This window comes from Hydrogenovibrio sp. JE_KL2 (genome assembly GCF_009296185.1).
Classification (GTDB): Bacteria; Pseudomonadota; Gammaproteobacteria; order Thiomicrospirales; family Thiomicrospiraceae; genus Hydrogenovibrio.
The window spans coordinates 173,015-229,821 of record NZ_WBJR01000002.1 but is presented as its reverse complement, the minus strand read 5'-3'; the positions used below and the strand labels follow the sequence as shown (position 1 = coordinate 229,821).

Genomic DNA, 56,807 nt, shown 5'->3' with positions numbered 1-56,807 from the left:
TGTCGAGCAGAATTAAATCAAAGTCATTTTCTTCCACCAAGGCGAGTGCTTTTTCACCATTTAGTGCGAAAGAAAATTGATAATTGCCTTCTTTTAAAATATTCATTGCGACTTGAATATTTTCAGAGACATCATCGACTATAAGGATGTGGTATCGATCATTCATAAGGCTCATCTTTGCTCTTCCTAAGCAGAATGGTTCCTAAAGTCATTGGCCTGGATACGAAATGGCGTACAGCGAGAATGCGGAATCTTTCGTATTGCTATAATTAATAATCAATGAAATTTATAAAAAAATCAAGCATTTCGATTCTTTTTCATAAAGTATTCATATATTTAGTTGCAGATGAAATAATTCTTATTGATGTATAATAGATACATCTTTAAGGTGTGGCTTTCATGGCAAAGTTGTCTTGTTGGCTTTTATGCAGGGTGTGCAGATGTTTTTTTTCGATAGAGCTTTTCGTTCATTTTTTATTGGCGGCAGTCTTTTTTCGGTGATGGCGATGCTTGTCTGGTTTGGACAATATCCAGTGGCATCAAAGCAATTTTCCACGCTTTTGCCTATGATGTGGCATGCTCATGAAATGGTATTTGGCTATGCTTTGGCAACGGTGACGGGCTTTCTATTGACTGCGGTGATGAACTGGACAAGATTAGAGTCGGCTTCCGGTTATCGCTTGGCGCTGATTTTTGGTTTTTGGTTGGTAGCAAGGCTTGGGTATTTATTGGATGCGCCGATTGTGTGGGTGGCATTTTTTGATATGGCATTCAACCTGGGACTGTTGCTGCATTTTGCGATACCTGTGGTGCAAAAAGAGTTGTGGGCACAAAGCGGGTTGAGTGCAAAGTTTTTACTGTTGATGGTAGCGAACGGTTTGTTTTACGCCAATGCATTAGGTTGGACAGCATTTAGTCAGTTAAATGCGATATTGTTCGGCTTGTTTTTGGTTTTGGCAATTAATCTGACTATGATGCGGCGCCTAGTGCCTTTCTTTACCGAGAAAGCATTGGGTTTGCGCGAACAGCAACAGTACAAGTGGCTGGACTTATTCGCATTGGTTGGTTTTTTGGTATTGATGGTGGTTGTCATTTTTTGGCCGATGCATTGGATTGTCACTCTTGTTGGGCTCTTATTATTTATTGTCCATTTTATTCGTCTGTGGCGTTGGTATCGCCCTGGCATATGGAAGGTGACTTTGTTATGGCCGCTATTTGTTTCTTATGGTTTCATGACGTTGGGGATGTTGATGTTTGCCGCCGTGCCTGTTGGATGGATTAGCTTATCAATCGCTATTCATGCTTTAGCGGCTGGCGGTATAGGACTGCTTTGCTCGGCGATTATGGCAAGGATTTCTTTGGGGCATACTAATCGTAATGTATTTAATCCGCCGAAAGGACTGATTTGGGTTTTTGTGAGCTTGGCTGTGAGCGCGATTTTCAGGGTGATATTCCCGGTTGTTTTCCCTCACCAAACGGTGCTTTGGGTTCATATCAGCCAGTTAGGTTGGGCGCTAGGGTTTTTGTGGTTGAGTGTGCTTTATTTGCCAATTTTGACAAGGCCAAGCCCGCCAAAAGAGACGGGCATTTTGCTTTAATTGTGAAGCAACTGATTGCCGGTTGGCAATCAGTTCAGGTGGCCAATCGGATCTAGGATGGCGTTGATTTGCGCTTTTTCTGGACGATAGCTTCTTGGTGCATCCTGTAAGTTGCCGCTGCTCAGCGAACCGGCACAAGTCAGACGAAGAATGCCAGGGTTTTTGTCGGTCGGCTTCAAGTAAATCATCACCGTATCCATGGTTTCCGTTCTATTATTATCGTCACTGGCAACCGTCAGTTGCATCGGGCTGAGTTGTGCATCAGAGGCAATGCCGTTGTCCGCTTCAGCAAAGAGCACTTTGCCAACAGGTTTTTGGTTTTGTGCAACCATTTCACTGCTGATTCTTACCTTGGTGACGGTAAAGTGGTCGGGTAAGATTTTTTGCTCGTGGTCTTTTACCTGATTCACTTCCAGTTCACAGTGTTGATCCAAGCGGCTAAAACCACTTCTTGTTGTGACTTTTCCAAACTGAATGAAGACACGTGTTGCATTGGCGGGCACGGTCAGGGCTTGGTTGAGTTGAAAGCTGTCTTCAGCCTGAACATCCATAACCGATTTGGGCGGCGTCAGAGAGCAAGCCGTTAGGCCTAAGCTTAAGATGGCTGCGATTGACCCCAGTTTAAATGATGCGGTTTTTAATACTCTCATGGCAAAACTCCTCGACACGAGCAATCTAAGTGTTTATTATCTCCGACTTTTTTGGCGCGGATTGGTTTTTTTCTGAAAAAAGGTCAATAACGAATGTGCTATAATTAACTGTTTTTATTAATGATTTATGATTTTAGCGCCGATGCCTAGAGCAAGAGCGTTAAGATAGTTTGGAAGTTTGCTATGAGTGGCCAAAAAGGAAACGCATCAAATCGTTCTATCGATAAGGATATGACTCACTATGACGTGATTGTTGTAGGGGGTGGTCACGCCGGTACGGAAGCAGCTTTGGCTTCTGCAAGAATGGGGGTAAAAACCCTGTTGTTGACCCATAATATCGATACTTTGGGGCAGATGTCTTGTAATCCGGCGATTGGTGGAATCGGCAAAGGACATTTGGTCAAAGAGGTTGATGCTTTGGGTGGCGCGATGGCTCTTGCGATCGATCAAGCTGGTATTCAATTCAGAACCCTGAATGCTTCCAAGGGACCTGCGGTGCGTGCCACGCGCGCTCAAGCGGATCGTGTGCTTTATCGCCAAGCTATCCGTACCCTATTGGAAAACCAACCTAATTTATATATTTTTCAGCAACCTGTCGAAGATATGTTGATTGAGGGCGACAAAGTCGTCGGCGTTGGCACCAAAATGGGGTTGTGGTTTTATGCGCCACAAGTGGTGTTGACGGTTGGGACTTTCTTGGCAGGGAAAATTCATATCGGACTTCAAAACTATGAAGGCGGGCGTGCTGGTGACGAACCGGCGAATCGCCTTGCGGCAAAACTGCGTGAACTGGATTTGCCGGTTGGACGCCTAAAAACGGGGACGCCGCCGAGAATTGATGCGCGTACTGTTGATTTTGATGCAATGCAGGTTCAGCCTGGTGATGATCCGATGCCTGTGTTTTCCTTTATGGGAACGCGCGAGATGCACCCGCAGCAAATGCCTTGCTACATTACTTATACCAATGAAAAAACACATGACGTGATTCGAAATTCATTGGATCAGTCTCCTATGTACTCTGATGTTGGAGAAATTGACAGCATCGGTCCGCGTTATTGTCCTTCTATTGAAGACAAGGTAATGCGTTTTGCCGATAAAGACCGTCATCAAGTGTTTATTGAACCGGAAGGTTTGACTTCTATTGAGCTTTATCCAAATGGTATTTCCACTAGCCTGCCCTTTGACACCCAAATGCAAATCGTGCGTTCAATGAAAGGGATGGAGCAGGCGAGAATTTTGCGCCCCGGTTACGCGATTGAATATGATTATTTTGATCCAAGAGGCTTGAAGCCAACCTTGGAAACCCGTGCGATTAATGGTTTGTTCTTTGCGGGGCAAATCAACGGAACGACGGGTTATGAAGAAGCCGCAGCGCAAGGCTTGTTGGCGGGGATGAATGCTGCCAGAGCCGCACAAGAAAAAGATCAGTGGACACCGCGCCGCGATGAAGCTTACATGGGTGTGTTGGTTGATGATTTGATTACCTTGGGAACCAATGAGCCGTATCGTATGTTCACTTCTCGTGCTGAGTATCGTTTGATGTTGCGTGAAGACAATGCGGATCAGCGTTTGACGGAAATCGGTCGTGAGTTTGGCTTGGTGGATGATGCGCGCTGGGTGGCGTTTGAGCAGAAGATGGAATCCATGGATAAGGAAATCGAGCGTTTGAAACAAACGTGGATTTATCCTCATCACGCAGAGGCGAAAAAAGCGGAAGCTTTGATGGACTTACCTTTGAGTAAAGAGCAAACATTGTTTGAATTGCTGAAACGCCCGAATGTGCGTTATGACGCTTTGGCGACGCTAGACATGTTTGGTGAGACAGTTGACGACCCACAAGTGATTGAGCAGATAGAAATTGAAGCGAAGTACTCGGGTTATATTGAGCGCCAAAAGCTGGATATCGAAAAACTCCGTCGTTCAGAAGAAGTGAAAATTCCAGAAGACTTGGATTTGGATAAAATCTCCGGGTTATCGAATGAAGTGAAGCAAAAAATTCGCGATCATAAGCCAGATACGATTGGCATGGCGTCACGCATTTCAGGGATTACGCCGGCGGCTATCTCGATCTTGCTGATTTATATTAAAAAGCACCGCCAAGCGGTAAAAACGGTTGCATAGGTAGAAAAGAAATTCATGTCTCAATTCTATTTTGATCAACTGGCGGAAGCTTATGAAGCATGGGGCTTGGAGCCATCCCCCCCAACCTGGCAGAAATTGGTCGACTATTTGGCGTTATTACGCAAGTGGAACAAGGTTTATAACTTGACGGCGATTCGTAATGAACAGGAAATGTTCGTTAAACATTTATTGGATAGCTTGGCAGTCGCACCATTTATTGATAGTGAAAGATTGATTGATGTTGGTACTGGGGGTGGTTTACCTGGTATTCCTCTGGCGATATTGTTTCCGGAAAGACAAATTGATTTGCTGGACAGCAACAGTAAAAAAACCCGTTTTCTGATTCAGGCGAAAGCAGAATTAGGTCTTCAAAATACGCAGGTGTTTCATATGCGAGTAGAGGATTATCAGCCGGAAACTTTATATGACGGCGTTGTCTCCAGAGCGTTTGCTTCTTTAGACGATATGTTGCATTGGACCGGACATCTCCTGAAGGAGGAGGGTTACTGGTGGGCAATGAAATCACAGAAAACTCAAGATGAGCTAGCGCAATTACCTAATTTTGCTAGAATAACGCAAGTTTTCGAGTTGCAAGTACCTCATTTGCAAGCGGAAAGAACCTTAATTCAAGTGCAGAAAATTTAGAGTGTCTAGGTGATATGAGTCGGATCATTGCAATCGCTAATCAGAAAGGCGGCGTCGGAAAAACGACTACCAGTGTTAATTTGGCAGCTGCATTGGCGAGAATGAAAAAGAAGGTTCTGCTGATTGATATGGATCCGCAAGGTAACGCCACAGTCGCTATTGGCGTTGATAAGGATGAGATTGAGGTCTCAGCTTATGATCTTCTGCTTGGTGATCTGAAAACCAAAGATGTTATTCTGCCAACCGAAATCGAAGGACTGGATCTCATCGGTTCGAACAGCGAACTGACCGCTGCCGAAGTTGAACTGATTGAAGAAAGCAAAGGTCCAAAGCGTCTACGCAAAGCCCTCAAAAAAACCGTTGATCATTACGACGCCATCATTATTGACTGCCCTCCAACCTTAAATATGCTGACATTGAATGCCTTGACTGCGGCAGACGGTATTGTTGTGCCTGTGCAGTGTGAATTCTTTGCGCTGGAAGGACTGTCTGCATTGATGGATACCATTGAGGCGGTGCAGCAGGATTTGAATTCTGATTTACATATCGATGGTTTGTTGCGCACCATGCATGATCGTCGCAATAATCTGGCGAATGATGTCTCCAATGAGTTGGTAGCGCACTTTGGTATGAAAGTGCTACAAACGATTATCCCGAGAAATGTTCGGTTGGCTGAAGCACCAAGTCATGGTGAATCAATACTGGACTACGATATTGGATCAAATGGTGCGATTGCTTATTTGGCACTGGCGAATGAGTTGATTCGAAAAACCAAGATTTAAAAGTTTCATTAACGGAAAAGCGGACGAAAAAGATGGCAAAGAAAAGAGGAATGGGACTAGGTGGTGTTCGTGCATTGTACGGCGCTAAGCAAAAAGCGGAATCGAATGTTTCGGACCTACGCATCGAAAAAGTTTCCATTGATCATTTAAAGCCGGGGGTTTATCAGCCACGTTACAAGTTTGATCAAGAGGCTTTATCCGAGTTGGCGGATTCGATTCGTTTGCAAGGTATCGTTCAGCCAATTGTCGTCAAAGTGTCCGATGAAGATAATACTTATGAAATTATTGCGGGTGAGCGCCGCTGGCGCGCAGCCAAAATTGCAGGGTTAACATCTGTCCCTGTTGTTATTCGTCAAGCTGACAATCAAGCAACGCTGGCAATGGCATTGATTGAAAATATCCAGCGCGAAGACCTAAATCCGATTGAAACGGCACTTGGTTTGAAACGTTTGATGAAAGAGTTTGAGTTAACTCAGCAAGCTGTTGCAGATGCAGTCGGGCGTTCAAGAACTGCTGTAACCAATTTGCTGAGACTACTGAAGCTTCCAGAAAAAGTACAAGAGTGGTTGCACAACGGTGATTTAACCATGGGGCATGCCAGAGCCATTATTACGCTACCGGAAAACTTGCAGTTGGAGTTGGCGCAAAAATCTATCGCCAAGAACTGGACAGTGCGAGATATGGAACAGGCAGTTCAAGCGATTTTGGTACCTAAAAACTTGAAGAAAGCGAAGAAGCCCCAGCTTGCTGCACACTACCTTGAAAAGCAGGAACAGATTTCTGAGAAGATGGCGACCAAAGTTAAGATTAACCATGGCGCGAATGGCAAAGGTAAAATTGAGTTAGCCTTCTCTTCCGAAGAAGAGTTACAGCGTTTGCTTGAGCACTTGAGCTAAGCAAAGGTGCGAAAAGATAAATGATATTAATGACGACAAGGTGTTTTTGAGCATATTTAGTGTCATGAATTATTGTTATAACTATATCTAGTGGCTTCATAAAAATAGTTTGAATACTACTAGATTTTAGCTATAGAAAAAGCTATCATTTCAAGCCGTTTTGATTTGGATATTGGCACTGAAATAATGTGTCAAACAGAGCTAGAAATTTAACGTGAAAACAGAAGAAAAAAGAGTTGAAGAAACCTCTTCCTCGAAGCAAAAACCTGCGTTAAATTTTTTGCTGATGGGTGCCGGGTCAGTGTTTACCAGCATGATTGTTGCTGGTTTTTTGGTTGGATATGTATTTGACCAGTTGTTCAATACCACGCCGTTGTTTTTGCTGGCTTGTGGTGTATTGGGCTTTATCGGCGGCATTATGAGAATTCATAAGTTGCTTGGAAAAATGGATTTAATGGAATTGCCTGAAAAGCTAAAAGAAACAGGTGATTCTAAAGTAGAAGAACAGGGCAAAGATGCAAAATAAGAGTATGTCTCAATCTTTGATGATTCAAGGGTTGATCGGACTGGTTGTTTTGATCGCTTTTGCTTTTAAAGGGCTTTGGGCTTCTGCGCTTTATGGGTTGTTTATCGGGCTAGTGAATGTGGTTCTTCTGGGATGGACGTTCCAGAAAGCGAATCAGCGCGCGGCAGAAAACCCAAAAAGTGGCATACTGATTTTATATCTAAGTGCAGTCATTAGATTCGTTCTTTTGGCTGTGTTATTTGTATTAGGGCTGTCGCTCCTGAAACTTGATCCAATGGCGGTCGTTTTAACCTTTGTGTTAATGCAGGCTGGCCAAATGTTCAATTTGAAAGGCAAGCGGCGTTTGACTGACTAAGGAGAAAGACCTTGAGTACTGAAAAAATGGGTACCGTTGAGTATATCCAGCACCATTTGCAGAACAACTCTATTTGTAGTGCTGATCACATTAATTCAACTACAGGATTATGTGAAGGTTTTTGGGTTTTGAATGTAGATACACTGGTAATCGCGGCTTTGATTGGTGCGCTAATTGTTTTTGTTGCTGCTCGTATGGGCAGAAAATTAGCATCAGGGACTCCTGGTGGTTTTCAAAATTTTGTAGAGAGTATTTTAGATTTTGTATCAACAAACGTCAGAGATGCTTTCCCTGGTCACAATCCTCTGATTGCACCACTTGCATTGACCATTTTCCTTTGGGTATGGTTAATGAACTTCATGGACTTGATCCCTGTTGATTTACTTCCTTATTTGTATCAAATCGTGACGGGTGACCCTCATGCTCACCTGAAAGTTGTACCAACAACTGATTTGAACACGACTTTAGCAATGTCTTTCACTGTATTTGCTTTGATTTTGTTCTACAACATCAAGGTTAAAGGTGTGGTTGGTTTCATCAAAATGTTCCTATTCCACCCATTCGGTAAATTTTTCGTTCCTGTAAACATCGTTATGACGATTATCGAAGAAGTGTCTAAGCCACTATCGTTGGCACTGCGTTTGTTCGGTAATATGTTTGCGGGTGAACTCGTATTCCTATTGATCGCTTTGATCGGTGGAACTTTGGCAGTAGGTGCTGCTGCTTTATTCTGGGCACCATTACAAGCTTTGCTAGATTTAGGTTGGTTGATTTTCCACTTGTTGGTAATCACGCTTCAAGCCTTTATCTTCATGGTGCTAACAATTGTTTACCTTGGAATGGCGCACGAAGACGACCATTAACAAGTTAGGCAAGAAAGGAATATAGAGGCTGCACATTAAAGTCTCTAAAGGTTTTAAGCAACCTACCTGTCAAACCAATAGGTAAACCGCTTTTTATTTAACTATTAACTTTAACTTTAAGGAGTAAACTAAATGGAAGCTCAATTTATTGCGGACATTTATGCTGCTACGGCAATTGGTGTTGGTGTTATCTTGGCTGCTGCTGGTCTAGGTTCAGCAATTGGCTGGGGTCTAATCTGTTCTAAGACGCTAGAAGGTATCGCGCGTCAACCAGAAATGCGTCCTGCTTTGATGACTAACATGTTTATCTTTGCTGGTTTGATGGAATCTTTCCCATTCATCATCCTAGCATTCGCTATGTGGTTCTTGTTCGCTAACCCATTCGTTGGTGCTATGAAAGCTGCTTTGGGTGCATAATCCAAAGACTTTTTATACCCATAATTTTTAATAACGAATGGCGAGGTAACCACCGTGAGTATTAACGCAACGCTTCTCATCCAAATTATCGCTTTTGCGCTGTTGATTTGGTTTGTGAACAGAGTGCTGTGGGGGCCGCTTTCAAAGTTAATGGAAGATCGTCAAAAGCGTATCGCTGATGGTCTTTCTGCTGCAGAGAAAGGTAAGCATGAGCTTGAATTAGCTGAACAGAAAGCAAAAGAAATTTTGAAGGATGCTAAATCTCAAGCTCAGAACGTACTAAGTCAAGCTGAAAAGCGTGGTTCTGAAATCGTAGAAGATGCGAAAGTAAAGGCTGCTGAAGAAGCTGACCGTATCAAAGCTGCCGCCCAAGCAGAATTAGAGCAAGAAGTAAGTCGTGCTAGAGAAGAGCTTCGTAAAGAAGTTTCTGGCCTAGTGGTTGAAGGTGCAGAGAAAATTCTTAAGAAAGAAGTTAATGCTGCAGCACACAACGACATGCTTGAAGCCTTAGTAAAATCAATCTAAGGAAACTCTATGGCAGAATTAATAACAATTGCTAGACCTTATGCTGAAGCCGTTTTTGCGGTAGCGAAGGAAGAAGGTAAGTTAGAAGCTTGGTCTGAAAGCCTAGCAAATCTAGCCGCAATTGTTTCTGACGAGACAATGCAAGCTTTTATGGCGAATCCTGAAACTCAGGATTCCCAAGTATCTGAAGTATTCACCGCAGTTTTGGGTGGAAAAACAGATAAAGAGCTAGATAACTTACTGTCTGTAATGACTGAAAACAAGCGTTTGCAATCATTGCCTTTCGTAGCTGAATTGTTTGAGGACATGAAAGCTATCGAAGAAAAAAAGGTGAGAGCAACGGTTATTTCAGCACGTGCAGCAACGGTAGAGCAGAAAAAGAAATTAAGTGCTGCTTTAAATGCTAAGTTTGATGCCGAAGTTGAGATTACTTATGAAGAAGATTCTTCATTGATCGCCGGCATTAAAATCATCGTAGGTGACTGGGCTATTGATGGCTCAGCACTATCGCAGTTAAACAAACTTGGCGCAGCAATCGCCCAATAATGGAGAGGAACACACATGCAATTGAATGCCTCTGAAATTAGCAGCCTGATCAAAGACCGAATCAAAGGTTTTGATGGCGCAGCAGAGTCTGGCAGTGAAGGTACGGTCGTTAGCATTGCTGACGGTATCGCACTTATTCACGGCGTATCAGATGTAATGTATGGTGAGATGGTTCAGTTCGATGAGAACACTTTCGGTATGGCGCTTAACCTTGAGCGTGACTCTGTTGGTGTTGTTGTATTAGGTGAATTCGAACACATCTCAGAAGGTCAAAAAGTGACTTGTACTGGTCGTATTCTGGAAGTTCCAGTTGGACCAGAAATGATGGGTCGTGTTGTTGATGCACTAGGTCGTCCAATCGACGGTAAAGGCGCTATCGACACTAAAGTAACATCACCTATCGAGCGTATCGCTCCAGGTGTAATCGACCGTAAATCTGTTGATCAACCAATGATGACAGGTATCAAGTCTATCGATTCAATGATTCCAGTTGGTCGTGGTCAGCGTGAGTTGATCATCGGTGACCGTCAAACTGGTAAAACAGCGATCGCGATTGATGCAATCATTTCCCAAAAGAACACAGGTGTTAAGTGTGTTTACGTTGCAATGGGGCAAAAAGCTTCTACTGTCAACAACGTAAGACGTAAGTTGGAAGAAATGGGTGCGATGGATAACACTGTTATCGTTGCAGCTAACGCTTCTGATCCTGCGGCACTTCAATACATGGCTGCTTATGCAGGTTGCGCGATGGGTGAATACTATCGTGACCGTGGTGAAGATGCTTTGATCATCTATGATGATTTGACTAAACAAGCACAAGCTTACCGTCAAGTATCTCTACTATTACGTCGTCCTCCTGGACGTGAAGCTTTCCCTGGTGATGTATTCTATCTACATTCACGTTTGCTAGAGCGTGCTGCTCGTGTAAGCGCTGAGTATGTAGAGAAGTTCACTAACGGTGAAGTAAAAGGTAAGACAGGTTCTTTGACTGCTCTTCCTATTATTGAAACACAAGCAGGTGACGTTTCTGCTTTCGTACCTACCAACGTAATTTCTATTACAGACGGTCAGATCTTCCTTGAAACTGGTTTGTTCTCTCAAGGTATCCGTCCTGCTGTTAACGCTGGTTTGTCAGTATCCCGTGTTGGTGGTGCCGCTCAAACTAAAGCAATCAAGAAATTGGGTGGTGGTATCCGTCTAGACTTGGCTCAATATCGTGAACTTGCGGCTTTCGCACAGTTTGCATCTGATTTGGATGCAGCGACTAAAGCTCAGCTAGAACGTGGTAAGCGCGTTACCGAGTTGATGAAGCAAAAACAATATGCTCCGTTGACTATTGCTGAAATGGCTACTTCTCTTTATGCAGCTAACGAAGGCTACCTTGATGATGTAGAAGTCGAGAAGGTTTTGGATTTCGAAGCAGCGCTCCACGCGTTCTTGAACTCTGAACACGCTGACCTAGCCGCTAGCATTAATGCTAAAGGTGATTGGAACGACGACATCGTTGCAGGTGTAAAAGCTTGTATCGAAGCTTTCAAAGCTAACGGCGTTTACTAAAAGGGGTAGTCCATGGCAAGCGGTAGTAAAGAAATACGGGCAAAAATTGCTTCCGTAACAAATACCAAGAAAATCACAAAAGCCATGGAAATGGTGGCTGCTTCTAAAATGCGTAAAGCGCAAGCTCGCATGGAAGCAACTAAGCCATACGTTGAAAAAGTGAAAAGAGTGATTGATCACGTTGCAAGTGCGCATCCTGAGTACAAACATCCTTATACTCAAGCACGTGAAAACGTGAAGCGCGTTGCGTTGGTCATGATCTCTTCTGATCGTGGTTTATGTGGTGGTTTAAATTCAAACCTATTCCGCAAGGCCTTACCAGCACTAAAACGCTGGCAAGAAGCTGGGGTTGAAGTAGAGCTAGCACTAGTCGGAAACAAAGCACAAACATTTTTCCGTTCATACGGCGGGAATGTAGTAGCAACCGTTTCGGATTTAGGGGACGCCCCACACATTGAAGATTTAGTCGGAACCATCAAAGTGGTTTTGGATCGCTATGAAGATGGCGAAGTCGATGAAGTTTATTTAGCTTCTAACGAGTTCGTTAACACTATGGCTCAAAATCCTACCATTGAAAAGCTGATTCCGATTCAATCAGAAGCACCTAGCGAAACGCATTGGGATTATTTGTATGAGCCTGATGCCAAATCTGCATTGAACTTGTTGATGCGTCGCTATGTGGAAGGCACTGTTTATGGTGCGGTGGTTGAGAATGCAGCATGTGAGCAAGGTGCTCGTATGATCGCGATGAGAAATGCTACAGATAATGCTGGTGAAATGATTCGCGAGCTTAAGTTGGCATACAACAAGGCGCGTCAGGCTGCAATCACGCAAGAATTGTCTGAAATTGTTGCTGGTTCATCCGCTGTATAGGTTTGAAGGATTTCAATAAAAGGTTAAAGATTATGAGTGGAAAAATAGTACAAGTAATCGGCGCGGTAATCGACGTCGAGTTTAAAGGTGCTGATTTACCAAAGATCTATGACGCTTTGAAAGTTGATGAACTAGGCTTGACGCTTGAAGTTCAACAACTAATCGGAGACAACCAAGTTCGTGCGATCGCGATGGGTTCATCTGATGGTCTTAAGCGTGGTATGGCTGTTACCAACACTGGTGAGCCAATCTCAGTACCAGTTGGTAAAGCAACACTAGGTCGTATCTTCGACGTTTTGGGTAACCCAATTGATAATGCGGGTCCAGTTAACGCAGAAGAGAAAAACACAATTCACCGTCGCGGTCCTAAGTTCGATGAACTTGCGGCTTCTCAAGAATTGCTTGAGACAGGTGTTAAGGTTATCGACTTGATCTGCCCATTCGCTAAGGGTGGTAAAGTTGGTCTATTCGGTGGTGCCGGTGTTGGTAAAACCGTTAACATGATGGAATTGATCCGTAACATCGCGATCGAGCACTCAGGTTACTCAGTATTTGCTGGTGTAGGTGAGCGTACTCGTGAAGGTAACGACTTCTATTATGAAATGGAAGAGTCTGGAGTATTGGATAAAGTTGCGCTAGTTTATGGTCAGATGAATGAGCCACCAGGTAACCGTCTACGTGTTGCTTTGACTGGTTTGACAATGGCTGAGTACTTCCGTGACGAAGGTCGTGATATCCTGTTCTTCGTAGATAACATCTACCGTTATACGCTTGCTGGTACAGAAGTATCTGCATTGCTAGGTCGTATGCCATCTGCGGTAGGTTATCAACCAACTCTTGCAGAAGAGATGGGGATGATTCAAGAGCGTATCACGTCAACTAAAACAGGTTCTATCACGTCTATTCAGGCGGTATACGTTCCTGCGGATGACTTGACTGACCCTGCTCCTGCTACAACCTTTGCTCACTTGGATGCGACAGTTGTATTGAACCGTGCAATCGCTGAAACTGGTATTTATCCAGCGATCGATCCACTAGATTCAACTTCTCGTCAGCTTGACCCACAAGTTGTTGGTCAAGAGCATTATGACGTTGCTCGTGGTGTTCAACAAACACTTCAACGTTATAAAGAGCTTAAAGACATCATCGCTATCCTAGGTATGGATGAGCTTTCAGAAGAAGACCGCGCAACAGTTGCGCGTGCACGTAAAATGCAACGTTTCTTCTCTCAACCATATTTCGTAGCGAAAGTGTTCACTGGTGAAGATGGACGTTATGTATCTCTAAAAGAAACAATCCGTGGATTCAAAATGATTTTAAGCGGTGAGTTGGATCACATTCCTGAGCAAGCATTCATGTATGCTGGGGACATTGATGAAGTTTTAGAGAAATCTAAAAAATACGAAGGTTAATTGATTATGGCAGTCTCAATGCAAGTCGATATTGTTAGTGCAGAAGGATCCCTTTTCTCCGGTAAGGCAGAAATGGTATTCGCACAGGCTGCCAATGGTGAGGTTGGTATCATGCCTCACCATACCCAGTTTTTGAGCCAGTTAAAGCCTGGACAAGTTCGTGTTATCAGTGGTGATGAAGAAGATTTCTTCTTTATCAACAGTGGCATCATCGAAGTACAGCCTTCGGTTGTAACCATTTTGGCAGATACAGCCATTCGTGCTGAAGATCTTGACCAAGTTGCTGCTGAAGAAGCAAAACGCAGAGCTGAAGAAGCGATGGACAAAGCAAAATCCGATACGGATATTGCTAGAGCCCAAGTTGAATTGGCAGAAGCAGTTGCTCAAATTCAGACTATCAGCAAATTGCGTGATCGTCTGCATAAAACTGGGTTGGCATAATTGTTAATCTAAGTGAAAAAAGCGCCTTTTGGCGCTTTTTTTATACCTGTTAAAACCTCTTTCATAGCATTCTGTATAATAGGCTCATTTAGTTAAGAAATTCTCCTATACAGGAAAGTCTATGCCGTTAAAAGTTATTATTCTTGCTGCTGGCAAAGGTACAAGAATGCGCTCAAAACTCCCGAAAGTTCTTCAACCACTTGCAAGCAAGCCATTACTGGCCCATGTCGTTGCCACATCCGAAAGACTAGGTGCTGACAATATTTTGGCTGTGATTGGTCATGGCGCAGATCAAGTCAAAGAAGCCATTCAATCAGAACATTTACACTTTGTTTTACAGCAACAACAGCTAGGTACCGGTCATGCCGTTCAGCAGGCAGTAGATCATTTTCAGGAGGAAGACGATGTACTGATTTTGTATGGTGATGTTCCACTAACAAAAAAAGAAACATTGGAAGGTTTGTTGGGACAGTTGAACGACCAAGCCCCTCTGGCATTACTAACGACCAACCTTGATGATGCCACTGGATATGGACGAATTGTGCGAAATGAACGCCAACAAGTCACCGAAATTGTTGAGGAAAAAGATGCTTCCAACGAACAGAAGCATATCAAAGAAATCAACACAGGCATCATGGCAGCAAAAGGAAAGTGGCTTAAACAATGGCTTTCCAACCTTTCAAATGATAATGCGCAAGGTGAATATTATTTAACGGATATTATTGCCATGTGTGTGTCTGATGGCTTCCATGTTGAAACAGCTCAGCCAGTCAGCTTGATGGAAGTGTTAGGGGTTAACAACAAACAACAATTACAGGATTTGGAGCGTCAATATCAACGAGCTTTGGCTGCTGATTTGATGGAACAAGGCGTGACACTGATTGATGCTGAAAGAATTGATGTTCGCGGAGAATTGGTTGTTGGGCAAGATGTTGAAATTGATGTCAATGTCGTTTTTGAAGGTAGAGTCAGCCTGGGCGATGGCGTAAGAATTGGCGCCAACTCTATTGTTAAGAACTGTGAGATAGCAGATGGTGTGAGTATTGAAGCATTTTCTCATTTAGACAGCGCCGAGATCGGTGCAGACTGTGTGATTGGGCCTTATGCACGTATTCGCCCAGGAACCGTCTTGGCGGAAAAAGTGAAAATTGGCAATTTTGTTGAAACCAAAAAAGCCGTTATTGGCTACGGTTCAAAGGTCAATCATTTGAGTTATGTTGGCGATACCCTGATGGGGCAAAACTGTAATATCGGTGCCGGAACCATCACCTGTAACTACGATGGCGTTAACAAGCACCAAACCAAGATTGGAGATAATGTATTTGTTGGCTCTGATACTCAGCTGGTGGCTCCTGTTGAAATCGAGAACGATGCGACCATCGGTGCAGGCTCAACCATCACCAAAACCGCGCCATCGGGAGAGTTGACGTTGTCACGTTCCAAGCAACTGACGATCAAGGGTTGGCAGAAGCCAATCAAGAAAGCGAAGTCATAAAATCTGCCAGGTTGGGGTAGCTGAACGACAAAGGGAACAGACATGATTTACCGAGAAATCCTGCCGTCACAAGCGGATAGTTTTCAAAAGCTGATGAAAGACAATCAATGGGAAATGGTTTCTCAGGATGGTGGCCAAAGTGAGTTTATCGGTTGGGCATACATCATGCATTGGCGATGCGTTATTGAAGGTGAAGAAAAGGCCGCAGAAGTTTGGCTTCATTTCTCTGAAAACCAAGGTGTTCAGGCATCGCACTTAGAAATGAATCCACAGGCAAAACCTTTAATTGATGCATTATTGTCCGAGTGGTAACAATGCACTTATTGTCTAAGAAAACCTGGCTGATTTTTATACAGTTGACAAGACTGGATCGACCTATTGGTACTTATCTTGTTCTTTGGCCTGCATTGTGGGCACTTGTGCTTGCGGCAGACCACTTACCTTCCATGAGTCTGGTCATTATTTTTACTCTGGGTGCATTTGCCATGCGTTCAGCTGGCTGCATTATTAATGACTACGCAGATCGTCATTTTGATGGTCACGTGGAGCGAACCTGCAACCGCCCATTGGCAGCGGGATTAATTACCGAAAAACAGGCACTAGGTTTTTTTATTGCCCTGTGTCTACTCAGCTTAGGGCTAGTGCTGCTACTGAATAAATTGACGATTATCCTGTCGATTGGCGCACTGATACTGGCGACACTCTATCCTTTTATGAAACGCCATACTTACTGGCCGCAAGCTTTTTTAGGTGCTGCATTTGCCTGGGCGATTCCTATGGCCTTTGCGGCGGTACAAAACGATGTGCCTTGGCAAAGTTGGATTGTTTTCCTCACCATTATGATTTGGGCGCTGATCTATGACACCGCCTATGCCATAGGAGATAAAGAAGACGATTTGAAAATAGGTATTCGCTCTACTGCAATATTGTTTGGAGAACATGTGCGATTCTGGATAGGTTTCTTCCAGTTGATTATGTTCGGATTGCTGATTTGGATTGGCGCGTTATTTGATCTAGCAGTGGGTTATCATGCCGCGCTACTGATTGTTTTTGGGTTGTTCATGTATCACCAGCGTTTATTGGCTAAAAATGATCCTAAAGCTGCGTTTGATGCTTTTTTAAACAATCATTGGGTTGGATTGGTGCTACTGTTGGGTACACTGTTTGATAAGTGGTAAGCCAAGAACAGTGATTATTGTAGCGTACCAATTTCAGGTGCTTGATGGATGAAGCTATCAAATTGCCAGTCGGCCTTAGCGACAGATTGCTGAATAATCGTGAGTAGCGCTTTGACAAAAGATGGCTGATAACTGAGTGCGATGCCAGCCCCTTCTTCTGGTTCAAGGGCTAATTGCGGCGCATCAGTATCAAACCCTTTGAAAGTAATCTTGCTTAGAAGGATTGGCGCTTCCCCTAAAGGAAAATCAGCGGCTTCTGGCGGTTCGTAAGGCTGATTAAACTGGCTTTCATCAAGGGCAGCTGGCTGAACTATCTCAGTTTGTGCGTTTTCGCTAAAAAGGGCTTCGCCTGTTTGTGGATGCTGGCCTTGTAATGCAGGCAGCAATAATTTTAAATAACGGCGGGTCAACCATGCATGGAATACCTGTTTGTCATCGGTATGAATCTTAAGCAGGATTCTGTCTTCTATTGGGAGATAATGCGCTTGTATTTGTTTAATTTGATTGGACATAATTAAGGTGTTGGTTTTCGTTAGAAGCATTATAACCTGTTTCGGCATTTGTCTGATATGGCCGATCTCATGTTTGGCAGGTGCCGATACGCCCAAAAGCAATGAGAAATCGAAATCGCCTTCAATTTCATCAAATCTTGAAAACAATACAACGCTTCTTCCTTCAGATACCGATACCCAAAAGGCTTCTCCTCAATCCGATAACAAACAATACTTTTTTGAAGGCACTTCTAACCCATTGATGAATTCGACATTCAATTATCTAGACAAAGTTCAGAATTGGGTGGGCGGTTACGTAGAGGATTTGGGAGAGTCTGCTGATGCCTTCTTTGGTTCTGATGAAGATTTTGACCGAACGCAAGGCAGCCGCCTGGATATCATGACACCTCTTACTCTCCATGCCAATGGTAAGGTTGATACCAGAGTGAAGTTTCGAGCAAAAGTCGCATTGCCAAGAACCAACAAACGATGGAATATGATTGTGCAGTCGGCAGAAAACTCCATACAGGATTATGCAAACGCCAGCTCGGATGCCAATGTTTCCGGCAATACCGCAGCGACGGCAACAGCCAATAATGACACGGCAACAGCGGTTGGATTGCGTTATATGTTGGACGTAAAGGACTATACGTCGTCATTTGTCGGTTTTGGTTGGAATTTTAGAGGTATTTCTCCCGATCCTTATGCGCGTATCAAAGGGACCTATAAATGGCAGTTGAGCGATAAAATTTACAGCCGTATGGTGCAAGACTTATTTTGGGAAAGTTATGACGGGGTTGGACTGACATCCAAGCAAACTTTTGACTATCAATTTAACCATGAAAATTTATTTCGATCTGAGACGCTAGGAACTTGGTGGGATAAAGAGCAATTCTATGAATTGCATCAGACCTTCTATTTTTATCAGACGATGAACGTGCATCGTGCAGTGGCCTATCATGTTGGTTGGGATTGGGATACTAAGGATGTTGGACCGCACTTAACGTCGTACCATATAGGATTCAACTGGCGAGAACGTATTTATAAGAAATGGTTATTCTTTGAGATTCAACCGCGGGTGGACTTCAGTCAGGATACGGCTTTTCGTCAAGCAGATCCCAATATTACCTTTATGTTTGAAGCGCAGTTTTATGATAGGAAGTTTGAAAAGTAAAAAAGCCTGCTACCAATGGAGATAGAAGTAGCAGGAAAGGGTTAAGAGACAAGCATTAAAAAATCAAGACTAGTAAATGACTCTCAATTGAAGGGCAATACGATTGTCCAGAGAGTCTAGAATTTTATGCACTGGTGCAGAAGATGGTGCGCCAGGTGCTTTAATGTCACGAATCTCATAGTTCGCAATCAAAGTGGTTTTTTTGTTGAAGAAATATTGAGCGCCAAGAGTAGTGGTCGTAAACTGCCTTTCTTCATCATTGTTTGTGCCAGATTTAGCGTTATTTTTGGTACCGCTATCTAGATAGTCATAACGAACGTTCAACTCAACCTTTGGCACGACACGGTACCCTAGGTCAACGTGATAACCATTGGCTGCCTGATCTGGCTGAACGTTGAATGTTGCACTATCAGCAGGCGTTCCGCCCCCTTTGGTTCCACCGTAGATCATGCCGTCTGCATTTACATATTCTGCAGCTAAACGATATTTACCATTAAAATAAGTTGTTCCTAATCCAGAACGATCACGCTTTTTCTCGGTGTTGTCGATAGTGCGTTTACCGTTTTGTGACCAAACGTAGAACTTCAGACCATGGCGGCGTGGTCCTTTAGAGTCACCGAATACTTTTTCGGTAGAAAGATATAAATAGGTATCTTTGTTTTTATTGTTGTCGACTCTTGCCAAGCCATTACCGTTACCAAGCATCACGGCATAACTGGTATCCCAGCCTTTTAGGTTGAAGCTGTCAAAAACTTCTACCCCGGTATCACGGAAAGCACCAACAGGCCCGTTGCGCTGAGTATCGGAAGATGATGTATCAAAATAGCGTTCCAACAATAGGCGGTCAGTCACATTGCTGAAGTTAACATAATTGGCAACACCAATCGCTTGCATCGCTTCTTCTGAGCCAGGTGTTTTGAACAAACCGACACGAATGCGTGCACCAGGAATGTGGTTGATGGTGACACTGGCATCTGTCAACTGACCTTGAGAAGCGTTTTTGCCCGTGGTAATGCCGTTGTTACCGAATTCCGCCAATAGGAAGTAGTTAATTTTGGAGTCCAATGGGAAATTGTTTCCTCTTACCCCAATACGTGCACGTTTTACATTAAAGCTGCTTGAAGAAGACAGCTGAGGTGCAACTTGGTTAAATGCTGCGGACTTTCCTGCATAAGGCCCTGCTTTAAGCTTGGTATCATCAGTTTGCTGGTAGTCCAATTGTAGGATTCCCCAAACTTTTGCACGAGGTGCCTGATTGGTGGGTTCGGTTCCTTGTAGCATCAACCAGTTAGCTGCATGTGCTGTTGTCGAAGCGGTTGCTGCAAGTAGAGCGAGTGGAAGTACTTTTTTCATAAATTGTGTTTTCATAAGTATCATCTCTTCTTAATTTAATCTTTTGAGATAAAGTTCTCCTGATGTTGCTACAAATAAAGCAACATACTAGCGACGATATCTTGCAATGAGTTAGGGTCTTAGGTAGGCATAGCCTTGTTGTTGTAGGCGAACAAGTTCAGCAACGCCGCTTGGCACAACATCTTTGGTATCTACATCATAAAGATCTTTTTTATAGTCCACGGCTTTACCTTTAAGCGTGTTGGCGCAAACATCGAATTGCACGCCTTGCATTTTTAAAGCGTCAATTTTTTGTTGCATTTCAGATGTCGCATTTGCAGTACGAAATTTTGGATGAGTCTTTAATGCTTTAGGAAGTAACAGTAAAGATAATCCATTTCCGTGCAGAACCACTTTGACTGTAATGTGGTCCGCGCCGACGGCATTGATGTTGTTTTGAATGTTATGCAAAACGGTTGCCTGGTGTTTAGGATCATCATAGTTAATGTGATAAACCACCTTTTGATCACCGTAACGCTCGTTTGCTGAAGCTGGGCCTGACATTGCCAAACCGGCAATCAGTAAGCCAAACATCAATTTAAAAAATTTCATTTTGTTGAACATTGCTTGCTCCTAAGATTATTTTTTTATGGTTTAAGGATTTGGTAACCAGCAGCATTCAATTGCAGAATTCTTCCTGCACCAGCTGGAACCATTTGTACGCCTTCAATGATTTTTGGGGTATACCCAAGCTTTTTCGCAAAGTTGTTCAGTGTGTTTTGACAGGCACTGAAGCGAATACCAGTACTCATCATTGATTTGATGCGAGGCGTGTTTACATTACCTTTCATCAGCAAACGTAAGCCAGGGCCAAAAGCTACGACTTCGATATCAACATTCTCAGGGCCGTAATATTTCATTAGGTTGCCAGCAACATTGAGAACCAAAGTTTGCTTAAAAGGGTCAGGGTCACTGATTTGCAATACCACTTTATGGGCGGCAAAGGTATCAGGTAGTGGAGCTTCTTGTTGCGCTGCCATCGCCATCGGCGAAAGTAGCAGGCTGAACAACCAGCCCAAAATAAACGAACGTGTTAAAAATTTCATCACCACAGTTTCCTTCTAGTTGAAATGTAAAACTTTGAGTACTCATGGCAATAACGGGGGGGAGGAGAGGTTTATTCCACTTTGTTCCACTGCAATTTTCTATGGATAAATCAGCGCCATTTATTTAAGAAAATCATTATTTTCTGATATTGAAAATATCGCTTGTGCTCTAATTTTTTTTTGCCTAAGATGGAAAAAGTGAATTTTTAAAGATATCAAAATGATAAGAACTTGGATAAAACAAAAAAACAATCAAACTAAGCTGCATGCGGTTTTGGAGTCGCATTATGCGAACCTCTATCGTATTGCTTATGCTTGGTGTCAGGATGGTTCTCTTGCACAGGATCTGGTGCAGGACACTATGCTGAAGTCGTTGCAAAAAGCAGAGACCATTACCAGCTTTGAAAACATTGATCGATGGTTGTGCAAAGTGATGCATAACCTGTTTTATGACAACTGTCGTCACAATTCACGTTGGCAACAGGTCGATGTTGATGACTTTTCGGAGGAGTTGCAGTCCGAATCGATTGAGACGTTGTATATCAAAAAACAGACCATCCAAAATATCCACGATGCGATAGGGTGTTTGCCTGTCGATCAAAAGGAAATTATTATTTTGGTTGACCTGCAAGGTTATAGCTATCAGGAAGTGGCAGAGGTCATGGAAATACCAGTGGGAACCGTTATGAGTAGGCTTTCCCGAGCACGTGATAAGCTGAAAAAATTGGTTACAAGTGAGAAATATATTCCACATTATCATCATAATGTGGTGAGTCTTAAGAAGAGTAAATAGCCATGAACGCACTTGATAAATTTACTGTTCAAAACCTGCATGCCTACATTGATGGAGACCTTTCTTCAAAAGAAAAAAATGCATTTGAAAAGGCAATGCGTCAGGATGATGAATTAAAAGAAGAAGTCTGCGAACTCAGAAAGATCAAACAACAGATTTTGGAGCACTACCAGAAAATTGATATTCCACCCATGCCGGAATTGAATGTTCAAACTTCCAAAGGTTGGGGGTCTCGTTGGGCAGTAGCGGCTTCTTTGACGTTGGCATTTGGGCTTGGGTTTGTGGCGTCTCACCAAACTGGCGAACTGCAAGCCGGAAATGTAACGTCAAGCTTGGTCGCAGATAATTTTGCACCTAAAAAAGTGATTTTACATATTGATTCAGACAAGCCTGCACGTGTGCAAGCTTTGTTGCAAACCGCAAATCAGCTATTGGAAAAGACCTCTGGAACAGCTTCAAAGCCTCAGGTTGAAATCGTCGCAAATGACCATGGAATTGATTTATTCGATCAGACCAGTAAAAACCGAGCGGAAATTATTGAGATGCTGAAAAAGTATGACAATCTGAAGCTGCTTGCTTGTAAGCGTGCCTTGGAGCGTCGTGCCGATTCGGGACATCCGATTAAGTTGATTTCAAATGTTGAGTCAGACCGTACTGCAGTTGACGAAATTGTCGATAAAATGCAGCACGGATGGAGCTACCATAAGTTTTAATCAAATAGCGGTAAGCTGTTGGGTAAAAACACCTCAGTCAATAAAAGCGAATTCCCTTTTTTGGAGAATTCGCAGCGTCTAGAAGCTAATCTATTCCCTTTTTCTGATAAAAAAATAGTCTTAGTGCTAAGATAAGGCCAGATTTTTCGTTGATCTTGGCATTCAAATTCCGAGCGGAAATAATGGTTTTTGATATCCTTTGCGAACAAAACATGTCCTAATGGTGTATGCCCCAATGTCTTTAGTGAAAACCAGGGATTTCCCGGTTGAAAGTTGGGAATGATGGTTCTGGCATAAACCAAGGGCAACTCGCCGCAGGTGAGTGTCACAATCCTGATCCATGCCTTTTCTCCGGGAGCCATTTTCAAGCGTTGTTGCTCATCAGGCAATGGGTATTCCAATTTTTCAGACAAGATTTTGACCGATAGTTCGGGGCACTTTTGTCTTAACTTAGCCGTTAGAGAAGAAGGATCAAACAACCAGTCTTCCAGGCTTCTGGTAAGCATCATCCTGTGCTTTAAGGGTTTGGCATACCATTTGGGGCTGAGGGTTTTAGCAGGCTGTATCATAAACGCTTAGGCTCTTTGATAGGCAAGCCGCTCGCCATGCCAGCGGGTTTGTAAGACGGTGATTTGTTCATTGCTTGCACTATGTAAAAAAGTTTCCGCCAAATGTTTTGCCGTGGCAATCCACTCTTGGTCCCGCTTTAAGTCGGCAATGCGGAATTGTATGCCGCCTGTCTGTCTTGTTCCCAGTATTTCTCCTGGTCCGCGAAGTTTTAAATCTTCTTCGGCGATTCTAAAGCCATCATTGGTTTCTCTCATAATATTCAAGCGAGCCTTGCCTGTTTCACTCAATGGTGGCTGGTAGAGTAAGACACAATGGCTTTGTTTGGAACCCCGCCCGACACGTCCTCTAAGCTGGTGCAATTGTGCAAGGCCAAGGCGTTCGGCGTTTTCGATAATCATCAGGCTGGCATTTGGGACATTAACCCCCACTTCAATCACCGTGGTGGCGACCAATAGATCAATATCGTGTTGCTGAAAAGCATTCATGACCGTCGCTTTTTCGTCTCCTTTCAAACGGCCATGAATCAGCCCGACCTTTAAATCCGGCCAATTGTCTTTGAATTGCTGCGCCGTTACTTCGGCGGCTTGGGCATGCAGTAACTCTGACTCCTCGATTAAAGGGCAAACCCAATAGGCTTGAACACCTTGTTGGCATTGCGCGACTAAATGCTCCATGACCTCAAAGCGTTTTGCATTGCTTAATACCGCAGTCTCAATCGGTTTTCTTCCAGGTGGTAATTCGTCAATAACGGACAAGTCCAGATCACCATAAGCGGTCATCGCGAGTGTTCTGGGAATAGGGGTGGCGGTCATAATCAGTTGATGAGGGTGGTTTTCATTTTCTGAAGACTCATTGCTCGCTTTGCCTTTTTCATGAAGTGCGAGCCGCTGGTGAACGCCGAAACGGTGCTGTTCATCAATAATCACTAAGCCTAATCGATGGAATTCAACGCTTTCCTGAAATAGCGCATGTGTCCCGATAATGACTTGTGCTTCTCCTGAAGATACTTTGCCAAGCATGAGTCTTTTTTCTGCGGCCTTCATTCTGCCGTTTAGCCAAGCGACGTCAATGCCAAGTGGAATCAGCCATTCCATGAAGTGATTGCGGTGTTGTTCAGCCAGAATCTCGGTCGGCGCCATAATAGCCACTTGATAGCCTGCCTCGGCGGCTTGAATAGCGGCAAGCGCCGCAATAACGGTTTTTCCAGAGCCGACATCCCCCTGAACAAGACGCTGCATGGGGTGCGGTAATGCCAGATCCTGTTGAATTTCATTTAGCACACGTTGTTGCGCTTGGGTGAGTTCAAATGGGAGGTTAGCCAGTAAAGCTTGGCTCTTTTCGCCAACAGTGAAAACGGGCGCATCGTATTTCTTTTCCGATTGGCGCATCAACAACAGGCTCATTTGTGAGGTCATGAGTTCTTCTAAAATCAGACGCTTTTGAGCAGGGTGTTCAAATTGCTTGATTTGGAAAAGGTCGTCTTCCGGCTGAGGTTGGTGCAAAGTCAGTAGTGCTTGATTGATACCCGGGAGCTGTAGAGAGTCCAGTAATTCATTGGGAATACCTTCGTCCAATGGATATTGCTTCAACAGGGCGACGGCTTGCGTCATCAACTTTAGCAGCGAGGGTTGTCCTAAGCCTTCGGTCGTTGGGTAAATGGGGGACAGCGTATCTTCTAAGGCAGGCGGCTTGTCCGCGGCGAAGAGTTGATAGGTGGGGTGAACCATCTCTAAGCCGGTTGGCCCGGAACGGACTTCGCCATAAGCTCTGAGGATCAGCCCTCGTTTAAATTGTTGTGCCTGACGGTAGTGGAAGTGAAAGAATCGGCAGGTAAGCAAATTGCCTTCGGCATCGACAATTTTGACCAATAAGCTGGTGTTGCGGCTCTGTGTTAGGTGTTGGCTGATGATTTCGCCTTCTACCAGCGCTTCTTGACCGACGAAGAGGTTGGATAACGGCGTGAGTTTGGTTTTATCTTGATAACGTAGCGGCAGATGAAACAGTAAGTCCTGAACTGTGTGAAGCCCGAGTCGATGGAGTTTTTCGAGTTGTTTTTCGCCAACGCCTTTTAAGGACGTTAGGGTTTGTTCAGCAAGCATAGTATTTTCTTTAGTTAGGACATTGGCATTCTATCAAACTTAGGCGTAGAGAACCTAGCGGACAGCGGTGTGAATTACCCCAACCTGGTAGATTTTACGATTGCTTAGGTGGTTTGAAGTCGAGCTGCTGAACTTGGTAGCCTTTGCGTTTGAGCTGTTCCAGCAAACCATGTTTGCCAACAAGGTGAAGTGTGCCGACTAAGATGAACTCAGTAGGCGGGGTGTGAATCATGTATTCAATTTTGGGCAGCCAGTTTTGATTACGTTCAACAATGATGGCGTGGTAGATAGATGGAAAGTCGGTTTCAAAAGGTTTGAGTACGGTGCGGTCAAACCCTGCCACATCACCGGCGCGCCAAAACTGTTTCATTGAGCGCATGATTTGACCAAGGTGGGTGTTTTCTTCGAGGGTATGAAGAATCATGGCGTTTTCATGGCCTTCCCCCATTGAGCTCATGAAGAGCAAATGTTGTTTTGGCGTTTCTAGCGCCAAAATCGGTTTTTGGTGTTGGATGGCTTTTTCAAGAAAGTACTTATCAACGCCTGTTCCCGCTAACCCCAATCGTTTCATTTCAAGCAGGGTGAGGTTCATCGACATCAAGCTTGCTCGATAATTGCGGATTTTATTGATATCAACACCGTAGCTTTTAAGTTGCGATGTCAGTTTTTTGTAGACCGAAGGGGAAAGGTGTTGTTGTAGTGTTTCCCCATAGGGATAGCGCATTTGCATCAACAGGTGTTGTTGGAAGCTCGGTGTTTGCGTTTGGCGCAGATCGACTTCGAAAACCAATGCTTTTGAACTCTGGTAGGCGAATTCGTATTCCTTGGGAAGCGGGTAGTCGGACTGAGCGAGTAAGTGAATTGCTCCACCCAAGTAAACAACACGGTTGTCTTTCGAGACTTTCCATACGAAAGCTTTTGCCCAAACACTATTGGCGGTGCCCAGTAGGCAGGCCAGTAGTAGCCACTTGATAAAGAGGTGGTTTATTCTGGGCAGGAAGCTCACGAAGCGACTCTCTAGGCGTTAGTAGGCGCTCAAATACATGACGCCGTCCATTTCGACGTCAGTGCCTTTTGGAAGCTCTTTCACGCCAACGGCAGCGCGTGCTGGATAAGGCTGTTCAAAGTACTGTGCCATGATTTCATTGACCGTTGCGAAGTGGCTTAAATCCGTTAAGAAGATATTGAGTTTGACGATGTCTTGCAAGCTTCCGCCAGCAGCTTCACAGACGGCACTCAGATTTTTGAAAACCTGATGAATGCGTTCTGAAATCTCCCCTTCTTTCAGTTCCATGGTTTCTGGAATCAACGCAATTTGTCCGGATAGGTAAACGGTAGAACCGGTACGAACTGCTTGGGAATAGGTGCCGATGGCTTGAGGTGCTTTATCGGTTGCAATAACTTCTTTCATGAACTGTCCTTTATCAATCGTCACGCCACTTGTTTGAGCGGCATCTATAAGGTCTTCATTCTAGCGAAAATCTGCCAGGTTGGGTAGTGCGACCTTTTTCTTTGGTTTGATCACCAAGTCGTATTATGCGGCGTCATGTAACCACTGGAGGGCATCCTTTCGGTTTTCAAAAAACTTGGCTTCTCCGCCAATGAACCAGGAACCGATTTTAGCCGCCCATTCCTGCCATTTCTTATTGCCATAGATAGCGATCTTTTCAAAAGATTTACCATGCGTCATGCCCAGTTTGAAATCATCCCAGGCAGCGTGTAGCTCCCATCCCTGCAATTCGGTCGCGTCGACAAAAAGATTAATCTTGGGCTGGTCGATACCTTCAATGGCATGATTAAGCATTGGGGTGATAAGTTGATAGTCTTCGTGTGTCAGTTTTCCCTTGGCAGTCAAGGTCATGAAAAACTGATTGTCGATTCTGGCAATGCCGATAGAAAGGCCGTGAATTTCTGTTGTCATCATGATCTCCTTTGAACAAAGTTCCGGTAGTGATAAAACAGGAAACTTCATTATAGAAGACAGAGGTTTTTAGCTTCAAGTTAATAAAAATGAATGAAAAGTGACGTTTAAAATACAGAAGGGAGAGGGGTTAAATGCGATGAATTTTTTCAACGATTGGCAGGCGTTTTAATTTACGCATGATGTCGGCCAGATGCTTACGGGTGCGAACACGGATGACGATATTCATCAAGCTGTAAGTCTCGTCTTTATCTTCGGAGCGCACACGGTCGATATCGGTTTTCATCTCAGCGATTTTGCTGGCAACAGTCGCCAGGGCGCCGCGCCCGTTCAGTACTTCAATTTGTAGTTCGACATTGAATGTTTGGGTGATGTTTTCTTCCCAGTGAACGTCGAGCCATTTTTCAGGATGGTTTTTGAAGTTCTTGACGTTAGGACACTCTTGACGATGAATCACCAGTCCTTTTTCAGCACTGATAAACCCAAGAATATCGTCTCCAGGAATCGGATGACAACAGTTTGCGTAATTGACGACCATGCCTTCTGTGCCGGAAATAACCAATGGCATTGTAGGGTCGATTTTCCCTTGATAATGGAATATTGAGTCTTCCGTACCAAGTAGCAGGTCATGGATTTGCTTGGCGACCAGGTTGGCCAATCGTTGGCCTAAACCGATTTCTTCCAGCAAATGATCCCAGCTGTTCAGCTTAAGCTCTTCGACCACTTTTTGTTGGACTTCTTCCGTTAGTCCTTGGTAAGACATATTGAAGCTGCGAATGGCTTTTGTCAGTAAGCGTTTACCAAGACTCGCCGCAGACTCTGTTTGCTGTGTTTTGAGGAAGTGACGAATCTGAGAGCGCGCTTTGGCCGTGGTGACAAAATGTAGCCATGCAGGGTTAGGCTGTTGTTCTTGGCTTCTCAAGATTTCAACGGTTTGTCCGCTTTCCAAATGGGTTCTCAAGGGTACCAGTTTTTTATCGACACGACAGCCAACTGTTGAATGTCCAACGCTGGTATGCACCGCATAGGCAAAGTCAACGGCAGTGGAACCAGCAGGTAGCGTGACAATCTCTCCTTTTGGTGTGAAGACATAGATGACGCTTGGGAATAGGTCGATTTTCACGTTTTCTAGGAAGTCGAGAGAGTTCCCCGCGCTTTGCTGGATTTCCAATAGGTTTTTCACCCATTCCTGCGCTCTGATTTCGACGGCGTTCAGGCGGTGTTGAGTGGCCTGTCCTTCTTCGGTTTGATCATTTTTGTAAATCCAATGGGCTGCAATACCGTGTTCGGAGACTTCATGCATTTCTTTGGTACGTATTTGCACTTCGATATAGGCGCCAAAAGGTCCGAACAGTACCGTGTGTAGTGATTGGTATCCGTTGGATTTTGGGATGGCGATATAGTCTTTGAAACGACCCGGGAAAGGTTTGTAAAGCGAGTGAACACTGCCCAGTACGCGATAACATTCATCGACACTATTGACCACGACACGGAAGGCAAAAATATCCAAAATCTCATCAAAGCTAAGATTTTTATATTTCATCTTTTTGTACAAGCTGTACAAATGTTTTTCCCGTCCGACAACCTGTGCAGGAATCTTATCGTCGACCAAGCGGTTGGTGATGGCTTCACTGATTTGGTTTACGACTTCATTTCGGTTGCCTCGCGCTTTTTTTACGGCGCGTTCCAGCACGGAGTAACGATTTGGGTACATGGCTTTAAAGCCGAGGTCTTCCAACTCGATACGGAAGGCGTTAATCCCCAACCTGGCAGCAATTGGTGCAAAAATTTCTAAGGTTTCTCGGGCAATGCGGCGTTGTTTTTCCGGGCGCATGACGCCAAGGGTTCGCATATTGTGCAGGCGGTCGGCAAGTTTGATGAGGATGACGCGTATATCTCGCGACATTGCCAGAATCATTTTTCTGAAGTTTTCAGCCTGAGCTTCTTGCGGGTTGTCGAATTCGAGTTTTCCGAGCTTGGTGACACCATCGACAATTTCAGCAACATTATGTCCGAATTTTTGTTCAATATCTTCTTTGGTGAAGGGGGTGTCTTCTACAACATCGTGAAGAATCGCTGCGATGAGGCTTTCGCAATCAAGTTGGATTTCGGCGAGAATTTCAGCAACCGCTATTGGGTGCCATATGTAATCCCCACCGGATTTTCGAGTTTGCCCTTGATGGGCTTCAGCTCCAAATTCAAATGCTGCCTGAATTTGCTTAACCTGCTTTTTGCTTAGGTAAAGCGACGCCTTTTCTAATAAACCATCGATACTGGTTGGTGTTGGCATTGGCGAGAGCTGAAGGAGTCCGATTAACCGAAATAAGGAGGGGTATCTGGGTCAGACATAACCACTTCTTTGTCAATGGTGTTGTCCGCTAGTTCGCGAAGCGCCATGACGGTAGGCTTGTCTCTGTCCCACTCTAGAGTCGGTTCCGCACCGTAAGAAAGTTGACGAGCGCGTTTTGCACCCAAGATAACCAATTCAAAACGATTTTCAACTTGGTCTAAGCAGTCTTCTACTGTTACACGAGCCATTTTATTGCCTTTGATTGTGTTGCCTTACTAGGAATCTTTATCCGCAAATTTTTGCGTAAACTACTATTTTAACGAATTTGAAAACAATTGTATATGTGATAACGACACAAGTCGTAACTTTTCTGGTTTATTTTATGCTTTAGCAGGCGACAAAGAAAGTTTTGGCGCAAGAATTTGCAAATAATCTTCCAGTATATGCGTTTGATCTTGTAGTGCCTGTTTAGCGGCAGCGCCCATTTGTTGACGCTCATCATCCGCATCAATGATTCGACTAAGTTCAGAGAATAAGCTGTCGTAGTCAGAGCATTGCAACAAGGCATTATGTTTTTTCAGCAGTTCTGTTTCTGCCTCAAAGTCCGACATGTCCGGTCCAGTCAAGATAGCTACACCGCATGCAGCCGGCTCTAATACGTTGTGCCCTCCCTTGGGTGCAAAAGCGCCGCCCATGACTACCAATTTAGCATGGCAATAGAAAGGGGTAAGGGCACCAATGCGGTCGTCAATATAAACCAAGGTTCTGGCATGAATGCTTTCGCCTAAGCTGTGGACACTGATTTGGTTTCGATTCAAAGGCAGCGAATTGACTATTTGCTCCGCTCTTTTCGGGTGTCTAGGCACAATGACCAACAACTCAGGTCTGTGCAAGGCTAACCAACGCTGGGCGATCTCCGCTTCCTCATTGTCATGGCTGGAAGCCAGTAATACATAAGGTCGGCCAACAGGGCACTCTGCTTTTGCCGTTTTGTCGATGGCGGCGAACTTAAGGTTACCTACCACTTGAATGGCGTTTTTTGGTGCTTGCAATTGTTGAAAATGCTCTGCTTCCTGACTGTTTCTAACCAACAAGTGTGTTACTAAGGACAGCGTTTTTTTGTAGGACTGTTTTAGCCATGCAGGGCTGTTGAGTGTCTTTTTAGAAAGGCGGGCATTCAATAGGCTGATTTCAATGCTGTTTTTATGCGCGAGATGATAAAGGTTTGGCCAGATTTCTGTCTCAATAACCCAGAGTTTTTCGGGTGTATAAGTTCTGAGAAGGCGTCTAATCGCATAGGGGTAGTCCAGCGGACAATAGGCACAGGAAATGTTCTGCTTGAATAGAGCTTGAATGAGTGTATAACCCGTTGGCGTGTTGGTGGTTACCAGAATCCTTGCTTCCGGCAGTAAGCGACGAATTAAAGGTTCTGCCGCTTTGACTTCTCCTACCGAGGCGCAATGAATCCAGATAGGTGACGAAGTGTGTTGCGGTTTTTTGTAGCCAAAGCCAAAGCGCTGCAGAAAGAAAATCCATCCACCATGTTTTTTAATGGCGTCTGAAATGATGAGGAATAGTACCAATGGGCTTAGTAAGCGAATCAATAATTGATAAATCAGCATAATTAGCCTATTGGGTTTGGAGATTAATGTCCTGCGTTCAGCAAGGCTTCCATGATTTCGATATCACCAGGAACATCCACTTCTGGCGAATCCCAAAGGCTTTCAACGACTTTGATTTTGTGACCAAACTCTAATGCACGCAGTTGTTCCAACTTCTCAATGTTTTCCAGGCGACCCATCGGTAGCTGGTTAAAAGCATCTACAAAGCGTTTGGTATAGGCATAAACGCCCAAGTGTTTAAAGGAATCATGATCCCAATAATCTCTACCATGAGGAATGGTCGCGCGTGAAAAATACAGCGCAAAACCATTCACATCTGTGACGAGCTTAACATCCTTAGGGCTGGTGATTTCGGCTTCATTGACGATTTTGAAAGACAGGGTCGACATTTCAAAGCTGCCATCATAATTGCTGTCCATGAATGGTGAGATAACCGCTTCAATCGACTCCGAGTGCACCAGAGGTTGGTCGCCCTGTACGTTCACAATCAAATCATCTGGCTGAAGTTGAAGTTGTGCAGCGGCTTGCGCAATACGGTCTGTACCTGACTCCGCTTCTGGAGGTGTCATAATTACGTTACCGCCGAAATCCTCAACGGCCGTTTTGATGCGGTCATCATCGGTTGCAACATAAACCGCTTCAATGCCCTGTGCTTTGGAAATGCGTTCGAAAACATGCTGAATCATCGGTTTGCCATTGATTAGCTTAAGAGGTTTGCCCGGTAAACGGGAAGATCCGTAACGTGCTGGGATAAATACATAGGTTTTCATAAATTCACGATGACCCTTATGAGATTGAGTAATCTATTTAACACTCTCGTTTTGATGCTTAGCAAGGCAGGCCTGAAGGAGTTGAGTAAAACTCAATGACTGAAGGGCTAACAAAGCTAAGCGCAAAACGAGGAAGTTAAATTTACATTTTTTCGTAGAGACCGCGTAATAATTCCGGTGTTACTTTCTCTTTCCAGCTTGGGCCGTAGACGTTATCCCAAAGTGGCGCCATACCGGAACAGACTTCAATCATCTTGTTCATTTGTGCATCGGTTAGGTTCGCACAAACATTTGTCGGTAGGTCGATATTGTGTTTTTCCATCATTTTACGGAAAGTAGCGACGCCTTCTGGGTAGAAATCATCCAAAACGTTAAACGCAATACAGTTACCAATACCATGGTGGTAGCCAAGAACATAAGAAAGACCGTATGAAAGTGCATGACACGCACCTACTTGACTGTAAGCGATAGATTGTCCCCCCATGTAAGAGGCCATCATCAATTTCTCTTCAGATTCAGGGTGATCTTCCAGGAAAACTTCATGACAAAGTTGGCTGGATTGGTCTCCAAATGCGCGCGCGAATTCATTGATATAAGTACCGTTTAAGGCTTCTACGTTATGAATGTAGCAATCCATACCTGTGTAGAACCATTGGTTCTTTTCAACGCCTGCAACCAAGTCTGGGTCCATAATGATTTGGTCGAAAACCGTGTAGTCTGAGTTCATCCCCAGCTTCTTTTCAGGACCTGTCAGTACGGTGGTACGAGATGCTTCAGCACCTGTTCCTGAGATAGTAGGAATGCCCACATGGTGAACCGCTGGGTTTTTGATAAGATCCCAACCTTGATAGAGTGCCGCACCACCTGGGTTCGTCAATAATAGTGCAACTGCTTTAGCGATATCCATTGAAGAGCCACCACCAATACCGATAATGCTCACCGGAGCATTACCGTCATTGTGTTCACGGCAGTAAGCTTGCACTTGCTCTGTCAAAGCATCTACATAAGTTGTCTTTGGCTCGTCAGTCACGTCCAACCAAATCAACATATCTTGGTCATGTTTAGGGATACGTTGACCCAAAGGTCTATCTTTATGAATTTCGTCAACTAAAAAGACCACTAGATCTTTGGAGGATTGTCGCTGTTCAGCCAGCACTTCGTCCAACTGGTCAAATGCGCCGCGACCGAAAATGATTCTAGGAACGGTCTTAAAGTTACGATGTTTCATGTGTGTTATCCCTTACGTTTTTAGTACGTTTTTAGTTGCAGGTGGTTTGGGGGTAATTCAAAAATCAAAGTTTAACGAAAAATTTTAGCAAATGCTGCGATGCGCTCATTAATTTGCGCTTCTGTCCAAGATAGATTGATTAGCATGGACAAAGTGCGGCTCATAATGGCATCCGACTTTGGCGTTTGCACTTTAGTGTAATCTGGACGGTCGGCGACCAATTCTATCGGCAATTTAGCAGGCCCTTTCATTTGGTGAATATGGTGCCAGTTCTTCAAGTAATGCCAGTTGTTCGCATACCAGTAGAAGACGCCAGGCACACCTTGTTCCGCCAATGCTTTAGCAATTTCTTGTGTACGCTCTTCTGTCGGTAACATAAAGCTTAGGAATCCAGCATTGTCGCCTGACTCATCTGGAATAACGCGGAAAGACACTTCTGAGTAGCTTGATAGCGCATCTTTCAAAGCTTTTTTGTTACGGCGTTGGGTGTCTAAAATACGATCCAGTTTTTTCCATTGCGCAACACCGACCGCGGCATTCATTTCAGAAATGCGGTAGTTGCTACCCATGATAGGGTGAGTTTCCGCGCCGCGATCCATGCCAATATGGTCATGCCCGTGATCAGAGTATTGATGAGCGAAATCATAGATTTTGCTTTCATTGGTTAGGATTGCGCCACCTTCACCGCAAGAAATGGTTTTAACGGAGTCGAAAGATAAAGTACCAACCTGGCCGATTGTCCCGAGAGCCTGACCTTTATATGTTGCGCCGGTTGCCTGGCAAGCATCTTCCAATAGGATGATGTTGTGCTGATCACAAATGGCTTTGATTTCATCCATTTTACCCATCGAGCCACACATGTGGACAAAGTTGATGGCTTTAATGTCAGGGTGTGTTTTCAATGTTTCTTGAATGCCTTCAGGAGACAGTGTCAGTGTTTCGTCAATTTCCGAGAAAATCGGCACTGCGCCAGCCAGTACGATAGCTTCTACAGAAGCAACAAATGTAAATGGCGGTACGATGACTTTATCACCTGCGCCGATGCCTGCAGACGCTAGAGCGGTTGATAGGGCTGTCGTGCCGCTGGAAACCAAATGGGCATGTTTAACTTGCAAAGTTTCGCAAATCATCCCTTCCAGTTCACGTGCTTTCCAAACGTCATTACGCATGCCGTCAAAGTTGTAGCGAAAGGTGAAGCCTTTCTCCATGACTTCTTGAACTTGTTGTTTTTCACTGTCGTCAAAAATTTCAAAACCAGGCATTTATAGGTCCTTTTCTGGAGAGCTGTTTTCCAGCAATTCGTTAATCATATTTCGGTGTTTTTGGTGCTGAATATGGCGGCGAAGGCGGTTTGCCAAAAAGATGCTGTGTAATTCCGCTAAAGCCGTTTCAAAATGGTTGTTAATCACAACATAATCAAATTCGTCGAAGTGTGACATTTCATTGACTGCTTTTGCCATGCGGGATGCAATCACTTTCTCACTGTCTGTTCCACGGCCTTTTAGACGTTTGTTGAGCTCTGTCATACTGGGTGGCAAAATGAAAATGCTAATGGCATCGGGAAAGAGCGATTTGACTTGTTGCGCACCCTGCCAGTCTATTTCCAGAATGACGTCTTTGCCATCGGATAACTTGGACTCGACGATGGACTTTGAAGTACCGTAAAAGTTATCGAAGACTTCAGCGTATTCAAGAAAGTCGTTTTGCGCAATTTTCTCTTTGAAAGCGTCAACAGTCACGAAAAAATAGTTTACACCATCTTCTTCACCTGGGCGTGGCTGGCGAGTGGTGGTTGATACGGAAACCTGAATATGCTGGTCGCGTTCCAGAAGTTTGCTGACAAGAGAAGATTTCCCTGCGCCAGAGGGTGCGGAAATGATATAAAGCGAGCCTGTCATGTCTTGTTGTGTTTCCAGTTTTTTAACTAAAGTCTCCCGTTTCACTGAAATGTGAGGGAATCTTTGTATGTAATTTGGTAGTATTTTTAATTTTGTAGCAAGTTGGGCATTTTAACAGAGTTTAACCAAAAATTAACCATGCTATCTGTAACATACAGCTAAAAAAATTACTTTCATTTTTATGCGGTTTGTTGGATTGGCGCTTGGTCGGTTGGTAAAAGTGCGCTCCGTATAATTTTTAAACAAAATTTTAAGTCGTTTCCAGTAGTGGGCTAAAATAACACCATGCATAAAGAAAGTATTTTTTTGGTCGGTCCGATGGGGGTTGGAAAATCCACCGTTGGTCGTTTTTTGTCGGAAAAGCTGCACTATGATTTTGTGGACAGCGATCACGAAATAGAGGCAAAAACCGGCGCAACTATTCCGATTATTTTCGACATTGAAGGCGAAGAAGGCTTTCGTGCTCGCGAAGCAAATGTTATTGATGAACTGACGCAGCGCACGGAAACGGTTTTGGCAACAGGTGGCGGCGCGGTGTTAGACCCTGAAAACCGCAGACATTTACGCTCAAGAGGCTTTGTTGTTTATCTTAAATCTTCAGTGGATGCGTTGGTGCAACGTACCAAGCATGATCGCAATCGCCCTCTGCTACAAACGGATAACCCTGAGCAAGTCTTGATGGATCTCATGGAAAAGCGCGACCCTCTGTATATGGAAGTCGCGGACTTGGTGATTGAAACCGAGCAAATTCCGGTGCATAGAGTGGTTAAACAAATCGTCGAAAAACTGGAAGAAGAGAATTTGGCATAAGCCAACCAAAGTATCCCCCGACCAAATACACTTGCCAGCAAAAAGTTTTAAAGAATTGAGGACAGACTATTGAAAACACTAAATGTCGATTTAGGAGAAAGAAGTTACCCGATTTTCATCGGACAGCAACTGATTAATAATCCTGAGTTGATTCGCCCTTATGTTCAAGGAGCCCAAGTATTGATCGTCACCAATACAACGGTGGCACCACTTTATTTGGAACAGGTGGAGAAAACCTTTTCGGATTATGAAGTTCGTGTAGCTGTGCTTCCTGATGGTGAAGAGTACAAGAATCTGGAAGTGCTGAACAAGATTTTTGATGTAGCGATTGCCAATCGTTTTGATCGAAAGTGTACCTTTGTGGCACTGGGCGGCGGTGTGATTGGTGATATGACAGGTTTTGCTGCTGCTGCCTATCAACGTGGTGTCAATTTCATTCAGATTCCGACGACACTATTGTCTCAAGTAGATTCTTCAGTAGGTGGAAAAACCGGCGTAAACCATCCGTTCGGTAAGAATATGATTGGTGCCTTTCATCAGCCGGAATGTGTTGTGATTGATACCGATGTGTTGAGTACTTTGGAAGACCGAGAGCTGTCCGCAGGTTTAGCAGAGGTTATCAAGTACGGTTTGATTACAGATTATCCGTTCTTCGAGTGGCTTGAGCAGCACATGGATGAATTGCTTGCCCGTGATTCAGTTGCCTTAACGGAGGCGATTGAAAGATCCTGTCAAAACAAGGCGAAAATTGTTGCGTTGGATGAAAAAGAGTCTGGATTGCGTGCCCTGTTCAATTTGGGTCATACCTTTGGCCATGCGATTGAAGCCGGGATGGGTTACGGTAAATGGTTGCATGGTGAAGGCGTTAGTGCCGGTTCTATGCAAGCCATTTACTTATCTAAGTTGATGGGGAATATTTCACAAGCTGACTTCGACAGAATCGAGAAAATTTTTAAACATGCCAAACTCCCAACGTTACCGCCAAGTGTTAATGACATGTCCAATCAGCGTTTCTTGGACTTGATGGCGGGAGATAAAAAGGTACAGGCTGGTCACATTCGTTTGGTGTTGCTAAAGCAAATTGGGGAAGCCTATGTTACGGGTGATTACTCTCAGTCGCTGTTGGAGCAAACCTTGACCGAGTGGCGATAGTTTCAGTCATAATTCCGCTGCCGACTTTGTCGGCGCGCCTAGTAAGGAAATAGCATGATAGACGCACTTGCTCAACAGTTTGATGCCGAAGGTGTCTCCTTTTCAATGAAAGATCATTTGATGATGATCGATATTGATAACCCTTTCGCAACCGCGAAAATTACTACCCATGGCGCGAGTCTGTTGAGCTATGTGCCAAAGCAAGGCGCTTCTGCCGACAAAGATTTGATTTGGGTATCTGATTCAGCGGTCTATGATGGCAAAAAGCCTGTCAGAGGGGGGATTCCAATTTGTTGGCCTTGGTTTGGCAAGTCTGATGAAGAGGGCCTGCCTGCCCATGGTTTTGTGCGTAATCAGGTTTGGCATTTGGATAAAGTCCATACCTATGACAGTGGTGTAACAGAAGTTCTGCTGGTGTGCGATTCGGATGCCTTTTCTCAAACGCTTTGGCCGCATGCCTTTCATTTGTCTCTAAGAATCGAGATAGGTGAAAAGTTGTCGATGGCACTCACCACGCACAACCTGAATCGTTATGATTTGAGTATCACTGAAGCATTCCATACCTATTTCGCCGTTTCTAATCCTCAAGCTATTGAGATAGAAGGGCTGGAAGATTCTATTTTGCTTGATAAGCTAACCTATGCCGACGCTGTTCAGCAGCAAGGTGCGGTAGTGGTTGAACCACCAATGGATAATGTTTATTTAAATCAGTCTGGAAAAGTCAGTTTTGAAGATGAGGGATTGGGTCGTCGCATTGTGATAGAAAAAGACCATAGCCTCTCCAGTGTGGTTTGGAACCCAGGACCTGAAGGTGTGAAGGCTTTTGGTGATATGAATGACGATGCTTGGCAGACAATGTTGTGCGTCGAGTCTGGCAATGTTTTGGATAATGCGGTGTTGATTCCCAGTGAGTCAAAACATACCTTAACCATGATATTGTCAGCGGAAAATTTGTAGATTGGTTGGGGGCGACTGCGATGACGAATAAAACCGACAAACCTCAATGGTTAATCAATATGCTGTCCATCTTGGCGGCGATGTTCGGTTTAATTGCGTTTGGACTATTTCTGCCGGCATTGTTGGTGGTGTTCGGGTTGAATGAAGTTAAGCCTGGTGCGACAGAGTTCAATGTGGCGATTACTTGGGGGGTACCTCTCGTGATCTTTGCCAATTTGCTGTCGTTATTGGTGTTGAAGGGGAGTACGAGTGTAATGCGCGGCATGGTACAAAAGCTCGGTTTCCTATTAACTTTGATTGCGGATGCTTGTATTGTTTTGATCGTTGCGATGCGATTTTTCTGACACACCACTAATACTTAAAATCACTCATAAAAAAAGCCCCGATGTCGGGGCTTTTTTATGGTGTTGAAAGCGGTCGTTAAGCTTGCATGTTCGCACGCATTTTTAACAAAGCTTGCTGTTCAATCTGACGGATACGTTCCATAGAAACACCGTAAATTTCAGACAATTCTTTCAAACCGACTTTATCTTCAGTTAACCAGCGTTTGCGGATAATGTCTTGGCTACGTTCATCCAAGTTCGCAAGCGCAGATGTCATCATGCCCATTTCATAATCATTTTGGGATTCGTTGACCAAGTGTGTTTCCGGGTCCAACTCTTGGCTGACCAAGATAGGGTAGGTTTTACCTGAATCTTCCGAATCATCGGAACTCATATCTACCGGTAAATCCTGACCGTAAAGTCGGGTTTCCATTTCCAACACGTCGCGTCGTGTAACCCCCAGTTCTTTTGCAACCGCATCGGCATCTTTGTTACCAAACCATTCCAACGATTTTTTTGTGCTTCTTAGTTTGAAGAACAATTTACGTTGCGCTTTGGTGGTTGCTGTTTTAACGATACGCCAGTTTTTAATGACATATTCGTTGATTTCAGCACGAATCCAATGCACGGCAAACGTCATTAGGCGGACATTTTCGTTTGGGTTAAAGCGTTTTACCGCTTTCATCAAGCCGATGTTTCCTTCTTGCACCAAGTCTCCCAAAGGCAATCCATAACCTTTATAAGAGCGGGCAACGGGCACAACATAGCGTAGGCTTGACAAGATAAGTTGTCTAGCTGCTTCTAGGTCTTGTTGGTAATACAATTTTTCAGCAAGCGCGTGTTCTTCTTCTGCACTTAAGACAGGCATAGTTTGAACGGTTGCCAGGTAGTGTTCGATGTTTTGTCCTGGAGTAAGGCTCGCGCTAAACGGAATCATTTGATTTGTCATACAATCCTGCTCCTGTTGAGTCATCTTTTTCATTAACTCTAATATACAGAAATTAGCACTCAAGTCAAGAGAGTGCTAATCATTTTTTGCGATATTCATGGTATCGACAGACTTTGTTAAAACTTTAGAAAAACAAATAGTTATTTTTATTATTTAAAAATTTTCTAGGTTTTAAACGGCCTTATTCAGGCTTAGAGGAAGAGCGACCTAACATACGGTTAAGTACGTCATCTTTGTAGACGAAATGATGTTTCAAAGCACCGGCAATATGCATCATCAAAATGAATGTGATGAGGAATCCGCTGTAAACATGTAGCGGTTTGGCAATGGCTTTAATGTCAGGATTTTCGCCAATCAAGTTCGGTAATGTAAACAGATTAAAGAAAGGGATGTCGTGTCCACCGGCGCTGACCATCATATAGCCTGAAATCGGCATGACAATCAAGGAAAGGTACAAGAAGCCTTTGACGATGTGGCTCAACACGACTTCCATACGATTTTCACCGATGTCTTCCGGGTTAGGTGACATCTTCAACCAGATGACTCGAAGAATCATCAGCAGAAATAAGCTGATTCCCAAAGAGAAATGCAGATGGAACACGGCGGTTCTTGCTTCACCTTTTGCCATGAATTCTTCGGCAGCGAAAGCAGTAATAAGCGCCAGGATAAATGCAAAAGCGGAAATCCAGTGGTTTGCGCGAGAAACTAGGCCGAAGCTATTAGGAGTGTTTTTTAGGCTCATTGGGTTGACTCTTTGTTGGGTTGAAAGTGCAGAACGATTTAGTCTATAGAGGATTATACAAAGAAAACAGATAAAAAAAAGACCAGCTAAAGTAACTGGTCTTGGGAGTAAGTAAAGCCTTCGAGTTTGAAAGGAAAGAAAGCCAAACTTAGTTGCATCAGGCAAGCTAAGCGAGAATTAAGCGTGATCGCCAAGCTCACCTGTTTGATGCATCATTTCCAACCAAGCATCTCTTAGCTCGGTAAGAATTTCGATAGCGCTGTCTAGATAGAAAGTATCTTTTTCAAACACAGCTTCTTGTATCGCTTTATCAGCATAGTGATAAAGTTCTTCCAGATCGTACGCAATCGGAGTGTGTTCGGTCAAACTCAAACGGTCACGAAGTGCGTCAAGAATCGTTGTCATACGACCTAGGTGGAATCCTTTTTCAACCAAAGCATTGGATTGGTGGCAAACTTTTGCCAAATTTCCTTTATCAACAACACCTTGTAATAGTAACAAAACAGTTTTTCTTGGGTTTTCAGCCAAGTGTTTTTCAGTTTGTGGGTTACGATTGTAGTCTTTAATCAGTGGTGCTTTCGCTTCTGATGTCATCGTTAAATTAGTAGTCATGGCTGTTTTCCTTTCTAGTCGAAAAAATAATTAAAGTTTTTCTTTACTTAGCCAACAGCATTGACCGTGCCAAAGTAGGTAAAAGTTACCAACAATTAAATTAAAGCATTGATTTTAAAGGATTTTAGTGGGTGGAAAAAATTGCCGCGTGAGTGCAAAAAACCAACGAGAAACTGGCAATTATTGCTGATAGTCAGAAAATTGACGGGGGTTGATGTGAAGAATATGACCCCAACCTGGCAGATTATTGACAAATTTCTGCCAGGTTGGGGGGGACAAAGTATTTATTTAAGAACGTTTTTAAAAGGTAACGGTGACGGCTTGAGAAGCACGCTTGGCTTTTTCTAAGGCTTCTTCAATAGAGTTGCCTCTGGCAAGCGCAACACCCATGCGGCGTCTACCGGCGATTTCAGGCTTACCGAACAGTTTGATTTGTGTGTCCGGTTCGTTAAGCGCTTGATACAGATTGCCGAACGCTGTTTGTGTCGATTGCCCGGTAGGCAGAATGACGCTGGAGGCCGAAGGACCATGCTGGACAATATTCGGAATCGGCAGCCCAAGGATTGCGCGTACATGCAGTGCAAACTCGGAAATGTCCTGAGAAATCAATGTCACTAGGCCTGTGTCATGTGGTCGTGGCGACACTTCACTGAAAATGACCTCATCGCCTTTGACAAAGAGTTCAACGCCGAACAGTCCGCGCCCGCCGAGCGCATCCGTAATGCTTTTTGCCATCTGCTGTGCTTTTTCCAACGCTGTTGCTGTCATTGGATGCGGCTGCCAAGACTGACGGTAATCGCCGTCTTCCTGTAAGTGGCCGATAGGCTCGCAGAAGCTGGTGCCATCGATATGGCGTACAGTTAATAGTGTAATCTCGTAGTCGAAATCCACAAAGCCTTCGACAATAACTTTACCTTTGCCTGCACGTCCGCCTTCTTGCGCGTAATCCCACGCCTTATCAATGTCTGCTGCGGTTTTAATGACGCTTTGCCCTTTGCCTGAAGAGCTCATGATTGGCTTCACAACACATGGAATACCGATGTTGTTCACCGCCTGAACAAAGTCTTCTTTATTGTCTGCAAACGCGTAAGGCGAGGTCTTTAAGCCCAGCGTTTCTGCCGCCAAGCGACGAATGCCTTCACGGTTCATCGTCAATTGCGTGGCTTTGGCGGTCGGGACGACATTAAAGCCTTGTTGTTCAAGTTCAGCCAAGGTGTCGGTCGCAATCGCTTCGATTTCCGGTACGATGAAGTCAGGCTTTTCTTTGAGGATAATGTCACGCAATGCATCACCGTCAAGCATGCTCAAGGTGTAGCTTTTATCCGCAACTTGCATGGCTGGCGCGTTTTCATAGCGGTCAAGCGCAATCACTTCTATGCCAAAACGTTGTGCTTCTAAAGCGACTTCTTTTCCTAGTTCTCCTGAGCCACACAATAAAAGTTTGGTTGCGGTAGGTGAAAACTTGGTTCCAATGGTGACAGTGTTCGTAGCCGAATCCTGAGACATGGCATTTCCTTTGCTAAGTGTTTAGTAAATTGTTGTTAACTTATTGACATCAAACACTTTAGAATAACGTTAAGAGTCAATTTCGGACGGAAGTCGTTCAAAAGTGTTTACGCAGTTGTAGGCATATTATAGTCAAAGCCTTGTGCAAAAGTGACTAGACAATCGCCAATTACAACCGGGAAATAGAGAGAAACTAGGAAATTACCATGGTAAAAGACGACATGAGCCCGTTTTCAGAGGTTACGCTAAGCGATGCATCCATCGAAAGGCTAGCAAATGAAAGTCGTTTGGCGCATGAACAGCTGGGTGGCCTTGTGAGGGATAATGAGGCATCACTTCAAGCCAGATTGGAGATGGGAAATGTCAAAAATCTGTTGTCTGACTTACGTTATAAATTCTCTGGACGTCAGCAAGATGTCGAAAATCTTATAGAGGCCGAAGTGAAAGCCCGTACGGAAGAACTTTACCGAAAAGCGCATTATGATGCCTTGACGCACTTGCCGAATCGCAGCTATTTCCATGACTTGATGGAGCAGATGGTTCAGCGTGCCACCGACACCAATACCAAGTTCACCTTGCTTTTTCTCGATTTGGATGGCTTTAAGCAGGTCAATGACAATCTAGGGCATCATATTGGTGATGAACTGCTACGTCATGCCGCGGCACGCTTGGTCTCCTCGCTTCGTGAGAATGATATCGTTGCCCGTTTAGGCGGGGATGAGTTTGTTGCTCTACTGACCGACTCTGAAGACAACCGCGATATTATCGAAGGTATCTGCAAACGCATTATCAACGAGATTTCACGTCTTTATTGTTTTGATGGGCACGAAGTCAGAATCTCAACCAGTATTGGTGTCAGTCGTTTCCCTCATGATGGACGTATTGCTTCCGAACTGTCTGAAAACGCAGACAAAGCTTTATATGTCGCCAAGAATATGGGGAAAAAGCAATTCCGTTTCTACGAAGATGCACACACATCGCCAGATTTCTTGAATGAAAAGAGAGAATCGGATATTCGCGCTGCCTTGGAAATGGCGATTGGCAAGGATGAGTTGATTAGCTGCGTTCAACCGCAAATCGATTTAAAAGAAAGCCGTATCGTTGGCGGTTGCCTGTCTATTGCCTGGCAGAACCCTTTCTATGAAACTTTTTCCGATGGCGAGTGGGAAGAGAAGCTTGAAAATGCCTTGTGGGCAGATACCGCGGGGGATTGGTTGTTGGATACTGCTTGCCACTACTTAAAGGATTGGCAGGTATTGGATCCTGAATTTGTGGTGACCTTGCCGATTTTGAAACCTTTGTGGAATGATTCTTTGCAAAAGAAACTCGACGAAGCGGTTGAACGTTATGACATTCCAAAGAACCAGCTACAGTTATCCTTCTCTTTGAGAAGTTTGCAACAAGAAGGGGAAGACGTTAAAGAACTGTTACAGGCGCTGACTGAGGCAGGTTATCAATTGACGCTTTCTGATGTCGGGTCACAGCCTTTGGATTTGAATTTCCTAATGGGATTGACGATTCAAGAGTTTCGCTTCGATCCGATTTGGTTGGACAAGCAAATGCAATCCGAGCAGGGTAAACAGTGGGTGAAAGCCATTATTCAAATGGCACAAAGTTTGGATGCCTGTATGATTGCCGGCGGTATTCACTCAGAACAGCAAGCGGAAGAACTTAAACACTGGGGCTGTGCTTATGGGCAGGGACCTTATTGGTCAGAAAGAATCGAAACCGAAAACTTCAAAACACTGATTGGGTGATCCCAGTTTCAGCGCTTTTAAACGCAATGCCGTTTCCGACATTGCGACTCATCTTGCTTAATTAAACCGCTTCCAACAATGCTTCTTCAGCACGGTTCAACGAAGTCGATTTATGATCGTTGTTCGCCATGTCTGGTGCTGTGACCACCTTAACATCCGTAATCCCGATAAAGCCTAAAACCGTTTTCAGATAAGGGGTCACGTGATCAAATTGGTTATAAGGCGATTCCGTGTAGTTTCCGCCTGAAGTCAAAATAACAATCGCTTGTTTACCTTCCAATAAGCCCTTTGGACCATTTTCTGTGTAAGTGAAAGTTTCGCCCACACGTACGACTTGATCCAAGTAGGCCTTCAAAGAAGAGGGAATGCCGAAGTTATACATCGGTGCGCTAATCAATAAAGTGCTGGCTTCACGCATATCTTGTAGTGCCTGGTTTGACTCGTTCAATTGCGCGTTTTGATCCGCACTACGGCTTTCAGCCGGGGTGTACATTGCCTGAATGGTGGCTTCCGACAAATGAGATGGCGGATTAACGCCCAAATCGTGATGGATAATCTTGCCCTGTGGATGCTTGCTCAACCATTCCGCTTGATATTGGTCTGCCAGATGTTTGGAATTAGATCCTTGTGACAAAGCGCTGCTGTCGATTCTTAGTAGGGTCGCCATGTGAAATTCTCCTAGAGGGTAATACAAAGTGAACCCTTATTCTAAGGAGAAGATTAATGATGAAAAATAGCTTAATGTGAAAAATACTATTGCTATATTGGCAATAATTTTTATTGAGAGAATAAAAAAGGCCTCTTATTTGAGGCCTTCATTTGAGGAGAGGAACGATTATTTCAAGTTTGAAAGAATCGCTTTTTCCACGTCATCAATTTTTTGTGTACCGTCTACTTTGATGTACTTGATTGAAGTATCGTTAGCGGCTTCTTGCGTGTAGTAGTCGACCAAAGGAGCGGTTTGATCGTGATAGACTTTCAAACGATCCAATACAACATTTTCTTGGTCGTCATCACGTTGAATCAGGTCTTCACCAGTTTCATCATCCTTGCCTTCAACTTTAGGTGGGTTGTAAACCAAGTGGTAAGTTCTGCCTGAACCTGGGTGAACACGACGTCCAGCCATACGGTTAACAATTTCAGAATCTGGCACATCGATTTCAATCACGGCGTCGATTGCCACACCAGCAGCTTTCAAAGCATCTGCTTGTGGAACCGTACGAGGGAAACCGTCCAATAAGAAACCATTGGCACAATCGGCTTCTTGAATGCGCTCTTTCACCAAACCGATAATGATTTCATCTGTTACCAACTTACCCGCATCCATAAAAGACTTGGCCTGTTTTCCTAAGTCTGTCCCTGCTTTGATGGCAGCACGTAGCATATCGCCAGTAGAGATTTGAGGGATGTTGAATTGCTTGGTCAAGAACTGTGCTTGTGTTCCTTTACCCGCGCCCGGTGCGCCTAGAAGAATAAATTTCATGTGGATTCCTAAATTTTACAGCTTGTATGAATAAGTTTTGGGCAGCGATTTTATCATCTGTGCCTTGCCGCCTTTGCGCTGGAATGGTGTTCAAATTCCAAATACATTTCAAAATGAATTTTAAGGCGGCTTAAAAGTTTGGGTATTTTATCATAGAGTGTTTTGCACACCCAATGTGCTTGTTAAAAACTGCCAGGTTGGGGGGTTATTGGCTTTTCAGCAGGGATTCTATGGTGTGTAAAGATTGCTGCTGATAATGCCCGCCGAACAAATTGAGGTGGTTGAGCTGATGGTAGAGTTGATACAAAGGTTTGCGCATCCGGTAGCCTTTGTCGATAGGGAAAACGCTGTTGTAGCCATCGTAAAACGCTTTGGAGAAACCGCCAAAAAGCTCTGTCATTGCCAAATCGGTTTCGCGGTCACCGTAATAACTGGCGGGATCAAAAAACACCGCTTCACCCGTGGCAAGAAACGCGCTGTTGCCGCCCCAAAGATCACCGTGTAACAGAGAGGCTTCTGGGCGATATTCCTGAAAGAATTTAGGGAGCTCATCCGCTAAACGTTTGCCGGCATCCACCAGTTGACTGCTTGCGCCATTGCTCTCTGCCAGCGCAAGTTGAGGGAGTAATCTGGCTTCGCGATAGAAGCTGATCCAGCTGTTATGCCATGGATTTTTTTGCAAGGTGTGACCGATGTAGTTGTCTTCAAACCAGCCGAATTGTTTATCATCGTTTATTTGATGGTGCAGCAACGCCAAGTCTCTGCCGCGTTGTTCATCATCCCCTTGACCAACCATATGAAAATAGGTCAAAAGCAAAAAGGCTCTATCATCAGCAATGCCATATGCAAGAGGTTTGGGGGTGTCAATCACACCTGTGTCGAGAATCGCCCGAAGGCTATGGGCTTCGGTTTCAAACAGCGGGAGGCTATCGACATGGTTTACTTTCAGGAAGTAAGTGTCATCCAGTGTTTTGACATGAAATGCTTGATGGATGTCGCCGCCTCCGACAGGTGAGGCGGTTTCGATATGCAGATTTAGACCATGTTCAGTGCTTAAAACTTGAGAAAGTGCCGACCAATTCATAGTGTCTTCCCTGCGTTATCCAAATGACTATTGAAACAGCTTTTGCGTCATTTCTTCGATGTTTTTTTCCGATACGTTAGGCACCTTTGGAGCATGTCCTTCTCGGAAGACTTCAAAGAAAGCGCCGGGGGTGTCTGCCGGAACGGCATTACCTGTTGTTTTGTCGATAGGAACATTCACCAAACCATCGGGAATCGCAAAAGGTACATTCGGATAGGGTTTCAAAGCCTCTCTCATGTACTCGATCCAGATTGGCAGCGCCGCGCGCCCCGCAAATTCATTACGCCCCAAGGTGCTTGGTTGGTCAAACCCTACCCAAACGCTGGTGGCAATGTGAGGGTTGAACCCAGAGAACCATGCGTCTTTCTGATCGTTGGTGGTTCCGGTTTTCCCTGCAATGTCCTTTCTATTCAATACTTTAGCCGCTTGTGCTGTACCGTGGTTGATGACGTCTTGCATCATCGTTGTCATGATATAGGCATTCTGTGGCGTAATGATTTTCGGTGCAGTGGTTGGGTCGTCCGGTGTGCATTGGACGGTACAGGCCTTTTTAGGATTCGCCTGATAAATGACATCGCCATCAAAATTCTGAACTTTGTCGATGATGAAGGGGTCAATCAAATAACCGCCATTGGCAAAAGTGGAATAGCCGCGTACGACTTCTTCCGGTGTAAACTGAACCGACCCCAGTGCCAAAGATAAATCGCGATGCAGATTGAGCTGGTCTTTCGGGAAGCCGAAACGTTCGATGTACTTGATGGCATAAGCAATACCGACGTGCTGCAACAAACGGATGGAAACCAGGTTGCGCGAATGCATGAGCGCCACTCTCAAACGTGTCGGACCATAGAAACGACCGGAATAGTTTTCTGGGCGCCAAACATCTTCCAACGCGGCATCGTGGAATACAACAGGCGCATCATTGATGATGGAGGCAGCCGTCATGCCGTCTTCCAGCGCACTGGAGTATAAGAACGGTTTGATGTTTGACCCCACTTGTCGGCGCGCTTGGGTCGCACGGTTGTATTTGCTGCGGAAGAAATCATAACCACCAACCAACGCTTTGATGCTACCGTTATCCGGGTCAACGGAAATCAATGCAGCTTCGGTTTTCGGGTTTTGGGCTAGTTGCCAACCGCTATCGGTCAACTGTAGGTAAATGGCATCGCCGACATTCAGGACATCGGTGATTTTTTCCGGTTCAGGACCTGTTTTGTTGACATCAATGTAAGGGCGCGCCCACTTGATACTGTCCAGAGAGATGTGCGTAACCGTCCCGTCTTCGAGCATCACCGTTGCGTCATCATCGGTGGTTTCGGTGACGGCACCAACATCCAGTGACGCAAAAGTTTTCAAGTCACTGAGTTCTGAAATCAATTGCGCATGATCGGTCATGATAGTGGGAGCGAAATGGGTGATAGCACCACGATAACCATGACGTTTTTCATAGCTTTGCAAGCCATCGCGTACCGATTTGTTGGCAATATCCTGTAGATGCGAATCAATCGTGGTGGTGATGGTCAAACCGTTCTTCAACGCATCGTCGCCAAAATGTTCGATAGCGAAGTCACGCGCCATTTCTGCAACATAACCCGCTTCAACATCAATGCGGGAACCGGTCAATTTGGCATGAACCGGAACCGCCATCGCCTGATTCATCTCTTCTTCAGTGATGTAGTGGTTTTCATACATACGTTTCAGCACGTAATCACGGCGAAGCTTGGCGCGTTCAGGGTTGTAAATCGGGTTGTAGCGAGAAGGGGCTTTCGGCAAACCGGCAAGCATCGCAAACTCATTCAGCGACAAATCTTTCAGGTCTTTTCCATAATAGGTTTGCGCTGCGGCGGCAAAGCCATAAGAACGGTAGCCCAAGAACATTTTGTTCATGTAGAGTGCGAGGATCTCTTCTTTGCTGATTTGGTGTTCGATTTTGTAAGACAGCACAATCTCGTTCAGTTTACGCAAATAGCTCTTTTTCTTGGTCAGGAAGAAGTTTCTGGCAACCTGCATGGTGATGGTTGAACCGCCTGATTTCTTGTGTCCGGTGGTAATCAATTCATAGACGGCACGTGCCAAGCCTTTGAATGAGATGCCGCCATGCTTGAAGAAGTCTTCATCTTCCGCGGACACAAGGGCTTGAGTCATGCGCTCAGGAATTTGAGTGTAATCCAGCGGAATACGTTTTTTCGTACCGATTTCGCTGATGAGTTTGCCGTCTGAGGTCAGGATTTTCAAAGGCACCTGATAGGAAACATCTTTCAGACTTGAAGCATCAGGAAGCGTTGGGTAGATCGTGACAGCGTAGTAGATAACACCGGCTAGGAAGAGAAAGAATCCAGAAAAGAAGCTAAACCAAAAGAATTTTTTAAAAAAACCACGTTTTTTCTTTTTTGGGGGAGTGTTCTCTGGTTCGGATGCTTGACGATCGTAATAATCGTCATTTCGCAATTCATCTGACATAAATTAAGTAATCGGTTGTTATTCAAGGTAAATTAAGGGGCCATTATACGTGATAACCCGCTGGCTAAAAAGCATGTAAAGATGACAATATTGTAAAAAAGACATAAAAAAACCCGGCTTAAGCCGGGTTTTTTGAAAATGACTGTGAAAACAGGAAATCTTATTTGTTAGATTTTGAATAACGCCCTGTTTTGATGTCATCGTACATCAAGTATAAGTTTCCACCTACGATAATAACGATCGCAGAAATCACACCGAACATACCGATGTCAACTTGTAGTGATTGAGGAAGGATGCCCGCCCAAATCCCTAAAAGTACTAGCAATGGAATGATAACCGCGATTGTTAGCGTTCCAAGCATTTTCATAAAATTGTTCATTTGTTTTTCCTCAGATAGTTGTAAGTCCATAACAACAACTCGAACTATACTGTTCTGGGCGCAAAAATTCAAATAAAAATATTGATTCGCATCAAGAAAGAATCTTTATTAGTCGTTAGAAGGAAAATCTCTGTACAAGCAAGTGCTTGCGTCACTTTTGGCTTATTCAATATTCTGGATTTGCTCACGCATTTGTTCGATGAGCACTTTGCATTCGACACTTGATTGTGTCAGTCTCGGATCAATGGCTTTTGAACCGAGTGTATTGGCCTCCCGATTCAGTTCCTGCATGAGGAAATCCAGCCGTCTGCCTACCAGTCCTTTGGTGGTTAGAAGGCGTGATACTTCCGTCAGGTGTGTTTGCAAGCGCTCAATCTCTTCAGAAATGTCCGCCTTTTGAGCAATAATCGCCACTTCCTGATGAAAGCGATGATCGTCAACTTGCCCAGCCAACTCTTGAATGCGTTGTTTTAACGCTTCAGTATGTTGGCTCAAAGCTTCTGGGTAGATAGCCTTAACGGCATCGACTTCGCTTTGCAGAAGGTTGATTTTTTCCGACAGGATGGTTGCTAAAGCTTGCCCTTCGCGACTACGCGCTTCATTGAGTTGTTCCAAAGCTTGTTGCAAGCAGTCGAGAATAGCGCTGTTCAGTTTATCCGCTGATAATGTTGATTGTTGGGTTTGTAACACGCCCGGCCATTTCAAAATATCCAATGGACTCAAGTTGGTCGCTTCCGGTAAGGATAGCTGAACGGTTTCAATGGATTGCACCAATCGATTGACCAGATTAATGTCCACATGAAAACTGCTTTCACCTTCAGTCAGATCGACTTGAAGTGTGCCTTCGAGTTTACCGCGACCGATGGATTGTTTGATTTTTTCTCTGGCGGGCATTTCGACGGTTTTGAGGTTTTCCGCCATTTTCAGGTAGATTTCGAGGTAGCGTTGGTTAACACTTCGAAGCTCCCAGCTGATTTTCCCCCAGTCCTGTTGTTGTTCTACTCTGGCAAAAGCTGTCATGCTTTTCATGCGTTACCCACCTTCTTCGGCATTGATAAGCCTTATGTTTAATGTTTGTTGCAAGACGGTTTGAGTGCAAGGGCATCGTCTCGTATAATCCATCCATTCTAATAAAAAGTACTCGATAAGGACAAATCTAATGAGACCAAGTGGCCGTCAAACCGATGAAATGAGAGCTGTAAGACTGACAAAAAACTTCACAAAGCACGCTGAAGGTTCCGTGTTGATCGAGTTTGGAGATACCAAAGTGATTTGTACTGCGACGGTAGAAGAAAAAATTCCGCCTTTTCTAAAAGGGCAGGGCAAAGGTTGGGTAACAGCCGAGTACGGTATGTTGCCACGCTCGACCGGAACGAGAATGCGTCGTGAAGCGAGTGCTGGAAAACAGGGCGGTCGCACGGTTGAAATTCAACGATTGATTGGTCGTTCATTAAGAGCGGGTGTTGATTTGGTAAAGCTTGGTGAGCGCAGCATCACGATTGACTGTGATGTTATTCAGGCCGATGGCGGTACGCGTACCGCATCCATTACCGGTGGTTTTGCTGCCATGGCGCTGGCGCTGGATACTTTGATAAAAGACGGCAGCTTAACTGAAAATCCATTGATTCAAAACGTGGCATCGGTTTCAGTTGGGGTTTACCAGGGAACGCCGGTGCTGGATTTGGACTATGCCGAAGACTCGACTGCCGAAACCGATATGAACTTGGTGATGACTGAAGATGGGCGCTTTATTGAAGTACAGGGTACGGCAGAAGCAGAGCCTTATTCTTTGGAAGAAATGAACGCGATGCTAGCGTTGGGCGCGAAAGGCATTAAAAAGTTGATCCAAAAACAGAAAGCGATGCTTGCCGAATAACGCGGAGCGAGTGAACAGATGAAAAAGGTGGTTTTGGCAACCGGCAATGCCGGTAAATTGGCGGAAATGCAACATATCTTGTCTCCGTTGGGCTTTGAGGTGCATCCGCAGTCCGAGTTTTTTCAGGAAGAAGCAATAGAGGATGGATTGAGCTTTATTGAAAACGCCCTGATTAAAGCGCGTTTCGCCAGCGAAAAAACTGGGTTGCCTGCCATTGCCGACGACTCCGGGCTGGAAGTGCCTGTGTTACAGGGGCAACCGGGTATTTATTCCGCACGTTATGCCGAAGGCTATAAAGGGCAACCTGCTTCAGATGCTTTGAACAATGAAAAACTTCTGGAAACCATGCTAGGCAAAACGGAACGTGAAGCCTGCTACTACTGCGCAATGGTTTATGTTGAGCATGCGCAAGACCCAACGCCGAAAATCGGCTTAGGACAGTGGTGCGGTCGTTTGCTGGAAGCCCCTCAGGGAACCGGCGGCTTTGGCTATGATCCGCTCGTGTGGTTTGATGCGTTTGGTTGTACCGCAGCGGAGCTTTCCAAAATTCAGAAAAATGAAGTCAGCCATCGCGCTCAAGCCTTACAACAACTGATGGCTCAACTCTAGCGGATGACTTCTCAATCAAAAGTAATAGTCAATACCGACAGATATGCTTGATAAACCGAATTTCGATTCATTCACCAAACGGTTGTATTCCACATAGCCTGTCATATTGGTTGTCCCCAATCTTGTACGTGCACCAAAACCAAAGGCGATATCGGTTGATTCCTTATAGCCCTGAACCAAAGCGCCGTCTGTAACTATTCCGGTATCCAGTTTGGTATAGGCTGCGCCCAAAAGACCATAAGCCTCAATCCCTTCCATATTGATGAAAGCCTTTCTCAGCCGAATGGTGAACAGCGTGTCGACCTTTTGATAGGCCGATTGCCCATTCCAATTGACTTTGTCGTCAGATAGCGGGGTTGCCAGTCCGGCTTCAATGGCAAGCGTATCGTTAAGATGGTGTCCAAGTTTCAGCATGACAGATTTTGGCGAGCTGGAAGAAACGTCCGGGTTGTCAATGCTGAACAGGTGATAGCTTAACCCCCAATAATCGGACAAAATTCTTTTTGCCGAAGGGTTGGCTAAGACAGCAGTTTGGTGTGTTTGTTGAGATGTTTTTTGTGCAGGCAGCGGTTGAGGCAGTGGCGGAATGTTGGAAGTTGCCGCATTTGCGATACTGAAAATACCAAGCATCAGCCAGCACAAAGCCGCGCCGAACAAGGGTTTTACATAGGAATTCGTCAATCTTTCTTGCATCGTTTGTTTCCACTCGATTGGTTGATGCTTATGTTAAGCAAAGAGTGTGCAAACTTGCAAAAAACGACAATCAGTTGAATTGATTTTCCGGTAAATTGGCGGCGAAGAAATCTTCTTTTGCGGTTTGAACCATCGGCCAAGGCCCACAAAGATAAACGCGAAAATCTGCCAGGTTGGGGTGACGCGCCAAGACCACTTGGTGAACCAATCCTGTCAACCCGGCATCGTTTTCGCTCGGCTCGGACAAGACTTCAATATAGTCCAGATTGTCGTGATGTTTCGCCAAGGCAATCATTTGATTACGCATGTAGAGGTCTTCTTTGTGTTTTGAGCCCCAATAGAAGTGGATGGTGTTTTCACATCCCGATGCCAGCAACTCATCTAACAAAGCTTTCATCGGTGCAAAACCGGTACCACCGGCAACGAACAGAATCGGTTTTTTGCTTTGGCAAATGTCTTCATCAAGCTGATATTGCGGTTTTGGTCCCTCAACCAATACTTCTTCGCCTGATGTCAGAGAGAAAAGGCGATCATTCCAAGCATTGTCTTCATGCTTGCGGATGTGTAGCTCAATACGACCATCGTTGCGCGGTGAAGAAGCAATGGAAAACGGTTTCAGGTCTTCCTGCTCGAAGCCTAGCATAATGTAGTCACCGGCTTGATAACGGAAAGGCTGAGTCGGCTTGAGAATCAACTGAATGGTGTCTGCCGTGAAGTGTTCGACCTGAATAACTTTAAAAATTTGACTCATTTTCATCGCTTGTTTAGCTCTATTGTGGCGCTTGAGTAGCTTGTATCTTTGCTGTGCGTTGCAATAATGGGTTAAAAATCAGAAGCGGAATTCGCTCCAAACCGGGGCGTGATCCGATGGCTTTTCCATGCTGCGAACCGCATAATCCACGCCGCTGTCTACTGTGCAGGCATTCAAAGATTCTGTTGCCAGTAGCGTGTCGATGCGAAGACCGCGTTTCGGGTCGTCTTCAAATCCTTTTGAGCGGTAATCAAACCAGCTGAAGGTGTTGTTATCGTCAGGGTGAACGGTACGGTAAGTGTCTTTCAACCCCCAACCAATCAGCTTTGCCCACCACTCACGTTCTTCCGGCAAGAAACTGGTTTTACCGGTTTTCAGCCAGCGTTTTTTGTTTTGTTCACCGATACCGATATCAATGTCCTCAGGCGAGATGTTGAAATCTCCCATCACAATCAGTTTTTGTTCAGGAGAACATTCTGTTTGCAGATAGGTCATCAAATCCTGATAGAACCTTTCTTTTGCCGGAAACTTCACCGGATGCTCACGGTTTTCACCTTGCGGGAAGTAACCGTTGATCACACGGACTTCATTGCCGTTTGCATCGCGGAAGTCGCCGATAATCATGCGTTTTTGTGCCGTTTCGTCATCGGTTTTCCAACCGTATTGCGTGTTGACCAGCTCAACAGTGTCACGATAAAGCAACGCCACCCCGTAATGGGTTTTTTGCCCCATGAAAACGGCGTTGTAGCCCATGGCTTGAATATCCACCAACGGGAACTCGTGGTCTTGTACTTTGGTTTCCTGCAAACCGATGATATCCGGGCATTGGCTGTCGACCAGCGCTTGAAGCTGGTGGAGTCTCATACGTACACTGTTGACATTAAACGAAACGACTTTCATAACTAAATATTCTGATTGATTAAAACAAAGGCAAGATTATATCAAAGCATAGGGCTTTAAGCAGTGACAAATCCGACTAAATGACAAGGTTATTGCGGTAAAAATGGGATTAGAAAAACATGCGACCTTGTTCTTCTACCGCTCGGCGAACCAAAGACTGCTTCAGAACTACCGCTTCTTGCGGCAGTCTGCCGGAGACAATCGCATCAATTAGGTAACGTGGTTTGGTGTTCATTTGTTTTGCCATTTCAACCAAATCAACATATTCCAAATCGGCGGTCAGTTCCGCATCAATCATGTGACCGAGAGCACCGAGGGTTTTTTCCGTTTCCGCCACAAAAGTATTCGGGTTGAAGGTTAGAATCTCCAGCGAACCCTGTTGTTCTATTTTCGCCAGATTGAATTTCGTGAACTGTACCAGTAGTTTTTGGGTGTGGCCTTTGGTGAACCCCAAAATCTGTTGGCTGGTGTCAATGATTTTGACTATCGGCACATGTGCTTGCGCATTATCGGCAGTTTGCACTGGCGTGTATTCCTGTGGGTCAGGTTGTCTCGCCCAAGCAGGCGTAGAAGCTGACGCTGCCGATGGTTGCGGTGTTGTCGTCACCGTTTGTTTTTGCGTTTGCAGAAACAGCATAATCAAGTGTGCCAATGAAGACAGAGCATGCCCCAAGGTGGATTTTTCGGTTGCGAAATCGTTCAGTGTCGCCACGCGTTTGATTAAAGAGTTGACGATGGCACGAAACAAAGGTGGCAAGGTCTCAATCATTTTATCGACATGTGCCTTGTCGATTTCATAGACTTCCGCATCCGTCTTCGCAATGGCAGATGCTACGCGAGGCGCGGACGAAATCACCGCCATTTCCCCAAAACAAGCGCCTTTTTTCAAGATGCCCAGTGTCACTGCCTTATCATCCTTTTGGGTGCTAATACGGATTTCACCCGATTTGATGATATAAATCTTATGTCCTGACTCACCTTCATTGAACAAGACATCGCCTGCCTTGAACTTCATCATCTTGTTGTCGGCGGCTTGGTTTTGGGTTGGTTGAGACATGGCTTCCGGCTTTATCTACACAGCGAACATATAAGCACATTTTTACATAAATTTAGGCATTGAGGTAGCCATGTTGTCGCACAAAGCGGATAAAAACGTTTTTGCGGGCGAAAGGGTTTTGATATGATTGCAGGCTAATGTTTTTTACGTTCATTCAGTGCGCAGTTTTTTGCCTATAAACAAAAAGATAAGGCTTTTGGTTTCCTGAGTTTCGGGGCGAGGAAAGTAAAGGCCGAAGAAAGTTTTTATAGAAAGCTTTTGTGGACTGCGCATCAATTTATAAAGGTTAATTTTTCATGAGCAGAGTGTTTCGATTAGTGATTTCATGCCCGGATCAAGTGGGTATCGTGGCAAAAGTGGCGTCGTTTATTGCAGACCAGGGCGGCTCCATTGTTGAAGCCAATCACCACACCGAAACTATGGATCATTGGTTTTTCATGCGCCATGAGATTCTAGCCAGCTCATTGAACAACGACTTAGATGGTTTCAAAGAAAAGTTCAGACCGATTGCCGAAGCCTTCAATATGCAATGGCAAGTGTTTGACTCGGCTAAGCCAAAGCGCATCGCGTTGTTTGCCAGTAAAGAGTCTCACTGTTTGGCAGACTTGCTGTATCGCTGGCATGAAAAAGACCTACCGGGTGAAGTCGCTTGCGTTATCGCCAACCACGATGACCTACGTTCAATGGTCGAGTGGTATCAAGTGCCTTTCCATCATGTACCCGTTACGCCGGAAACCAAACCAGAAGCTTTTGCAAAGTCTGAAGAACTGGCCGCAAAATATGAAGCGGATGTCATTGTTCTAGCGCGTTATATGCAGATTTTGCCACCCAATATGTGCCGTGATTATGCCGGTAAAGTCATCAATATCCACCACAGTTTCTTGCCGTCTTTTGTGGGTGCCAAGCCGTATCATCAAGCTTACGAGCGTGGTGTGAAACTGATTGGCGCGACCTGCCATTACGTGACGGAAGAGTTGGATGCCGGGCCGATTATCGAACAGGAAGTTATTCGTGTGAATCACTCACAGGATATTGAAGACCTGAAACGTCTGGGACGTGATGTAGAGAAAATCACCCTGTCACGCGGCTTGCGTTACCACCTGGAAGACCGCGTCTTGATTCACGGCAACAAAACAGTGGTGTTTGCGCCTTAATAAAGCATAGTTTGAAAGTTACAAAAAAGCGCTCAATTGAGCGCTTTTTTGCTTTAAAGAATGGCGAAAAAATCATCTGTTTTTGTTTTTCATAGTGGCTTTAACCAGTTTGCCGAAGTTTTTGTCTTTCTGTCTTTTCTCAAAGTAGGTTAACTCATTGAAAGCAGATTCTTTTTTCATTTTGATATAGTTGTCATAGCGTTGTTTAGATAACGCTCCACTTTCTATCGCTTCCAAAATAGCACAGCCTTTTTCATTGGTATGAGTGCAATTACCGAATTTACACTGTTCAGCCAGTGCAGATATGTCTGAAAAAGTTTCATCCAGCCCTGCATCTATGGATAAATTACCAAGCTCTCTCATGCCCGGGGTATCAATGAGCATTGCACCATTGTCCAACAGCATTAATTCACGGCTGGTTGTGGTATGTTTTCCCTTGTTTTGTTTTTTGCTGACGGATTGAGTTCTTAGCTGTTCGCTACCCAAGAGGTTGTTTAGCAAAGACGTTTTGCCGACCCCTGACGACCCGAGCAAACAGTATGTCTGGCAAGGCGCTAGAGCTTCTTTCACGCCATCAATGTTGTCGCCACTTAAACTACTAAAAGCCACTATCCTGACGTTAGGCGCAATATCCGTAATGCTTTTTTTGAGCTCATCCACTTCACT

Annotated in this window: 62 protein-coding genes (2 of these 62 running past the window's edge); 29 read left to right on the top strand and 33 right to left on the bottom strand. The window is 44.6% G+C overall.

Features of this window, described 5'->3' with window-relative positions; all coding sequences use genetic code 11:
- Positions 1–175 carry the 5' portion of an HD domain-containing phosphohydrolase gene (locus F8R13_RS05390; RefSeq protein WP_371414905.1) on the bottom strand. Its footprint begins 881 nt before the window's first position, so the window shows 175 of its 1,056 coding nt (coding positions 1–175); the start codon lies at positions 173–175; its stop codon lies off the left edge, out of view.
- A 265-nt stretch (positions 176–440) separates the two neighbouring features.
- Here F8R13_RS05390 and F8R13_RS05385 point away from each other — a divergent pair, with 265 nt between their 5' ends.
- Positions 441–1,598, top strand: coding sequence for an NnrS family protein (locus F8R13_RS05385; protein WP_172967705.1), 1,158 nt, complete (start codon positions 441–443; stop codon positions 1,596–1,598).
- Positions 1,599–1,627: 29 nt separating this feature from the next.
- Here the strand turns inward: F8R13_RS05385 and F8R13_RS05380 are convergent, their stop codons facing one another.
- Positions 1,628–2,248 carry a hypothetical protein gene (locus F8R13_RS05380; RefSeq protein WP_152832356.1) on the bottom strand — a complete coding sequence of 207 codons (621 nt, stop codon included), beginning with the start codon at positions 2,246–2,248 and terminating at the stop codon, positions 1,628–1,630.
- A gap of 183 nt (positions 2,249–2,431) precedes the next feature.
- On the opposite strand from F8R13_RS05380, the gene mnmG reads away from it, so the two are divergent.
- The 17 genes from mnmG to ubiA all read left to right on the top strand — a co-directional run bounded on the left by mnmG (position 2,432) and on the right by ubiA (position 16,880).
- Positions 2,432–4,369 (top strand): tRNA uridine-5-carboxymethylaminomethyl(34) synthesis enzyme MnmG, encoded by a 1,938-nt coding sequence (gene mnmG / locus F8R13_RS05375; RefSeq protein ID WP_216642599.1) that lies wholly within the window; start codon positions 2,432–2,434, stop codon positions 4,367–4,369.
- 15 nt (positions 4,370–4,384) lie between these two features.
- Positions 4,385–5,014 carry a 16S rRNA (guanine(527)-N(7))-methyltransferase RsmG gene (gene rsmG / locus F8R13_RS05370; protein WP_152832354.1) on the top strand — a complete coding sequence of 210 codons (630 nt, stop codon included), beginning with the start codon at positions 4,385–4,387 and terminating at the stop codon, positions 5,012–5,014.
- A 14-nt stretch (positions 5,015–5,028) separates the two neighbouring features.
- Positions 5,029–5,796, top strand: a complete 768-nt coding sequence (locus F8R13_RS05365) for a ParA family protein (RefSeq protein WP_152832352.1) — start codon at positions 5,029–5,031, stop codon at positions 5,794–5,796.
- 32 nt (positions 5,797–5,828) lie between these two features.
- Positions 5,829–6,692: a ParB/RepB/Spo0J family partition protein gene (locus tag F8R13_RS05360; protein WP_152832349.1), complete on the top strand. Its 864-nt coding sequence runs from the start codon at positions 5,829–5,831 to the stop codon at positions 6,690–6,692.
- Between the two features lie 214 nt (positions 6,693–6,906).
- Positions 6,907–7,218 carry an AtpZ/AtpI family protein gene (locus tag F8R13_RS05355; protein ID WP_371414904.1) on the top strand — a complete coding sequence of 104 codons (312 nt, stop codon included), beginning with the start codon at positions 6,907–6,909 and terminating at the stop codon, positions 7,216–7,218.
- Positions 7,208–7,573 (top strand): ATP synthase subunit I, encoded by a 366-nt coding sequence (locus F8R13_RS05350; RefSeq protein ID WP_253806357.1) that lies wholly within the window; start codon positions 7,208–7,210, stop codon positions 7,571–7,573. Before F8R13_RS05355 ends, F8R13_RS05350 begins: the two co-directional genes overlap by 11 nt.
- Positions 7,574–7,584: 11 nt before the next feature.
- Positions 7,585–8,436 carry a F0F1 ATP synthase subunit A gene (gene atpB / locus F8R13_RS05345; RefSeq protein WP_152832347.1) on the top strand — a complete coding sequence of 284 codons (852 nt, stop codon included), beginning with the start codon at positions 7,585–7,587 and terminating at the stop codon, positions 8,434–8,436.
- Positions 8,437–8,568: 132 nt separating this feature from the next.
- A complete protein-coding gene (gene atpE, locus F8R13_RS05340) occupies positions 8,569–8,853 on the top strand; it encodes a F0F1 ATP synthase subunit C (protein WP_024852123.1) in 285 nt (94 codons plus the stop codon).
- A gap of 54 nt (positions 8,854–8,907) precedes the next feature.
- Positions 8,908–9,378, top strand: coding sequence for a F0F1 ATP synthase subunit B (locus F8R13_RS05335; protein WP_029911663.1), 471 nt, complete (start codon positions 8,908–8,910; stop codon positions 9,376–9,378).
- A gap of 9 nt (positions 9,379–9,387) precedes the next feature.
- On the top strand, positions 9,388–9,924 hold the full coding sequence (locus F8R13_RS05330) for a F0F1 ATP synthase subunit delta (RefSeq protein WP_152832345.1): 537 nt from the start codon (positions 9,388–9,390) through the stop codon (positions 9,922–9,924).
- A gap of 15 nt (positions 9,925–9,939) precedes the next feature.
- Entirely contained in the window at positions 9,940–11,481 is a 1,542-nt protein-coding gene (gene atpA, locus F8R13_RS05325; protein WP_152832343.1) for a F0F1 ATP synthase subunit alpha, read from the top strand.
- Positions 11,482–11,493: 12 nt separating this feature from the next.
- Complete coding sequence (atpG, locus tag F8R13_RS05320; RefSeq protein WP_152832341.1) at positions 11,494–12,354, top strand: F0F1 ATP synthase subunit gamma; 861 nt, start codon at positions 11,494–11,496, stop codon at positions 12,352–12,354.
- Positions 12,355–12,383: 29 nt separating this feature from the next.
- On the top strand, positions 12,384–13,766 hold the full coding sequence (gene atpD, locus F8R13_RS05315) for a F0F1 ATP synthase subunit beta (protein WP_371414912.1): 1,383 nt from the start codon (positions 12,384–12,386) through the stop codon (positions 13,764–13,766).
- Positions 13,767–13,772: 6 nt separating this feature from the next.
- Positions 13,773–14,207: a F0F1 ATP synthase subunit epsilon gene (locus F8R13_RS05310; RefSeq protein WP_152832337.1), complete on the top strand. Its 435-nt coding sequence runs from the start codon at positions 13,773–13,775 to the stop codon at positions 14,205–14,207.
- 121 nt (positions 14,208–14,328) lie between these two features.
- Positions 14,329–15,702 (top strand): bifunctional UDP-N-acetylglucosamine diphosphorylase/glucosamine-1-phosphate N-acetyltransferase GlmU, encoded by a 1,374-nt coding sequence (gene glmU, locus F8R13_RS05305; protein ID WP_152832335.1) that lies wholly within the window; start codon positions 14,329–14,331, stop codon positions 15,700–15,702.
- Between the two features lie 42 nt (positions 15,703–15,744).
- Positions 15,745–16,014, top strand: coding sequence for a hypothetical protein (locus F8R13_RS05300; RefSeq protein ID WP_152832333.1), 270 nt, complete (start codon positions 15,745–15,747; stop codon positions 16,012–16,014).
- 2 nt (positions 16,015–16,016) lie between these two features.
- Positions 16,017–16,880 carry a 4-hydroxybenzoate octaprenyltransferase gene (gene ubiA, locus F8R13_RS05295; RefSeq protein WP_152832331.1) on the top strand — a complete coding sequence of 288 codons (864 nt, stop codon included), beginning with the start codon at positions 16,017–16,019 and terminating at the stop codon, positions 16,878–16,880.
- Between the two features lie 14 nt (positions 16,881–16,894).
- Here the strand turns inward: ubiA and F8R13_RS05290 are convergent, their stop codons facing one another.
- Positions 16,895–17,422 carry a hypothetical protein gene (locus tag F8R13_RS05290; protein WP_152832328.1) on the bottom strand — a complete coding sequence of 176 codons (528 nt, stop codon included), beginning with the start codon at positions 17,420–17,422 and terminating at the stop codon, positions 16,895–16,897.
- Between the two features lie 43 nt (positions 17,423–17,465).
- On the opposite strand from F8R13_RS05290, the gene F8R13_RS05285 reads away from it, so the two are divergent.
- Positions 17,466–18,545: a hypothetical protein gene (locus F8R13_RS05285; RefSeq protein ID WP_152832326.1), complete on the top strand. Its 1,080-nt coding sequence runs from the start codon at positions 17,466–17,468 to the stop codon at positions 18,543–18,545.
- 69 nt (positions 18,546–18,614) lie between these two features.
- Here F8R13_RS05285 and F8R13_RS05280 read toward each other — a convergent pair whose 3' ends face one another.
- The 3 genes from F8R13_RS05280 to F8R13_RS05270 form a co-directional block, all read right to left on the bottom strand.
- Positions 18,615–19,913, bottom strand: coding sequence for a porin (locus tag F8R13_RS05280; RefSeq protein ID WP_152832324.1), 1,299 nt, complete (start codon positions 19,911–19,913; stop codon positions 18,615–18,617).
- Positions 19,914–20,009: 96 nt separating this feature from the next.
- Positions 20,010–20,489, bottom strand: coding sequence for a DsrE family protein (locus tag F8R13_RS05275; RefSeq protein WP_152832322.1), 480 nt, complete (start codon positions 20,487–20,489; stop codon positions 20,010–20,012).
- 35 nt (positions 20,490–20,524) lie between these two features.
- Positions 20,525–20,983, bottom strand: coding sequence for a DsrE family protein (locus F8R13_RS05270; RefSeq protein WP_152832320.1), 459 nt, complete (start codon positions 20,981–20,983; stop codon positions 20,525–20,527).
- Between the two features lie 220 nt (positions 20,984–21,203).
- Between F8R13_RS05270 and F8R13_RS05265 the strand changes: the two genes are divergently transcribed.
- A complete protein-coding gene (locus F8R13_RS05265) occupies positions 21,204–21,776 on the top strand; it encodes an RNA polymerase sigma factor (protein ID WP_152832318.1) in 573 nt (190 codons plus the stop codon).
- Positions 21,777–21,778: 2 nt separating this feature from the next.
- Entirely contained in the window at positions 21,779–22,489 is a 711-nt protein-coding gene (locus F8R13_RS05260) for a hypothetical protein (RefSeq protein ID WP_152832316.1), read from the top strand.
- On the opposite strand, the gene F8R13_RS05255 is transcribed toward F8R13_RS05260, so the two are convergent.
- From F8R13_RS05255 to gmk, 12 genes are all read right to left on the bottom strand, one after another.
- Positions 22,486–22,995: a chorismate lyase gene (locus F8R13_RS05255; RefSeq protein ID WP_256370040.1), complete on the bottom strand. Its 510-nt coding sequence runs from the start codon at positions 22,993–22,995 to the stop codon at positions 22,486–22,488. The genes F8R13_RS05260 and F8R13_RS05255 overlap by 4 nt on opposite strands.
- 69 nt (positions 22,996–23,064) lie before the next feature.
- On the bottom strand, positions 23,065–25,158 hold the full coding sequence (recG, locus tag F8R13_RS05250) for an ATP-dependent DNA helicase RecG (RefSeq protein ID WP_152832312.1): 2,094 nt from the start codon (positions 25,156–25,158) through the stop codon (positions 23,065–23,067).
- A 94-nt stretch (positions 25,159–25,252) separates the two neighbouring features.
- Complete coding sequence (locus F8R13_RS05245) at positions 25,253–26,164, bottom strand: TraB/GumN family protein (RefSeq protein WP_152832310.1); 912 nt, start codon at positions 26,162–26,164, stop codon at positions 25,253–25,255.
- Between the two features lie 18 nt (positions 26,165–26,182).
- Positions 26,183–26,569 carry a RidA family protein gene (locus F8R13_RS05240; protein ID WP_152832308.1) on the bottom strand — a complete coding sequence of 129 codons (387 nt, stop codon included), beginning with the start codon at positions 26,567–26,569 and terminating at the stop codon, positions 26,183–26,185.
- Between the two features lie 123 nt (positions 26,570–26,692).
- Positions 26,693–27,082 (bottom strand): STAS/SEC14 domain-containing protein, encoded by a 390-nt coding sequence (locus tag F8R13_RS05235; RefSeq protein ID WP_253806356.1) that lies wholly within the window; start codon positions 27,080–27,082, stop codon positions 26,693–26,695.
- 127 nt (positions 27,083–27,209) lie between these two features.
- Complete coding sequence (locus F8R13_RS05230) at positions 27,210–29,369, bottom strand: bifunctional (p)ppGpp synthetase/guanosine-3',5'-bis(diphosphate) 3'-pyrophosphohydrolase (protein WP_152832304.1); 2,160 nt, start codon at positions 29,367–29,369, stop codon at positions 27,210–27,212.
- Between the two features lie 23 nt (positions 29,370–29,392).
- Positions 29,393–29,617: a DNA-directed RNA polymerase subunit omega gene (rpoZ, locus tag F8R13_RS05225; RefSeq protein WP_152832301.1), complete on the bottom strand. Its 225-nt coding sequence runs from the start codon at positions 29,615–29,617 to the stop codon at positions 29,393–29,395.
- 132 nt (positions 29,618–29,749) lie between these two features.
- Positions 29,750–30,991 carry a 3-deoxy-D-manno-octulosonic acid transferase gene (locus F8R13_RS05220; protein WP_253806355.1) on the bottom strand — a complete coding sequence of 414 codons (1,242 nt, stop codon included), beginning with the start codon at positions 30,989–30,991 and terminating at the stop codon, positions 29,750–29,752.
- Positions 30,992–31,014: 23 nt separating this feature from the next.
- Entirely contained in the window at positions 31,015–31,761 is a 747-nt protein-coding gene (kdsB, locus tag F8R13_RS05215; protein ID WP_152832299.1) for a 3-deoxy-manno-octulosonate cytidylyltransferase, read from the bottom strand.
- Between the two features lie 142 nt (positions 31,762–31,903).
- Positions 31,904–32,989: an iron-containing alcohol dehydrogenase family protein gene (locus F8R13_RS05210; protein ID WP_152832297.1), complete on the bottom strand. Its 1,086-nt coding sequence runs from the start codon at positions 32,987–32,989 to the stop codon at positions 31,904–31,906.
- Positions 32,990–33,060: 71 nt separating this feature from the next.
- On the bottom strand, positions 33,061–34,251 hold the full coding sequence (locus F8R13_RS05205; RefSeq protein ID WP_152832295.1) for a DegT/DnrJ/EryC1/StrS aminotransferase family protein: 1,191 nt from the start codon (positions 34,249–34,251) through the stop codon (positions 33,061–33,063).
- Positions 34,252–34,887, bottom strand: a complete 636-nt coding sequence (gene gmk, locus F8R13_RS05200) for a guanylate kinase (protein WP_152832293.1) — start codon at positions 34,885–34,887, stop codon at positions 34,252–34,254.
- A 285-nt stretch (positions 34,888–35,172) separates the two neighbouring features.
- Here gmk and aroK point away from each other — a divergent pair, with 285 nt between their 5' ends.
- The 4 genes from aroK to F8R13_RS05180 all read left to right on the top strand — a co-directional run bounded on the left by aroK (position 35,173) and on the right by F8R13_RS05180 (position 38,150).
- Complete coding sequence (aroK, locus tag F8R13_RS11660; protein WP_152832291.1) at positions 35,173–35,697, top strand: shikimate kinase AroK; 525 nt, start codon at positions 35,173–35,175, stop codon at positions 35,695–35,697.
- A 69-nt stretch (positions 35,698–35,766) separates the two neighbouring features.
- Entirely contained in the window at positions 35,767–36,849 is a 1,083-nt protein-coding gene (gene aroB, locus F8R13_RS11655; RefSeq protein WP_152832289.1) for a 3-dehydroquinate synthase, read from the top strand.
- Positions 36,850–36,903: 54 nt separating this feature from the next.
- A complete protein-coding gene (locus tag F8R13_RS05185; protein ID WP_152832287.1) occupies positions 36,904–37,806 on the top strand; it encodes a D-hexose-6-phosphate mutarotase in 903 nt (300 codons plus the stop codon).
- A gap of 20 nt (positions 37,807–37,826) precedes the next feature.
- Positions 37,827–38,150, top strand: a complete 324-nt coding sequence (locus F8R13_RS05180; RefSeq protein WP_152832285.1) for a hypothetical protein — start codon at positions 37,827–37,829, stop codon at positions 38,148–38,150.
- A gap of 76 nt (positions 38,151–38,226) precedes the next feature.
- Here F8R13_RS05180 and rpoH read toward each other — a convergent pair whose 3' ends face one another.
- From rpoH to purT, 4 genes are all read right to left on the bottom strand, one after another.
- Positions 38,227–39,078 carry an RNA polymerase sigma factor RpoH gene (gene rpoH, locus F8R13_RS05175; protein WP_152832283.1) on the bottom strand — a complete coding sequence of 284 codons (852 nt, stop codon included), beginning with the start codon at positions 39,076–39,078 and terminating at the stop codon, positions 38,227–38,229.
- 181 nt (positions 39,079–39,259) lie between these two features.
- Positions 39,260–39,820 (bottom strand): cytochrome b, encoded by a 561-nt coding sequence (locus F8R13_RS05170; RefSeq protein WP_152832281.1) that lies wholly within the window; start codon positions 39,818–39,820, stop codon positions 39,260–39,262.
- Between the two features lie 177 nt (positions 39,821–39,997).
- Positions 39,998–40,432, bottom strand: coding sequence for a flagellar protein FliS (locus tag F8R13_RS05165; protein WP_029911763.1), 435 nt, complete (start codon positions 40,430–40,432; stop codon positions 39,998–40,000).
- Positions 40,433–40,732: 300 nt separating this feature from the next.
- The gene (purT, locus tag F8R13_RS05160; RefSeq protein WP_152832279.1) at positions 40,733–41,938 is read right to left on the bottom strand and encodes a formate-dependent phosphoribosylglycinamide formyltransferase; all 1,206 of its coding nucleotides are present in this window, start codon (positions 41,936–41,938) and stop codon (positions 40,733–40,735) included.
- A 206-nt stretch (positions 41,939–42,144) separates the two neighbouring features.
- On the opposite strand from purT, the gene F8R13_RS05155 reads away from it, so the two are divergent.
- A complete protein-coding gene (locus F8R13_RS05155; protein ID WP_152832277.1) occupies positions 42,145–43,695 on the top strand; it encodes a bifunctional diguanylate cyclase/phosphodiesterase in 1,551 nt (516 codons plus the stop codon).
- Positions 43,696–43,756: 61 nt separating this feature from the next.
- Here the strand turns inward: F8R13_RS05155 and F8R13_RS05150 are convergent, their stop codons facing one another.
- The 6 genes from F8R13_RS05150 to F8R13_RS05125 form a co-directional block, all read right to left on the bottom strand.
- Positions 43,757–44,362 (bottom strand): FMN-dependent NADH-azoreductase, encoded by a 606-nt coding sequence (locus tag F8R13_RS05150; RefSeq protein ID WP_152832275.1) that lies wholly within the window; start codon positions 44,360–44,362, stop codon positions 43,757–43,759.
- Between the two features lie 168 nt (positions 44,363–44,530).
- The gene (gene adk / locus F8R13_RS05145; RefSeq protein WP_152832273.1) at positions 44,531–45,178 is read right to left on the bottom strand and encodes an adenylate kinase; all 648 of its coding nucleotides are present in this window, start codon (positions 45,176–45,178) and stop codon (positions 44,531–44,533) included.
- Positions 45,179–45,383: 205 nt separating this feature from the next.
- Complete coding sequence (locus F8R13_RS05140; RefSeq protein WP_152832271.1) at positions 45,384–46,262, bottom strand: fructosamine kinase family protein; 879 nt, start codon at positions 46,260–46,262, stop codon at positions 45,384–45,386.
- Between the two features lie 27 nt (positions 46,263–46,289).
- A complete protein-coding gene (locus tag F8R13_RS05135; RefSeq protein ID WP_152832269.1) occupies positions 46,290–48,722 on the bottom strand; it encodes a penicillin-binding protein 1A in 2,433 nt (810 codons plus the stop codon).
- Positions 48,723–48,882: 160 nt separating this feature from the next.
- Complete coding sequence (locus F8R13_RS05130) at positions 48,883–49,101, bottom strand: hypothetical protein (protein WP_152832267.1); 219 nt, start codon at positions 49,099–49,101, stop codon at positions 48,883–48,885.
- Positions 49,102–49,263: 162 nt separating this feature from the next.
- Complete coding sequence (locus F8R13_RS05125) at positions 49,264–50,130, bottom strand: YicC/YloC family endoribonuclease (protein ID WP_152832265.1); 867 nt, start codon at positions 50,128–50,130, stop codon at positions 49,264–49,266.
- A gap of 130 nt (positions 50,131–50,260) precedes the next feature.
- On the opposite strand from F8R13_RS05125, the gene rph reads away from it, so the two are divergent.
- Both rph and rdgB read left to right on the top strand, forming a co-directional pair.
- The gene (gene rph, locus F8R13_RS05120; RefSeq protein WP_152832263.1) at positions 50,261–50,977 is read left to right on the top strand and encodes a ribonuclease PH; all 717 of its coding nucleotides are present in this window, start codon (positions 50,261–50,263) and stop codon (positions 50,975–50,977) included.
- A gap of 18 nt (positions 50,978–50,995) precedes the next feature.
- Positions 50,996–51,586, top strand: coding sequence for an RdgB/HAM1 family non-canonical purine NTP pyrophosphatase (rdgB, locus tag F8R13_RS05115; RefSeq protein ID WP_152832261.1), 591 nt, complete (start codon positions 50,996–50,998; stop codon positions 51,584–51,586).
- Positions 51,587–51,601: 15 nt separating this feature from the next.
- Here rdgB and F8R13_RS05110 read toward each other — a convergent pair whose 3' ends face one another.
- From F8R13_RS05110 to F8R13_RS05095, 4 genes are all read right to left on the bottom strand, one after another.
- Positions 51,602–52,279, bottom strand: coding sequence for an outer membrane beta-barrel protein (locus F8R13_RS05110; protein WP_152832258.1), 678 nt, complete (start codon positions 52,277–52,279; stop codon positions 51,602–51,604).
- A 70-nt stretch (positions 52,280–52,349) separates the two neighbouring features.
- Complete coding sequence (locus tag F8R13_RS05105; RefSeq protein ID WP_172967703.1) at positions 52,350–53,030, bottom strand: NAD(P)H-flavin reductase; 681 nt, start codon at positions 53,028–53,030, stop codon at positions 52,350–52,352.
- A gap of 78 nt (positions 53,031–53,108) precedes the next feature.
- Positions 53,109–53,930, bottom strand: coding sequence for an exodeoxyribonuclease III (gene xthA, locus F8R13_RS05100; protein WP_152832255.1), 822 nt, complete (start codon positions 53,928–53,930; stop codon positions 53,109–53,111).
- Positions 53,931–54,039: 109 nt separating this feature from the next.
- Positions 54,040–54,987 carry a cyclic nucleotide-binding domain-containing protein gene (locus F8R13_RS05095; protein ID WP_152832254.1) on the bottom strand — a complete coding sequence of 316 codons (948 nt, stop codon included), beginning with the start codon at positions 54,985–54,987 and terminating at the stop codon, positions 54,040–54,042.
- 296 nt (positions 54,988–55,283) lie between these two features.
- Between F8R13_RS05095 and purU the strand changes: the two genes are divergently transcribed.
- A complete protein-coding gene (gene purU, locus F8R13_RS05090; RefSeq protein WP_152832253.1) occupies positions 55,284–56,141 on the top strand; it encodes a formyltetrahydrofolate deformylase in 858 nt (285 codons plus the stop codon).
- 72 nt (positions 56,142–56,213) lie between these two features.
- Here the strand turns inward: purU and rsgA are convergent, their stop codons facing one another.
- A protein-coding gene (rsgA, locus tag F8R13_RS05085; RefSeq protein WP_152832252.1) for a ribosome small subunit-dependent GTPase A crosses the window boundary here: on the bottom strand, positions 56,214–56,807 show its 3' portion. Its footprint extends 474 nt past the window's final position; 594 of the gene's 1,068 nt are visible here — the last part of the coding sequence; the start codon falls outside the window, past its right edge — the gene reads right to left on this strand; its stop codon occupies positions 56,214–56,216.

Coding starts and splice junctions, on each gene's coding strand:
- F8R13_RS05385 (WP_172967705.1), top strand. CDS start 441: ATGTTTTTTTTCGATAGAGCTTTTCGTTCATTTTTTATTGGCGGCAGT.
- F8R13_RS05380 (WP_152832356.1), bottom strand. CDS start 2,248: ATGAGAGTATTAAAAACCGCATCATTTAAACTGGGGTCAATCGCAGCC.
- mnmG (WP_216642599.1), top strand. CDS start 2,432: ATGAGTGGCCAAAAAGGAAACGCATCAAATCGTTCTATCGATAAGGAT.
- rsmG (WP_152832354.1), top strand. CDS start 4,385: ATGTCTCAATTCTATTTTGATCAACTGGCGGAAGCTTATGAAGCATGG.
- F8R13_RS05365 (WP_152832352.1), top strand. CDS start 5,029: ATGAGTCGGATCATTGCAATCGCTAATCAGAAAGGCGGCGTCGGAAAA.
- F8R13_RS05360 (WP_152832349.1), top strand. CDS start 5,829: ATGGCAAAGAAAAGAGGAATGGGACTAGGTGGTGTTCGTGCATTGTAC.
- F8R13_RS05350 (WP_253806357.1), top strand. CDS start 7,208: ATGCAAAATAAGAGTATGTCTCAATCTTTGATGATTCAAGGGTTGATC.
- atpE (WP_024852123.1), top strand. CDS start 8,569: ATGGAAGCTCAATTTATTGCGGACATTTATGCTGCTACGGCAATTGGT.
- F8R13_RS05330 (WP_152832345.1), top strand. CDS start 9,388: ATGGCAGAATTAATAACAATTGCTAGACCTTATGCTGAAGCCGTTTTT.
- atpA (WP_152832343.1), top strand. CDS start 9,940: ATGCAATTGAATGCCTCTGAAATTAGCAGCCTGATCAAAGACCGAATC.
- atpG (WP_152832341.1), top strand. CDS start 11,494: ATGGCAAGCGGTAGTAAAGAAATACGGGCAAAAATTGCTTCCGTAACA.
- F8R13_RS05310 (WP_152832337.1), top strand. CDS start 13,773: ATGGCAGTCTCAATGCAAGTCGATATTGTTAGTGCAGAAGGATCCCTT.
- glmU (WP_152832335.1), top strand. CDS start 14,329: ATGCCGTTAAAAGTTATTATTCTTGCTGCTGGCAAAGGTACAAGAATG.
- F8R13_RS05300 (WP_152832333.1), top strand. CDS start 15,745: ATGATTTACCGAGAAATCCTGCCGTCACAAGCGGATAGTTTTCAAAAG.
- ubiA (WP_152832331.1), top strand. CDS start 16,017: ATGCACTTATTGTCTAAGAAAACCTGGCTGATTTTTATACAGTTGACA.
- F8R13_RS05290 (WP_152832328.1), bottom strand. CDS start 17,422: ATGCTTCTAACGAAAACCAACACCTTAATTATGTCCAATCAAATTAAA.
- F8R13_RS05280 (WP_152832324.1), bottom strand. CDS start 19,913: ATGAAAACACAATTTATGAAAAAAGTACTTCCACTCGCTCTACTTGCA.
- F8R13_RS05275 (WP_152832322.1), bottom strand. CDS start 20,489: ATGAAATTTTTTAAATTGATGTTTGGCTTACTGATTGCCGGTTTGGCA.
- F8R13_RS05270 (WP_152832320.1), bottom strand. CDS start 20,983: ATGAAATTTTTAACACGTTCGTTTATTTTGGGCTGGTTGTTCAGCCTG.
- F8R13_RS05265 (WP_152832318.1), top strand. CDS start 21,204: ATGATAAGAACTTGGATAAAACAAAAAAACAATCAAACTAAGCTGCAT.
- F8R13_RS05260 (WP_152832316.1), top strand. CDS start 21,779: ATGAACGCACTTGATAAATTTACTGTTCAAAACCTGCATGCCTACATT.
- F8R13_RS05255 (WP_256370040.1), bottom strand. CDS start 22,995: ATGCTTACCAGAAGCCTGGAAGACTGGTTGTTTGATCCTTCTTCTCTA.
- recG (WP_152832312.1), bottom strand. CDS start 25,158: ATGCTTGCTGAACAAACCCTAACGTCCTTAAAAGGCGTTGGCGAAAAA.
- F8R13_RS05240 (WP_152832308.1), bottom strand. CDS start 26,569: ATGAAAGAAGTTATTGCAACCGATAAAGCACCTCAAGCCATCGGCACC.
- F8R13_RS05235 (WP_253806356.1), bottom strand. CDS start 27,082: ATGATGACAACAGAAATTCACGGCCTTTCTATCGGCATTGCCAGAATC.
- F8R13_RS05230 (WP_152832304.1), bottom strand. CDS start 29,369: ATGCCAACACCAACCAGTATCGATGGTTTATTAGAAAAGGCGTCGCTT.
- rpoZ (WP_152832301.1), bottom strand. CDS start 29,617: ATGGCTCGTGTAACAGTAGAAGACTGCTTAGACCAAGTTGAAAATCGT.
- F8R13_RS05220 (WP_253806355.1), bottom strand. CDS start 30,991: ATGCTGATTTATCAATTATTGATTCGCTTACTAAGCCCATTGGTACTA.
- kdsB (WP_152832299.1), bottom strand. CDS start 31,761: ATGAAAACCTATGTATTTATCCCAGCACGTTACGGATCTTCCCGTTTA.
- F8R13_RS05210 (WP_152832297.1), bottom strand. CDS start 32,989: ATGAAACATCGTAACTTTAAGACCGTTCCTAGAATCATTTTCGGTCGC.
- F8R13_RS05205 (WP_152832295.1), bottom strand. CDS start 34,251: ATGCCTGGTTTTGAAATTTTTGACGACAGTGAAAAACAACAAGTTCAA.
- gmk (WP_152832293.1), bottom strand. CDS start 34,887: ATGACAGGCTCGCTTTATATCATTTCCGCACCCTCTGGCGCAGGGAAA.
- aroK (WP_152832291.1), top strand. CDS start 35,173: ATGCATAAAGAAAGTATTTTTTTGGTCGGTCCGATGGGGGTTGGAAAA.
- F8R13_RS05185 (WP_152832287.1), top strand. CDS start 36,904: ATGATAGACGCACTTGCTCAACAGTTTGATGCCGAAGGTGTCTCCTTT.
- F8R13_RS05180 (WP_152832285.1), top strand. CDS start 37,827: ATGACGAATAAAACCGACAAACCTCAATGGTTAATCAATATGCTGTCC.
- rpoH (WP_152832283.1), bottom strand. CDS start 39,078: ATGACAAATCAAATGATTCCGTTTAGCGCGAGCCTTACTCCAGGACAA.
- F8R13_RS05170 (WP_152832281.1), bottom strand. CDS start 39,820: ATGAGCCTAAAAAACACTCCTAATAGCTTCGGCCTAGTTTCTCGCGCA.
- F8R13_RS05165 (WP_029911763.1), bottom strand. CDS start 40,432: ATGACTACTAATTTAACGATGACATCAGAAGCGAAAGCACCACTGATT.
- purT (WP_152832279.1), bottom strand. CDS start 41,938: ATGTCTCAGGATTCGGCTACGAACACTGTCACCATTGGAACCAAGTTT.
- F8R13_RS05155 (WP_152832277.1), top strand. CDS start 42,145: ATGGTAAAAGACGACATGAGCCCGTTTTCAGAGGTTACGCTAAGCGAT.
- F8R13_RS05150 (WP_152832275.1), bottom strand. CDS start 44,362: ATGGCGACCCTACTAAGAATCGACAGCAGCGCTTTGTCACAAGGATCT.
- adk (WP_152832273.1), bottom strand. CDS start 45,178: ATGAAATTTATTCTTCTAGGCGCACCGGGCGCGGGTAAAGGAACACAA.
- F8R13_RS05140 (WP_152832271.1), bottom strand. CDS start 46,262: ATGAATTGGTCGGCACTTTCTCAAGTTTTAAGCACTGAACATGGTCTA.
- F8R13_RS05135 (WP_152832269.1), bottom strand. CDS start 48,722: ATGTCAGATGAATTGCGAAATGACGATTATTACGATCGTCAAGCATCC.
- F8R13_RS05130 (WP_152832267.1), bottom strand. CDS start 49,101: ATGAACAATTTTATGAAAATGCTTGGAACGCTAACAATCGCGGTTATC.
- F8R13_RS05125 (WP_152832265.1), bottom strand. CDS start 50,130: ATGAAAAGCATGACAGCTTTTGCCAGAGTAGAACAACAACAGGACTGG.
- rph (WP_152832263.1), top strand. CDS start 50,261: ATGAGACCAAGTGGCCGTCAAACCGATGAAATGAGAGCTGTAAGACTG.
- rdgB (WP_152832261.1), top strand. CDS start 50,996: ATGAAAAAGGTGGTTTTGGCAACCGGCAATGCCGGTAAATTGGCGGAA.
- F8R13_RS05110 (WP_152832258.1), bottom strand. CDS start 52,279: ATGCAAGAAAGATTGACGAATTCCTATGTAAAACCCTTGTTCGGCGCG.
- F8R13_RS05105 (WP_172967703.1), bottom strand. CDS start 53,030: ATGAGTCAAATTTTTAAAGTTATTCAGGTCGAACACTTCACGGCAGAC.
- xthA (WP_152832255.1), bottom strand. CDS start 53,930: ATGAAAGTCGTTTCGTTTAATGTCAACAGTGTACGTATGAGACTCCAC.
- F8R13_RS05095 (WP_152832254.1), bottom strand. CDS start 54,987: ATGTCTCAACCAACCCAAAACCAAGCCGCCGACAACAAGATGATGAAG.
- purU (WP_152832253.1), top strand. CDS start 55,284: ATGAGCAGAGTGTTTCGATTAGTGATTTCATGCCCGGATCAAGTGGGT.